Annotated in this window: 47 protein-coding genes, 1 pseudogene and 1 CRISPR repeat array (1 of these 49 running past the window's edge); of the genes and pseudogenes, 22 read left to right on the forward strand and 26 right to left on the reverse strand. The window is 68.5% G+C overall.

Annotated elements, in window-relative coordinates:
• Positions 1-256 precede the first annotated feature (256 nt).
• Positions 257-778: a GNAT family N-acetyltransferase gene (locus tag V8J39_RS07225; protein WP_336460223.1), complete on the reverse strand. Its 522-nt coding sequence runs from the start codon at positions 776-778 to the stop codon at positions 257-259.
• A 149-nt stretch (positions 779-927) separates the two neighbouring features.
• On the opposite strand from V8J39_RS07225, the gene V8J39_RS07230 reads away from it, so the two are divergent.
• Positions 928-1,560 carry a tyrosine-type recombinase/integrase gene (locus tag V8J39_RS07230; protein ID WP_336460224.1) on the forward strand — a complete coding sequence of 211 codons (633 nt, stop codon included), beginning with the start codon at positions 928-930 and terminating at the stop codon, positions 1,558-1,560.
• A gap of 109 nt (positions 1,561-1,669) precedes the next feature.
• Here V8J39_RS07230 and V8J39_RS07235 read toward each other — a convergent pair whose 3' ends face one another.
• Positions 1,670-3,958, reverse strand: a complete 2,289-nt coding sequence (locus tag V8J39_RS07235) for an NACHT domain-containing protein (protein ID WP_336460225.1) — start codon at positions 3,956-3,958, stop codon at positions 1,670-1,672.
• Between the two features lie 709 nt (positions 3,959-4,667).
• On the opposite strand from V8J39_RS07235, the gene V8J39_RS07240 reads away from it, so the two are divergent.
• On the forward strand, positions 4,668-5,105 hold the full coding sequence (locus V8J39_RS07240; RefSeq protein ID WP_336461216.1) for a hypothetical protein: 438 nt from the start codon (positions 4,668-4,670) through the stop codon (positions 5,103-5,105).
• Here V8J39_RS07240 and V8J39_RS07245 read toward each other — a convergent pair.
• From V8J39_RS07245 to V8J39_RS07275, 7 genes and pseudogenes are all read right to left on the reverse strand, one after another.
• Positions 5,104-5,713: pseudogene (locus V8J39_RS07245) on the reverse strand (IS5 family transposase); the annotation flags it as partial. The gene V8J39_RS07240 and the pseudogene V8J39_RS07245 sit on opposite strands and share 2 nt — an antisense overlap.
• Before the next feature lie 403 nt (positions 5,714-6,116).
• A CRISPR array of direct repeats spans positions 6,117-6,864; the repeat unit is 28 nt; unit sequence TCTCTCAGCCGCCTATCCGGCGGGGAGG.
• Positions 6,865-6,962: 98 nt separating this feature from the next.
• Complete coding sequence (locus V8J39_RS07250) at positions 6,963-10,352, reverse strand: hypothetical protein (protein WP_336460226.1); 3,390 nt, start codon at positions 10,350-10,352, stop codon at positions 6,963-6,965.
• The gene (cas1f, locus tag V8J39_RS07255; RefSeq protein ID WP_336460227.1) at positions 10,345-11,337 is read right to left on the reverse strand and encodes a type I-F CRISPR-associated endonuclease Cas1f; all 993 of its coding nucleotides are present in this window, start codon (positions 11,335-11,337) and stop codon (positions 10,345-10,347) included. Before cas1f ends, V8J39_RS07250 begins: the two co-directional genes overlap by 8 nt.
• The gene (locus V8J39_RS07260) at positions 11,327-11,983 is read right to left on the reverse strand and encodes a hypothetical protein (protein ID WP_336460228.1); all 657 of its coding nucleotides are present in this window, start codon (positions 11,981-11,983) and stop codon (positions 11,327-11,329) included. The genes cas1f and V8J39_RS07260 overlap by 11 nt, the downstream gene beginning before the upstream one ends.
• Positions 11,980-13,044: a type I-F CRISPR-associated protein Csy3 gene (csy3, locus tag V8J39_RS07265; protein ID WP_336460229.1), complete on the reverse strand. Its 1,065-nt coding sequence runs from the start codon at positions 13,042-13,044 to the stop codon at positions 11,980-11,982. The genes V8J39_RS07260 and csy3 overlap by 4 nt, the downstream gene beginning before the upstream one ends.
• A gap of 18 nt (positions 13,045-13,062) precedes the next feature.
• Complete coding sequence (locus V8J39_RS07270; RefSeq protein WP_336460230.1) at positions 13,063-13,872, reverse strand: type I-F CRISPR-associated protein Csy2; 810 nt, start codon at positions 13,870-13,872, stop codon at positions 13,063-13,065.
• A gap of 1 nt (position 13,873) precedes the next feature.
• A complete protein-coding gene (locus V8J39_RS07275; RefSeq protein WP_336460231.1) occupies positions 13,874-15,046 on the reverse strand; it encodes a hypothetical protein in 1,173 nt (390 codons plus the stop codon).
• Positions 15,047-15,228: 182 nt separating this feature from the next.
• Here V8J39_RS07275 and V8J39_RS07280 point away from each other — a divergent pair, with 182 nt between their 5' ends.
• A complete protein-coding gene (locus tag V8J39_RS07280) occupies positions 15,229-15,954 on the forward strand; it encodes a WYL domain-containing protein (RefSeq protein WP_336460232.1) in 726 nt (241 codons plus the stop codon).
• 295 nt (positions 15,955-16,249) lie between these two features.
• Here V8J39_RS07280 and V8J39_RS07285 read toward each other — a convergent pair whose 3' ends face one another.
• The 5 genes from V8J39_RS07285 to V8J39_RS07305 form a co-directional block, all read right to left on the reverse strand.
• Positions 16,250-17,536, reverse strand: coding sequence for an IS5 family transposase (locus tag V8J39_RS07285; RefSeq protein WP_336461172.1), 1,287 nt, complete (start codon positions 17,534-17,536; stop codon positions 16,250-16,252).
• A 16-nt stretch (positions 17,537-17,552) separates the two neighbouring features.
• A complete protein-coding gene (locus V8J39_RS07290) occupies positions 17,553-19,316 on the reverse strand; it encodes a DUF262 domain-containing protein (RefSeq protein WP_336460233.1) in 1,764 nt (587 codons plus the stop codon).
• Positions 19,317-19,368: 52 nt separating this feature from the next.
• Positions 19,369-20,142 (reverse strand): hypothetical protein, encoded by a 774-nt coding sequence (locus V8J39_RS07295; RefSeq protein ID WP_336460234.1) that lies wholly within the window; start codon positions 20,140-20,142, stop codon positions 19,369-19,371.
• A gap of 27 nt (positions 20,143-20,169) precedes the next feature.
• Positions 20,170-20,439: a hypothetical protein gene (locus tag V8J39_RS07300; RefSeq protein ID WP_336460235.1), complete on the reverse strand. Its 270-nt coding sequence runs from the start codon at positions 20,437-20,439 to the stop codon at positions 20,170-20,172.
• Positions 20,440-20,588: 149 nt separating this feature from the next.
• Positions 20,589-21,434: a hypothetical protein gene (locus V8J39_RS07305; protein ID WP_336460236.1), complete on the reverse strand. Its 846-nt coding sequence runs from the start codon at positions 21,432-21,434 to the stop codon at positions 20,589-20,591.
• A gap of 879 nt (positions 21,435-22,313) precedes the next feature.
• On the opposite strand from V8J39_RS07305, the gene mgtE reads away from it, so the two are divergent.
• Genes mgtE through V8J39_RS07320 form a run of 3 tightly spaced genes read left to right on the forward strand, consistent with a single transcriptional unit; the run spans position 22,314 to position 24,726 of the window.
• Positions 22,314-23,699, forward strand: a complete 1,386-nt coding sequence (mgtE, locus tag V8J39_RS07310; RefSeq protein ID WP_336460237.1) for a magnesium transporter — start codon at positions 22,314-22,316, stop codon at positions 23,697-23,699.
• Positions 23,696-24,280 (forward strand): 5-formyltetrahydrofolate cyclo-ligase, encoded by a 585-nt coding sequence (locus tag V8J39_RS07315; RefSeq protein WP_336460238.1) that lies wholly within the window; start codon positions 23,696-23,698, stop codon positions 24,278-24,280. Before mgtE ends, V8J39_RS07315 begins: the two co-directional genes overlap by 4 nt.
• Positions 24,281-24,294: 14 nt before the next feature.
• Entirely contained in the window at positions 24,295-24,726 is a 432-nt protein-coding gene (locus V8J39_RS07320) for a VOC family protein (RefSeq protein WP_336460239.1), read from the forward strand.
• Here the strand turns inward: V8J39_RS07320 and V8J39_RS07325 are convergent.
• Positions 24,716-26,317, reverse strand: a complete 1,602-nt coding sequence (locus V8J39_RS07325; protein ID WP_336460240.1) for a bifunctional metallophosphatase/5'-nucleotidase — start codon at positions 26,315-26,317, stop codon at positions 24,716-24,718. The genes V8J39_RS07320 and V8J39_RS07325 overlap by 11 nt on opposite strands.
• 191 nt (positions 26,318-26,508) lie before the next feature.
• On the opposite strand from V8J39_RS07325, the gene V8J39_RS07330 reads away from it, so the two are divergent.
• Both V8J39_RS07330 and V8J39_RS07335 read left to right on the forward strand, forming a co-directional pair.
• A complete protein-coding gene (locus tag V8J39_RS07330; protein ID WP_336460241.1) occupies positions 26,509-26,847 on the forward strand; it encodes a DUF952 domain-containing protein in 339 nt (112 codons plus the stop codon).
• A complete protein-coding gene (locus V8J39_RS07335; protein ID WP_336460242.1) occupies positions 26,844-27,908 on the forward strand; it encodes a quinone-dependent dihydroorotate dehydrogenase in 1,065 nt (354 codons plus the stop codon). Before V8J39_RS07330 ends, V8J39_RS07335 begins: the two co-directional genes overlap by 4 nt.
• On the opposite strand, the gene V8J39_RS07340 is transcribed toward V8J39_RS07335, so the two are convergent.
• The 3 genes from V8J39_RS07340 to V8J39_RS07350 are packed head-to-tail and all read right to left on the reverse strand — an operon-like array spanning position 27,905 to position 30,211.
• Positions 27,905-29,248 (reverse strand): MATE family efflux transporter, encoded by a 1,344-nt coding sequence (locus V8J39_RS07340; protein ID WP_336460243.1) that lies wholly within the window; start codon positions 29,246-29,248, stop codon positions 27,905-27,907. The two genes, V8J39_RS07335 and V8J39_RS07340, sit on opposite strands and share 4 nt — an antisense overlap.
• Positions 29,249-29,261: 13 nt before the next feature.
• Positions 29,262-29,753, reverse strand: coding sequence for a PaaI family thioesterase (locus tag V8J39_RS07345; protein WP_336460244.1), 492 nt, complete (start codon positions 29,751-29,753; stop codon positions 29,262-29,264).
• Positions 29,750-30,211: a PaaI family thioesterase gene (locus V8J39_RS07350; protein ID WP_336460245.1), complete on the reverse strand. Its 462-nt coding sequence runs from the start codon at positions 30,209-30,211 to the stop codon at positions 29,750-29,752. Before V8J39_RS07350 ends, V8J39_RS07345 begins: the two co-directional genes overlap by 4 nt.
• 273 nt (positions 30,212-30,484) lie before the next feature.
• Here V8J39_RS07350 and V8J39_RS07355 point away from each other — a divergent pair, with 273 nt between their 5' ends.
• The 10 genes from V8J39_RS07355 to V8J39_RS07400 all read left to right on the forward strand — a co-directional run bounded on the left by V8J39_RS07355 (position 30,485) and on the right by V8J39_RS07400 (position 41,635).
• Positions 30,485-30,913, forward strand: coding sequence for a MerR family transcriptional regulator (locus tag V8J39_RS07355; protein ID WP_336460246.1), 429 nt, complete (start codon positions 30,485-30,487; stop codon positions 30,911-30,913).
• 280 nt (positions 30,914-31,193) lie between these two features.
• Complete coding sequence (locus V8J39_RS07360; protein ID WP_336460247.1) at positions 31,194-31,589, forward strand: MerR family transcriptional regulator; 396 nt, start codon at positions 31,194-31,196, stop codon at positions 31,587-31,589.
• A 50-nt stretch (positions 31,590-31,639) separates the two neighbouring features.
• Entirely contained in the window at positions 31,640-33,361 is a 1,722-nt protein-coding gene (locus V8J39_RS07365; RefSeq protein ID WP_336460248.1) for an acyl-CoA dehydrogenase, read from the forward strand.
• Between the two features lie 42 nt (positions 33,362-33,403).
• Positions 33,404-33,616 carry a hypothetical protein gene (locus V8J39_RS07370; RefSeq protein WP_336460249.1) on the forward strand — a complete coding sequence of 71 codons (213 nt, stop codon included), beginning with the start codon at positions 33,404-33,406 and terminating at the stop codon, positions 33,614-33,616.
• Positions 33,617-34,001: 385 nt separating this feature from the next.
• Positions 34,002-34,628, forward strand: a complete 627-nt coding sequence (locus V8J39_RS07375; RefSeq protein WP_336460250.1) for a glutathione S-transferase family protein — start codon at positions 34,002-34,004, stop codon at positions 34,626-34,628.
• A gap of 22 nt (positions 34,629-34,650) precedes the next feature.
• A complete protein-coding gene (locus V8J39_RS07380; RefSeq protein ID WP_336460251.1) occupies positions 34,651-35,862 on the forward strand; it encodes an acetyl-CoA C-acetyltransferase in 1,212 nt (403 codons plus the stop codon).
• Positions 35,862-36,335, forward strand: a complete 474-nt coding sequence (locus tag V8J39_RS07385) for a cupin domain-containing protein (RefSeq protein ID WP_336460252.1) — start codon at positions 35,862-35,864, stop codon at positions 36,333-36,335. Before V8J39_RS07380 ends, V8J39_RS07385 begins: the two co-directional genes overlap by 1 nt.
• Positions 36,336-36,426: 91 nt before the next feature.
• The gene (locus V8J39_RS07390) at positions 36,427-38,601 is read left to right on the forward strand and encodes an FAD-dependent oxidoreductase (RefSeq protein WP_336460253.1); all 2,175 of its coding nucleotides are present in this window, start codon (positions 36,427-36,429) and stop codon (positions 38,599-38,601) included.
• A gap of 259 nt (positions 38,602-38,860) precedes the next feature.
• Positions 38,861-40,501 (forward strand): AMP-binding protein, encoded by a 1,641-nt coding sequence (locus V8J39_RS07395; RefSeq protein ID WP_336460254.1) that lies wholly within the window; start codon positions 38,861-38,863, stop codon positions 40,499-40,501.
• Between the two features lie 114 nt (positions 40,502-40,615).
• The gene (locus V8J39_RS07400) at positions 40,616-41,635 is read left to right on the forward strand and encodes a hypothetical protein (RefSeq protein WP_336460255.1); all 1,020 of its coding nucleotides are present in this window, start codon (positions 40,616-40,618) and stop codon (positions 41,633-41,635) included.
• Between the two features lie 102 nt (positions 41,636-41,737).
• Here V8J39_RS07400 and V8J39_RS07405 read toward each other — a convergent pair whose 3' ends face one another.
• The 6 genes from V8J39_RS07405 to V8J39_RS07430 all read right to left on the reverse strand — a co-directional run bounded on the left by V8J39_RS07405 (position 41,738) and on the right by V8J39_RS07430 (position 47,514).
• Positions 41,738-42,844, reverse strand: a complete 1,107-nt coding sequence (locus V8J39_RS07405; protein ID WP_336460256.1) for an SPOR domain-containing protein — start codon at positions 42,842-42,844, stop codon at positions 41,738-41,740.
• Between the two features lie 71 nt (positions 42,845-42,915).
• Positions 42,916-43,548, reverse strand: coding sequence for a uracil phosphoribosyltransferase (upp, locus tag V8J39_RS07410; protein WP_336460257.1), 633 nt, complete (start codon positions 43,546-43,548; stop codon positions 42,916-42,918).
• A gap of 64 nt (positions 43,549-43,612) precedes the next feature.
• A complete protein-coding gene (locus V8J39_RS07415) occupies positions 43,613-44,590 on the reverse strand; it encodes an adenosine deaminase (RefSeq protein ID WP_336460258.1) in 978 nt (325 codons plus the stop codon).
• A complete protein-coding gene (locus V8J39_RS07420; protein ID WP_336460259.1) occupies positions 44,587-45,798 on the reverse strand; it encodes a phosphopentomutase in 1,212 nt (403 codons plus the stop codon). Before V8J39_RS07420 ends, V8J39_RS07415 begins: the two co-directional genes overlap by 4 nt.
• Positions 45,798-47,105 carry a thymidine phosphorylase gene (locus V8J39_RS07425; protein WP_336461173.1) on the reverse strand — a complete coding sequence of 436 codons (1,308 nt, stop codon included), beginning with the start codon at positions 47,103-47,105 and terminating at the stop codon, positions 45,798-45,800. The genes V8J39_RS07420 and V8J39_RS07425 overlap by 1 nt, the downstream gene beginning before the upstream one ends.
• A 13-nt stretch (positions 47,106-47,118) precedes the next feature.
• Complete coding sequence (locus V8J39_RS07430; RefSeq protein WP_336460260.1) at positions 47,119-47,514, reverse strand: cytidine deaminase; 396 nt, start codon at positions 47,512-47,514, stop codon at positions 47,119-47,121.
• A 321-nt stretch (positions 47,515-47,835) separates the two neighbouring features.
• Between V8J39_RS07430 and V8J39_RS07435 the strand changes: the two genes are divergently transcribed.
• The 3 genes from V8J39_RS07435 (at position 47,836) to V8J39_RS07445 (ending at position 53,691) form a co-directional block, all read left to right on the forward strand.
• Entirely contained in the window at positions 47,836-50,130 is a 2,295-nt protein-coding gene (locus tag V8J39_RS07435; protein WP_336460261.1) for an NADP-dependent malic enzyme, read from the forward strand.
• Positions 50,131-50,282: 152 nt separating this feature from the next.
• Complete coding sequence (locus V8J39_RS07440; RefSeq protein ID WP_336460262.1) at positions 50,283-52,178, forward strand: propionyl-CoA synthetase; 1,896 nt, start codon at positions 50,283-50,285, stop codon at positions 52,176-52,178.
• A 103-nt stretch (positions 52,179-52,281) separates the two neighbouring features.
• Complete coding sequence (locus V8J39_RS07445) at positions 52,282-53,691, forward strand: sigma-54-dependent transcriptional regulator (protein ID WP_336460263.1); 1,410 nt, start codon at positions 52,282-52,284, stop codon at positions 53,689-53,691.
• A gap of 96 nt (positions 53,692-53,787) precedes the next feature.
• Here V8J39_RS07445 and V8J39_RS07450 read toward each other — a convergent pair whose 3' ends face one another.
• The gene (locus tag V8J39_RS07450; RefSeq protein ID WP_336461174.1) at positions 53,788-54,555 is read right to left on the reverse strand and encodes an NAD kinase; all 768 of its coding nucleotides are present in this window, start codon (positions 54,553-54,555) and stop codon (positions 53,788-53,790) included.
• A gap of 311 nt (positions 54,556-54,866) precedes the next feature.
• On the opposite strand from V8J39_RS07450, the gene glyA reads away from it, so the two are divergent.
• Positions 54,867-56,162, forward strand: coding sequence for a serine hydroxymethyltransferase (gene glyA / locus V8J39_RS07455; protein ID WP_336460264.1), 1,296 nt, complete (start codon positions 54,867-54,869; stop codon positions 56,160-56,162).
• 148 nt (positions 56,163-56,310) lie between these two features.
• Here the strand turns inward: glyA and V8J39_RS07460 are convergent, their stop codons facing one another.
• A protein-coding gene (locus V8J39_RS07460; RefSeq protein ID WP_336460265.1) for a GntP family permease crosses the window boundary here: on the reverse strand, positions 56,311-57,671 show its 3' portion. 49 nt of this gene lie beyond the right edge of the window; 1,361 of the gene's 1,410 nt are visible here — the last part of the coding sequence; its start codon lies beyond the right edge, outside the window — the gene reads right to left on this strand; the stop codon is at positions 56,311-56,313.

Genomic DNA, 57,671 nt, shown 5'->3' on the forward strand with positions numbered 1-57,671 from the left:
TCTGTCAGCCAGAACAGGTTGCTCGTCATATCCGCCTCCTTGCGGAGCCGTGAATCACGACGAGCCAGGCAGATCAATGGGTCCTGAGCCTAGGCAAACGCGTGGTTGCCCCAAGTGCGCCGTAGCTCACGGCCCGAAGCGGTCATTGGCTAGGATCACCATTGCCGCAGGGCGGCTTCCCCATACCGGACCTTCATGGCACCGCGCAGCATATCCAGGGCCCCAAGGTCAGCAGGGCGGACGAAGCTGCCAGTCGCTACGGCGAAAGATGCCAGACGAACCCAATTTGCTCGTAACTTGCGTTACCCAATTGGATGGGAGGGGCGTCAATCGCGATCCCGCCGAGTCTTCCGTAGAAGACTCGGTTGGGATTCAGTGCGAGCGCGGTAAGGTAGAGCGCGGTCTCGCCTGATGTAGCTACTGCCGAGATCGCGCTTTCGAGCAACAGGCGGCCAATTCCCTGTCTCTCGAAGCTCGGCCGGAGATAGAGGGCGTAAATCTCAATCGGCATCGCGAAACTTGGGTCGCGGCTCGGTCCCCATGAGACGAACCCAACCACCTCGCCGGACTTGGCCCCTGCGGCGACAAGATACTGCAATCCATGCCGTGCGAAGGTTCGTTCATGGCGGGACCTCTGGGAGTCCGGCGTGATCAAAGCCAGAAAATCCTGCGGTAGAAGGCCATCGAATGTGTGCCGCCAAGACGCCGCCACGATACCACCTATTGCAGCCATGTCTGCCAGACGCGCGGGCCTTATCCTGATCGCGGGGTCAATCATGGTGTCATTCAGCCAAAGGTAAGCGGCACAAGCAAGGATAGCTTTGGGCTCGAAGCCGACCTCGGATGCAATGCAGCATCATGTGATATGATGCCTTGTCAACGTCGGGTTGTCGATGTGGGAGGGCGTGGTGGACCGGAGGATCCATCATGGAAACACCAAACTTACCCGCCATCCGCGCACTTCGTCCAGCCTGGAACAAGGGCCGGATCGTCGGCCAAAAAAGGCCGCTTAAGCCCAAACATGTCTGGGCCATCAGGGTGCGGCTGGAGCTGGCCGAGAACCACCGCGATCTGGCCCTTTTCAATCTTGCCATCGACAGCAAACTGCGCGGCTGCGATCTGGTGAAGATGAAGGTGATCGATGTCATGGCGTCAGGCCAAATCAAGGAACGTGCGTCAGTTCTGCAGAGCAAGACCCGAAAACCTGTCCGCTTCGAAATCTCTGAAGGCACACGTGCATCGCTCGCAAGGTGGATGCGGGAGCCGCTGATGGTCGGATCCGAATACCTCTGGCCTGGGCGTTTTCACGAACGGCTTCACATCTCGACCCGCCAGTACGCGCGTATTGTCCGTGAGTGGGTGACATCCATCGGTCTGGAGGCCGGCGCCTATGGCACGCACTCGATGCGGCGAACGAAGGTGACACAAATATATAAGAAGACGGGCAACCTTCGGGCAGTCCAGCTATTGTTGGGCCATACCAAGATGGACAGCACTGTCAGATACTTGGGCGTTGAGCTTGAAGATGCGCTGGCTATCGCCGAAGCCATCGAAATCTAAAGGCATGGGCCGTCTTCACGGACGGCCCTCACCGGACACTCGAGGTTCGTCCCGCCAAGGTCAGTAACCAGCCCTTCTTCTTCACATCCCCTTACGCACGAAAAGCGTCTCAGTTGACAAGATAATGCTCGAAGTTCTTTTTGGCAATTATAGCCTTAGCTTCCGCTGCTCGTGACATATTCGGCACAACTATTTCGGCGCCTCCCCGACGAGTAATGCTTATCCACCCTCCCTTCACCATTTCATCTAGTATGCCATTTATAACTATCCTCCGTTCTTCCGGACGACCCCGAAACATAGCGGCCAACTGCCTCCCCTTTTGAGATTGAATGAAAGCCTTGTCGATAATGGAAGTAAGGTCTAGGAACTTTTCGGGAGCGCCCTCATTTCTGAGAACATCGTAACTGAGATCCGCCATCTCAGTGTCATCCACCTTATTTCTCGACTCAATACTTTCCGAAAGGAAAGAGCGCATGGTTGAATTTCCCTTCAGGAGAGCAATATCAGAATTCTGAAATTTTGGCATATTCCGCTCCGCAAACACGTCCACTTCCAGAATCTCAAAGCCACATGTGTCAAAAGTTATCGATGAAAAATCCGCCCCGCCCTCGATACGCAACTTTTGAAAGTACCCATTGGAAACCTCAACATCTCCGGAAAAGCTTACCGAATTCGAAAACACAACACCAATAATGTCAGCGCATAAGTTTCTAGCGGAGTCTGAGCGTATATTCGCAAAGAATCGCAGCGCATCGCCAATAGTCTGGCTTCCATCGTTACCAAATCTTGCGAAAGTCACGCTTCTTCCCAGTTCGCCAAGCTCATGCTGAATGCTTTTGTGTGTATCGACGGGGTACTCGTAGGGGTTTTTGATAGCTGAGATCACATCGGCGGCGCAGAGGCAGTCCGCGAGATCGGCATCAATGAAATAGCGCGACCCTCTTTCAAGCTCCGAGGTCTCGACGCCCGACAAGTTTCCAGACAAGCCTGGCAACCGTAGAATTGCCGTGATACTTCTCTCTTCTGGCTCGACACCGGTTATTTCAACGAAAGCCCTTCTGCTGTCAGAGAAAGTAAGTGGGCCTCGAGAATCTGACCTGCCCCGCGCGAATGTAGCTAATCTTCCATATATCCTACGAAGCTCTTCAGGCTCCAAGGCGACATAGACCTGTCCGACTTCTCGCTCACAAATTTTGTCAATCAAGTAGTCCCATCCAGAAGCGGGATCAGAGATTTGAACTTGCGCATCGCCTTCAGGTGTATCGATCAGCCCACTTTGCTTTACGTAAGAGATCAAGAGCGGCTTCTTGGGGACCCAATCAGGAAGCCCCCCTTCCCAACCATGGTCAGAGATGAAACGGGCGAGGTCCTCGCTGTCTAGGTCATGAAGTTCGAAGATCCGCCAGTCTTTCTTGGCGCCTACAGCACCTCGAAGCTCATCGATTGAATCAAAGTAGTTGTTTCTGCCGGCGAGTAGAATGCTCCCGTTCGCGGGAGTTTCATCCAGCAACCGTCGAACTAGACTAATTGCCGAATTTCGAAGGTCCTGAGCCCTTTTTCGAGATCCTGTCGCGATTCGAGGCGCCAACTCATCAAATCCATCTAGGAGGAGGTACACCAGGCCAGACCTCCAGGCCTTTATCAAGTTCTCAGGATTCTTCATACCAACGCTTGAAGCGTGACGCCGCAAACATTCATCAGGATCATATTGCTCGATATGATCTCTTAAATTAACATAAACCGGAAACTGAGAGTCGGACCCATTCCTGTACTGAAGAGAAAGTTTCTGAAAAATGTCCCGAAGCGACATGCTCTTCCCGGCACCGTATTCACCCAAGAGAAGTGCTCTTACTGGACCTTTTGCAATTTGCTTTGCTATTGCGCCAGTGTGAAGCACCTGACCAGAATCGACGTCTAGGATTTTCGTGGGCGTGTATTTCAGATCCGCATCAAACCTCCCATCCTCTGGTCCACGAATGCTGCCAAAAGGCTTCTTTTCTCGTTCGATAAGATAGTCCTTTGCATCCACAATAGAAGAATAGAATGCCTCATATGTCCTATGGTTCACAATGGTCTTGTGCCTTGAAAGTATCGCCCCCTGCTCTCCAGTTGGTTCAAATCTGGTGATATACCACGCCGTAACACCTTTATCAGGGTGTTTCTCCCGCAAACCCGTCACCAGTTCGCAAAGCTTTTCACAGCTTTCGACGGTGTGCTTTGTCGTTTTTGCCGTGGTTACCTCTAGGCAGTAAATCATGTGACGGGATTCAAGGATGCCATCCCGTTCTTTTCCATCGACCGTTATCGCGCCATTGTACCCAGTTGCATCCCAAAGCTGCGTAGCAAGCTTTCGCACAAAAGCCTCAAATTCATAACTGTCCGAAAAATTGAATTTCATTTTCGCAGTACTTTCTGCCTGATGCTTCCGAGATGCATTTTTGATTGCGTGCTATAAGGCCTAGATCTACTGCGAGAAGTAATGAGCTTCAAGTTCGTTGGGACTGGAGGCCCTCGGACAGGTAGGATCGGATTGCTGGTCGTTCGTGCGATGCGCAGCGAACGTCAGCAATCCGCCCCTCGTGCTTTGCCGAGACGTCTTGCTGCGGCCGGCCCGCAAGGGCTGCTTCTAGCGTGCGTCACCCTGCGGAGCCGCGGCAGCGGGCGGACGAGCCCTGGACAGCTGGGAGGCGCGACGGCCAGCCCATAGCGGCCAGTCGACCGCCGTCGTCGCCGCGATGCCGCACTCTCGAAAGCGGACATACAATCCCACGCGCAGCATAGCTTGGCCGTCAGATGCAGCGGTGTCCCGGGAGCAGACTCTGGCCCCGGCCTGCGGCCAGCGCCTCAACCTGTACGATCGGCCCATAGCGGCCAGTCAGCTTCAGCCGTCGCCGCGAGGCCGCATGCCCGGTAGCTGCCATTCGACCAGCCCCGCAGCATCGTCATCGCTGCTCGCGGCGGGGGAGCCAGGATATCCGAACATTCGGGAACAGAGTGGACGCAATCCGGAGCTGCTTTGGCCACCGGAAGCTTCCCGTTCCGTGGTAGTTTGAAAGGGCCGGCGAGGGGCCGACGACGTGGCGGGCGTGGCGGAGGGGTCCTTTGCCATGGAACATACAAACCTGCCGGCCGTCCGCCCTGCCAATCGTGCCTGGAACCGCGACCGCGTCATCGGACAGAAGCGCCCTTTGCTGCCAAGGCACGTCTTGGCGATCCGTGTTCGGCTCAAGATATCAGGAAGCATCCGGGATCTGGCCCTCTTCAACCTCGCCATCGACAGCAAGCTTCGCGGGTGCGATCTGGCGCGCCCGCAGGCGCGGGATGTGTTTTCATCGGACACGGTGAAGGAACGGGCCTCCGTCATCCAGCAGAAGGCCAACCAGCCGGTGCGCTTCGAGATCACGGAAAGCACGCGCCGTTCGCTGTTGGCTTGGCTCGCCAGCCCGGCGATGGCGGCCAGCGACTACCTCTGGCCGGGACGGCTTCACAATCGGGCGCATATTTCGACGCGGCAATACGAGGGGGCAGTTTTCCATGTCGCCTGACAACCGGCGCATCGCCGATGCGGCTCCCTGTGATTTCCAAGGCCCGAACCTCCGGCCGTCGTCGGGGAAACGGTCCACAGGACCGTTTCCTGATCCTCCTCCACCTTATCAATTCCCAGATGGATCTTGCGCCACACGCGCCGTTTCGTGCCGCCATGCTTGCGGGCGTGCCATCCGCCTTCACCCTCGACCTTGATCCCTTTGCTGTCGACAAGAAGGGGCAATGGCCCCTTGGAGCCGCGATACGGAATGTTCACGGCAAGGGTCTTCTGGCGTCGCGACAGCGTGCTGAAGTCGGGCACCGTCCAGTCGAGGCCAACCAGCTGCAGCAGGCTCTCGACGAATCCGCCTCGCCATGGTCACTCGGACCAGTGGCGTTCCCATGGCTCGATCTGTCGCAGCGCCATACCGAACAACACCTTCATCGAAAAGCATGTCTGTATAGCGGCGTCGCTATAGCTCTGCTGGCGACCGCGCCTGCCGGTCGGCGCGGCCTCCCAGTTCATCTCGGGGTCGAACCAGCTCATCAGCGAGCCACGGCGCTTGAGCGATTCAATGTGGGTTAGCCAGTTCCTGGTCTTGTAGGTCGGGGGCGTCGGTCTGGTCATGGCGGCCAGCTACCACGCTTGATTCACGACATGAATTCCTGCACGGGATTTGTGCAACATGTGTAACCGCCCCTTGCGCAAGAGGCATTTCTGAAGCTGTTCTTGGCGCGTCACCGGGTGCTGACATGTGTCCGGCCTCAGATGCGGCATCGTACATGCCGCGGGCCCGTATGGCGGTCAAAGGTCGGGTCCAGATCAAAGCCGCGTGCTCGAAGGCACTCTGTTGCACGCTGGTTCTCCCGAGCCTGTCTCACGACTGTTGCGCCAAACTGCTCGCTGTCCTCTTCCGCTCCGACGTTCTCGCGACCAACGGCTGCTGCGCCGCCACGGCCGGAGACTGGTAGACGCCGCCTCGGGCCATCAGGGCCCAAACGATCCGCGCCATTTTGGATTGTGCCGTCCGTCTCTCAGCCGCCTATCCGGCGGGGAGGATGACCGCTGACACCCCCACCGGCGGGATGCCTCTCTCAGCCGCCTATCCGGCGGGGAGGGGCACAGGCGACGCCCGAGGCGATGCGGCACATCTCTCAGCCGCCTATCCGGCGGGGAGGCTCGCGCAGCCCGTCGCGCCCGGTGAGGGGGATCTCTCAGCCGCCTATCCGGCGGGGAGGTCACCTGACAACCGCGAACGTCGATCTGTACGTCTCTCAGCCGCCTATCCGGCGGGGAGGCTGTGCGGCATGGGCTTCGGCCTTCTTCTGCTTCTCTCAGCCGCCTATCCGGCGGGGAGGCGGGGCGCCGCCCGGTGTTCCGTACCGATGCCTCTCTCAGCCGCCTATCCGGCGGGGAGGCTGCTGCGCCGGGACGCTGTTCTACGGCGGCGTCTCTCAGCCGCCTATCCGGCGGGGAGGGGCGGCGGGCTCGAGACGCTGCCGCCGCGAACTCTCTCAGCCGCCTATCCGGCGGGGAGGTGGAAATGGTGCAGACCTTCCCGGGTTTCGTCTCTCTCAGCCGCCTATCCGGCGGGGAGGGCCCAGTCGGGCTCGAGGGTGAGAACGTCATATCTCTCAGCCGCCTATCCGGCGGGGAGGGACGATCGGCGAGCCGTCCGGGAGCTTGATCATCTCTCAGCCGCCTATCCGGCGGGGAGGTCATCCGGCGACGCGTAGCTGCCGCCCGAGTTTCTCTCAGCCGCCTATCCGGCGGGGAGGGTTCACTTTCCAGCGATTAATCCAGCGCAAGCAGAGGCTTGCACCTCAACCTTCAGATTGACCATCTTTTCAAAGAGCCCCCCAAATACCTGACGACATTATCGTTTTCCGAAGGCCTTGAAAAGATCCTCCGGTCGCCCGCGTGTGAAACCTGTCTGTTCCGCATAAGTCAGGTCGGGAAGGGGGCCGGTACCGCCGCCGTAATCGGCGATCTCGACGGCGACGAGATCGCGCATGAGGGCGGTGGGCATCGGCTCCGACCCGCCTGACAGTGCATGCCAGGCACGCTCCAGGATGGAGTGGAATACCATCCCTGTCTCGCCCCCGCCGAGGGCTTGGCCCTTGGTTTCTGCGCCTCGCGGCGTGTCCGCTAGACAGACACCTGGCGCGGGCGACCTCAGGATCGGGGCGCCGGAACCGTTCGGCAGCTCGACCTGCCAGATCCCGTCCGAAAGGCTTTCGCCGCCGAGGCTGTAGCGCAGCCTGCGCGAGGTCGCGCGCCGGAACATCCGCGTCCGGGTGAAACGCGTGTTCATCCGGGCGATCCTGCGAGCGAGGTAGCGGCCAAGCGGGGCGTGCTCTCCCTCCAGCGCCAGCATCTTCGCCCGAAGCGCGGCCTCGGCCACCCGCAGCGGGCTTTCCGCGGGCCCAGCCTCCGACAGCAGGATCGATGCATCGACCGTCGAGAAGGACAGCCCCCCGGCCAGGTCGGCGAACGATCTGCCCGGGAAACGCGACAGATCCTCGCGCGGGACGAGCGTTTCCTCGGGCTGTGCGGTTTCCACCCCGGGACGGACCAGCTGCCCGTCCTGCATCGCGATCGGGCTGCGGCCGAGGATCAGGATATTGATGTCGGACCATGCGCCGCGTCGATGCCGACGGACCCGACCCGCGGCCTGGACGATCGCGCGCAACGATGACGGGTCGAGGATGGCATAGTCGAAGTCGAGGTCATTGCCGGTCTCGATCACCGGGGAGGTCACGCAGACGATCTCGATCTCTCGCGCGCCCAGCACGGCCGCGCGCCGGAACAGATCCTCGGCCCGACAGAGCGCGGCGAGGCCCGCTTCGGGCGCGTTCCCTTTCCGCGTCAGCGCCGCCTTCAGCCGGTGTTCGACCCAGGCCCGGTGCAGGCGCGGAAAGTTCGAATGCAGGCAGAGCTTGACCCGCAGCCGGCCCCGCACCGATCCTGCAGGCAACTGCTGGAAAAGCGCCGCGACATGCGCAATGCGGGTCAGCCGGACAAGCCCGACCGACACCGCGACTCCTTCGACATCGACCGCGTTGGACGCATGCATCCGGCTGCAGCCCTGGTCGATCTGGGCAACGAGTTCCCCCCATGAGCCGCAGGGCGGCAGCACCTCACCGCGGCGGATCGCAGGCGATGCGGCCAGCCCGTCGAGGATCCGGTCGCGGCAAAGATTATGGAGGGTCGCGAAGGGCTCGTTCTGCGCATTGGTCACGACAGAGCCCGGCGCATCCCCGGTCAGCAGCAGATGGACATGGTCAGGGGTGCCCGATGCAGCAGCATGCTGCCGCCATCCCGCACGATAGGCCGCGTGCAGCGCCACCGCGATATCGGGCGTCAGTGTCGCCGACATCAGGATCACACGGCGCCCCGCAGCCGCCGCCTGAAAGACGAGGCGCGCCAGTGCCGCGATGTCTTCGGGCCCGTACTGGTCGACCTCGTCAAGAACGAGGTCGGAGGTCATCGTCCGCAATGCTGCAGGCAGGAAGGCCGATCGCGTGGGCGCCGCCACCCCCATCAGGTGATCGACGGTGCCGACGATGACCGGACTCGCTGCCAAGGCGGAAAACGCTTTTGCCCGCGATCCGGAGATCCGCACCAGCACCGACAAGATGGCAGGCAGGCCGCGATCCGTATCGAGGCTCAGGCCTCGCAGCCAGTCAGGCTCTGCCGGATCCCCGATCGCCGGGACCGCTCCCTCCGCACGTTCGATCCGCAGCCACTCCGGCAAGGCTGCAAGACTGGCAGAGCCGGTCGGATCCTCGGCCATGCCATCCGGTCCGGCCCCTGAACCGCCGAAATCGACAGGCGGTACGCCGATCAAGGTCCGGACATCTTCCGCGGCGAGCGCCAGATCCTCGACATATTCCCTCGCGGATTGGCTGGCCAGATTGCGCAGGCCGAGTGCGAGTGTCATCCGGAAATAGCGCCGCTCCGGCCGGGCGTCGGCGAAGGATGCCGCCGAGAGGATTGTCGGCGCGCCCCGGGTCTTGCCGGTTCCGGTCCCGGCAATGAGGCAGGCAAAGAACCCGCCGTCAGAGGTCGCGACCAGATCACGCGTGGCCGCCGCGGCCTCCTGTTGCCACAGGAAGCGCGGGTCGGAGATCCGGGGACGGATGAGGTCGAGCGGCATCTGCGCCTCTGGCAGCGCAGGCAGCCGGTCCCGCAACCGGTGCAGCAGCTCATGCGCCGGGCGGCAGGCAAGATACACGCGCCGCACATGGGTCGCCAGACTGTCCGCCGGACGGGGGCGCCCGTCCTTGTCGCGGCAGGTATTTGCCAGGTGATCCGGGCGATCGTCCGACAGTGCTTTCTCGGACGAACCGACGTGATCCGCGAAGACCAGCGCCGACCGCAAGGCGATGTCCACGCCGACGACACCCGCGGTCGGCGAAAGGGCCGCCGCCTCTTTCGAGAGCCGTCGCAACCACCAGGCTTCCTGCCAGAAGGGGATACCGGGAGCGATGTCGAGGCAACGGCGATCGAGGCATTCCACCGGCGCGGCATGGGCAGCTCCGCGCAGGGCCAAGTGATCGGTTTCCCCCTCTGGCAGGCGATGGTGGGTCAGGATGAGCATGCCGATCGCGAAGGAAAGACAGTGTTCATTCTGCAGGAACCGGAATGCGAGGCTTTGCCCTGCAGGGGACCCGTTGCGCATCAGTTGATCCGACGCCGACACGCAGGCCGCATCCACATCAGCCGGCGTCAGGGCACGAAGGGCCGCGCCGAGGGCCGCGTCCGCCACCTGCCCGAAAAGCACGTCCCAGACGGCAGCGGAATAAAGTTCATGTCTGATCGGTGTCGGTCCCGCGCTGTCACCGGACAGCGCCGCCGAAAGCATCGTCTGGAACAGGCGGGTCGCCTTGCCGAGATCGTGGAACAGCGCGGCGATCCTGACCACGGCCAGACCGTTTCGTTCCGTCGCGGAACCTGTCATGCGATTGCTGCCAGATGCATGGGTCGCGATCGGGGCGAACCCTTCGGCGTAGAACGCGACCCGCGACCCGATGCGGATCAGCGGCATCCGGCTTTCGGCCGTGCTGCGGATCTCCTGAATGGAGACCGCGGTGGCGCGGCTTGCACGGGCGCGCAGTTCGCGTGCCATCCGGTCAAGGCAGGTGTTCGACGCCTTGCCACGCCATGTGCGGTCCCCGACCCGCCAGAGATACCGGTCGAGAACCCGCGCCACGCGGTCACTGGCGGATTTGCGGGATCGGCAGATCGCGATGACCTCACGCATCTTCGCCCCCCTGATCTGCGCTGTCGGGGGGGACGGCAATCATCCGTTCTACCGTGGCGATGGCCTCTGCGAGGACCTTGCGATCATCGAAGGCGGCGATGAGCCGCGCACGGAATGCCTTTTCGGGATCATCCTCAGGCCGGGATCGCACTGACGCGAAGGCGAGCGGCAGAACCAGCGCATCCTTGAAGCTGTCGGCCAGATCGAAGACCAGACCACCCGCCCGCGTCTTGCCATGAAACACCGACATGTGCGGCGGAATGCCGAGCGCCCAGAGCGCTGCGCCAGCCATGCCGTAACATAGGTAGTTTCCATGGTCGATCAGACGGTTGATCAGACGCAACGGGTTTGTCGGACCGCCATGCACCGCCGCGCCCTGTCCTGCCTCCCGGCGGAAATCGCCGGAGTTCGACAGCCCTGAGGCACCGGCGAAATACCCGTAACAGGACTTGCTGAACTGACCCTCGACTCCGAGGAGCTCCGGGACGGAGGCAACGGCAGCAAGACGTTCCTCGAAACTTCTGCACAGCGTTGAAAGGCGGGAGGGGTCCCGCACTCCGAGATGACGCGCCGCCTGCGCGCCGCCGATCTTGCGCATGCGCTCTGCCCGGTCGTGCATGACGACCCGGGCTGCCGCAAGCGAACGTGGCGCTTGAAGATAGACGGGCAGCATTTCGCGGAAATGGCGCGTGGCGGTGTAGGAGGTCAATGCGCCCATATGCAATGGCGATCCGCCGCTGCCTGTGACGGCGAGGTGAACCCCTTCCTCGCCCAGCAGCCGGACGGCATCCTGCGTGATGGAGCTGCCTTGCCCCATGAACAGCACCGCGAGGTTGACATGCGGGATGTTGAAGTGCCGCCCCAGCGCGTCATCCTCTATACGATAGACGACCCGGCCGTCTTCGACCTTGATCCGCGCGTGTTCGAGGTAGAGCGCCCCTTCGCGATCGGTGATCAGCAGCCGTGGGCCGCCCTTAACCTGCATCAAGCAGCACCCGCGCAGAGTCAGGCAACACCGGCAGAATGGCCGGGGCCGCGGGGCTCGAGAAGCCGTAGGTCGTCACCTGCAGCGGCGCTTCGGTCTGCGGCGCGATTACCTCCCTCACGTGAACTACTGCACTGCCGTAAAAGAGTGCGAGCACCGTCTCGTCCGGCCCGTGCGCGCGGTGGTGTTGTCGGCCAAGCGGCTTACCCCGACGTTCGGCCCGCGCGGCGGACCGGCGCACCCAGCCCGGCGTGTATTTCTCGCCCGATCGGTCACGCACATAGGCGGCCCCGGTCTCGCCCGCCATCGCCCATGTCTCGCCGATTTCCAGCGCCTCGATCATCCCACGTCGGCGCAGGATCTGCAGACCCTCGAACGCCTCGAGCCGGGAGAGTGATGCCTCGGATCCGATGAGCTCGATCTCATGGCCCGCGCGCATGATCTCACGGCCCATGTGCATGCCCGGCAGGGCAATGGCGATGAAATCACCCGCGTCGCCCGTCCGGTTTGCGTGGTGGACGCAGTTCAGCGTCGCCGCGAGGACATCGGGCAGCGCGCCGAGTTCGAGCACGGCGCGGACCGGCTTGATCAGCAGTCGCGCACTGGCCGAGCAGAGGCCCTTTCCCTCATTGAGCTCTGCCGTCATCCGTTCGCCTCCGCCGCTTTGCTGGAAGAGCCGAAGACGCCGCCCCGCACGAGGTTCGCCATCAGGAAGTGGACCGATCCTGGAAGGTCCTCTGCCGAATTGGCAGCCTGTACGATGGCGAGAACCTCATCCGCCTTCTTGCGGATATCGTAGAAGCTGTTCTTGGCGCGGCGCAGGACATCCGCGGTTTCCTGAACGCCACCATAGGGGTTCACCGCGATCGGGCCATACCCGTCATCCCCGTGCCAGTCATCGATGTGGCGCAGAGCCGCGCCGATCTTCTGCGAATGCATGGAGGCATGCCCGATCTCGCGCCCGGCATGGAAGCGCGGCAGCTTGGCATAGATCCGGCTGACATCCTTCTCTGCCTTGCTCTCGCGGATGTATTCCTGGGATGGAAAGATCTCCTGACCCGGCGGCATCTCGCCCCGCCAGGTGACCTCGAACCAGAACGGGGCGGTGGTCATGCCGCCGCTGATCCCGCTGATGAACTGCCCGAGCAGGGTGCGATCCCCTTCGAGCAGCGCCGCAGCCAAGGTATCGGCATCTTCGAGCCGGTCCAGCGACAGGCGCGCGGGGTCGAAGACGAGGACCTGCCCGGCAAAGCCAACTGTCACCCGAGACGTGTCGACCTGAAAGCGGTTGCGCCAGGCGAAGCGGGCATTGGCAATGTTCCAGACATACCGAGCGGCCAGCACATCGAACCCGCCCGCGCGGGCATAACTGGTGGCAAGTGTCTCGTAGGCGGTCGCAACCGACGGGCTTCCGCAGGCATGCGGCGACATGGCCATCGGCAGCACCCGGACCGAGAACGCGAGCTCCACCGCGGTGCAGCCCTGGGGCAGCACGGCGAATTCGACGGTCTGCGGGTTGCTGAGGCCCGGGTTCCTCGCCCGATCCTCGGAGGATTGCCCACGCACCCCTTTTTCGAGCACTTCGACAGGGACCCGTTTGTCACCATCGATGCCGAAAAACACACCTTCGGATATCTGCAGGGATCGGGCATAGGCCAGCATTCCGGTTTCGAAGGACTGGGTGCCGGGGGTCTTCGACTTTGCCATCTGACGGCTCCTTGGGGATCAGGGCTTTGGGGAGAGGCTCTCAGGGTGGTAGGCGGGATGACCGAGGATGTGATCGCCCTCGGCATGCCAAGACCAGAGGCGGTCCGTCATCGCATCCTCTGCCAGACCGGAGAGGCGTGGATTGCGGACCGAGATCAGCTCCGCGATGCCGACGCAGGGTTCGACGAACACATGCGGCACCTCTGGCGTCCGCGTCCGGATGCGCTTCGGGACCGAACCCGGATCTTCGAGCAGACGGTGTCCGACAGCGACCGGGACGATCCAGCCCCGACCGGGCTCACGGGTCGCAGGAAAGAGAATCCGTGCGATCCGTTCCATCTGCCGCATGTCACCGGACGAGATCAGCCGCCGCTCCGGCTGGTCCGGACGCACCATCGCATAGCCCCGGGACAGTCCCGGGAGCGCGCTGCCATCCGGCGCAACCGGTTCGACCCGCACATCGCGATTGGCGATCGTCCCGCCTGCGATGCGTCGGCGCAGGATCGCGTCCCGCAGCCGATCGGCATTCTCCATCCCCGGCAGATCAAGCAGAAGCGAAACCTTCACCGTGCCCACCATGTCCTCCACCGTCTCGATCGGGGTGAAGATGCCGGACTTCGGCTGCATCTCCGGCTTGGTGCGCCCGTCGGAGATATGGACAGCATGCAGGATCGGCAGCACCCGGGCCTGCCAGTCCGCCACCCCGAGATCCCTCCCGATCGCCTCTGCCAGACCGAGGAAAGCCAGCGGACTCGGCAGGCCGGCGGTGTAATCGTTCATCAGGAGATTGACGCGGCTGGCGCGCAGCATGTGGACGGCAAAGCGCATCTCACTCCTCCGATCCGGCAAGCGCACGCCGCTCGCGATCGCGGAAATGCTCGGACGTCAGGGCGATCAGAACCGGCTCTGCCTGCGCCCGCCCCCAGCGCCTGCGCAGGATCAGTGCCGAGGGGAGGGGAGGCAGCGGCAGGCGGCCCGTGCCGATGCCGTGCTCGTCGTGCAGCATTCTGGCGTCGCGCTCGACCTCACGGATGAACGCGAGAGCGCCCTCGATCAGATGATCGGCGCGCCGGTCGAGACCGAGGCGCATGTTGCGGTTGGAATAGTCCTGGGCGAGAAGCTGATGATAGGCAATGACCGCAGGCTCGACATCATCGTCGCGCCAGGCTGGAAACGTGCCACCGAGCGCATAGCGCCGAACCGCGGCCTCGTATCCGCGGAGCACGGGCGGCATCTCGGCCAGAAAACGCTGCCGCGCACCGCCGATCGCACCCGAGATGTTCTGCGGCTTCGAACTCACGGCCTGGCGCACCCAGCGGCCGCGCGGAACAGGGGGCGCGTCCTTTTCCTGCGGGCGGAACCAGTCCCCTGCCATATCCTTGAACCCCATGAAGGTCTCGACCGGCGACACGGGCGTGGCCTGCACATCGCCCCCCCCCGGGCGCGGCAGGAAGATGATCGGAAACTCTCCGATCTCGGGAAGACTGGAGATCACCTGCCCGGGTCCGGCGATAGCGGAGCGCAACGCCTCCAGACACTCAGCGCCGAAGACAGCCGCGAAGGCCGCAAGGCATGCGGTCGACTGACCGTCCGGCTCGCGCAGATGGTCTACGACGGATTTCGGCGGATGCCCGATCAGCTCGAGCGGTCGGAACACGACCTTGGCGAGCGGAATATCCGGTGCGTTCAAGGACGGCGCATAGACCGGCAGGCTATTGCGGTCGCGCGGGGCGACCCTCAGCACACATTGATCCTTGTCCGCCCGGGGCGTTGTCAGTTTGACCAGATGGCTGCCGCTTCCCATGGCGACCCTGTGGAAGTCCCCCGGCACCGGATCCTTCGACAGCATGGATCGCATGAGGATGAACTCCGCCTCCAGTTGCCGCAGGGTGAGAGGGCGCCCGCGCACCTTGAAACTCAGCACCTGTGCCTTCTGTGGCGTGATCGCCGCGCCGGTGCCCTCGGCGTCGACCGCCGCCCCTTCATCCGATCGCCCGATCATCTTGACGCTCCATCATTACACTACGTAAGGTAACCGCTTCAGACTTGGCATCAACGATCAGAATTTTTCACCATGAAAATTGTACTGGGCAGATAGTCATGGATGTGCGGTTGAGGCTTGGCTGGATCGCGAGCAGCCTGCGATATGCGGGTCGCTTCGGACCACGAGAGAAAAAGTCTCTCATGGCAGAGTTCGGCATGAGCGACGCTACGATGTCGCGAGATATGTCGCAGTTTCTGCTCCTGCTTCCCGATTGCTCGCCTCTGAAAATCGCCGGGGGCAAGATCACTGTCCTCGATCCTGGCGCGCTTCACCTCCCACCTCAGTTGCCGGGAATCCCGATGGCGTCCTGGCTTCAGGTGATGCTCGGGTCCCGGCATGTCGCGCTTGCCGCACCTGAACGCGCACAGCCGTCGGACGCCACGATCCGTGGCGTTGTCCGGGCCGTTCAGGACCGTCGGTCGCTGGCCATCCTGTATGTCTCGCGACGGTCAGATGACGCGTGCTGGCGGGTGGTTTCACCTCACAGCGTCGTGGATGTGGCAGGACGCATGCACATGCGGGGCTGGGACCATGACAAAGGCCGGTTCGGTGATTTCGTTCTGGCCCGGATCCTGCGCGCAACATTCGACAGGGGCCTGCTCCCAGGTTATGTCGATCATGCCGAGGATGCGGATTGGCACACCATAACGCTTCTTTCGGTCACCGCGGTCAGTGGGTCGCCGAGCGAGGCTGTCAGGGTCGAGTATGCGCTGGGCGAAGACGGCAAGCGCGTGTTCAGGACCCGCAAGGCTCTGGCTCACTATGTCACGGATGATCGCCAGCCGGGCTTCGACACCTTGGTCACTGTGTCTCTGATCGGAGCCGATTCCCGGTTCCGCCAAGCCAGGCGCGCTGACGGCCTATAGCATAATTCGACCTATCAGCCTGAACTCCCAAACTTGGGAGGCGGCTTGCCGAACCTTGCACGAGCGATAGCTTCCGGAGACGCTGCCATGCAGCGCCGGCTCCTCGCGGGTGTCGGCTTTGGGCCGCGGGCGGGGAGGCGAGCAGGCCTCACATCGTCCTAAGCTCGGCGCGAAGGTCGATGTTGGCCTCGAATTCGCCGTGCGGTGGCGCGGCACCGATCTCGACAGGGCGTCCGTCGCCAGGCTGCTATGCGACGGACGAGCGCCAGCCCATAGTTCGCCCTGAACAACCTGTTCAAGCGGCGTCGGGGATCTGATCGCGGCCTTTGCCGCCCCTCATCACCGCGATGACGAGCGCGATCAGGCGCGCCAAAATCGCCCGCAGCCAGGCCAGGATCTTTCGGATATTGTGCCCGCAGCCGCACAGCATCGCGAAGAGCGCGTCGCCGATCGTGCCTTTCAGCGGGCTTCGGGCGAGGCGGCCGTCGGTCTTCATGTGGTCGATTTCGGGCTCGATCGCCGCGCGTCGTCGCAGGTCGGCGGCCAGGGCCCGGGTCAGGCCGCGCCGTGTGCCGCTGATCAGAACCCGGGTCTTGTCGACGCCATGGCCGCGATAGCCACGGTCGACGACCACCAGTTCTGGCGGTCGGTCGGTCAGGATTTCTACCTGTTCGAGCGCAGCGCCCAGCGTGTGACCGTCATAGGAATTGCCCGCAAAGCTGCGCATGCCGACGGCAAACCCCTCGGCGAGCGTCGTGGCGATGCTGACCTTGCAGCTGAATTCAGATCGCACCCCGGCCTTGCCTTTGGAGATGCAATCGACTTCGGGCTCGTGCAGGGCATGGATCTTGGCGAGCCCCTTCGGCTCCTGGCTCAGCAGACGCGAGACCAGGACAAGCCGGTCGAGGATGCGTTCGCGCAAATCCCCTTGTGGGATGTCGTTAAGCCTGCGGCGCAGGTCCCGCAGCACCCGGCCGGTGTAACCTTTCAACGTTCTCAGAGCCTTGCGCACGCGTTTGAACGGCTTGGCATGGGCGTGGCGGCCCACGCGCACCGCCAGCCGCGGCGCGAGGCGTGCGTGGCTCTGGCGCAGTTCCACCACGGCCTCGGCGGCCAGAGCCACCAGCTGCGCTTGCGCCCGCTCGAAAAGGCGGGCGTCGGTCGGGTGGGCGCTCGCCTTCTCCATCACCGTCGTATTGACCGCCACCCGCTTCGGGCTGCCCGCATCGAGCGCCCCGGCCTTCTGCCCGGCCGGGATCGTCTGCGTCAGCATCCATTCGACACCTTCCTCGCCGAGGCGCTTGCGCCAACGGGTCGGCGACGGGGGATCAATCGGCAGGCGGTGTTGGAGAAACGTCTCGCCGGTGGAATGCTGGCAGTAGGGATTTTCGACGCAACGCGCGACGACGGCCTCGTCCGAGAGCCGAGACGCATGCTGCAGATCGAGCAGCCCGGCGACCAGCCGCGGCGGGGTGGCCGGACGGTCGGTGCCCGAGGGGACGAACCCGGACCACTGCTCATCGAACACGTCCCAGTCGATCAGCGCGGCCAGTTTCACCGGTTCGTGGCGCAGATCGATCATGTCGACCAAAAAGCGCTCAGGCTGCCCGCAGGACGTCTTTCGGACGCTGGGACATTCGATCAAGCAGCGCCGTCTCCCGGCCCTCGAGAAAGGCGACCAGCGCACGGACGTCATGCAGCCCAGGCCAGCCATCCAACAAGTGATGCGCACGCGCGGCCTCATCGCGTGTATCCATCCAGTCGACCGCCCGCATCGAGCGCCTCTCTGCCTGTTCCTCGCTGTCGAGAAGGCAACGGTTGGCGAGGCCATTGAACCGCGCCAAGCTGCGGTTGACCTCCATCGGAGACAGGCCCTCCCGCTCGAGCATCTCCCTGCTCAAAGCACCTTCGGGCAGGATCTGCGCGATTTCTCCGCCACGCATGCCCCACTGCGCCGGAGGGTAGGCCATGGCGATCCGCGCGAAATCCGGTCCGGCCTTCTCGGCGCTGTGGAAGATGGCTTCGCGGTCCGCCTCCCGGAATACGATGGGACGGTCCATCTGTGCGAACCCATTCGCGACCAGGTGGTACGGGAAGTCGAGCGAAACCTCGCGCTGCGGCTTGAGGATCGTGATGGCCTGGTCGATCACTGCATCGGCGCGCGTCCCGAAGATCTGCTTGGCCATGCTGCCCATGACGAACCGCTGAAGGAGCAAGGCGTTATCGCGCAACAGCTTATCCGCGCCAGCCGGGTCGGCACGCCGCAGGTGGTAGACGTAATACGCCACCGGGATGAGCGCGTTGGGGGCCGTCAGCCGATCGCTTTTCAAACCGAAACTGTCGAAGAGAGCCGCGGTCAGGAGAAGGCTCTCGCGGAAGTCGTCCCAGGCGTTCTCCATCTCGATCAGCCGGAGCTTGGTGAGCTTGGTGAGCGAGTACCTCGCCCCAAGGTCATGCAGGGTCAGCATCGACTTAATGATCATGTTCTCGAAGTTCAGCGCACGCTTCCTGTCGCCTTTCAGCGCTTTCTTCAGGTCCTCGTTGAGGTCACGGATCGCTTCGCGCGCGTCGAGATGGCGCCAGGATGAGGTCATCAGTGCCTTGCACAGCTCGGAGGTCGTCAGCTTCGTTCCGCCGTTATTGGCACGGATGAAGATTTCGAGAACCCGATCGTAATTCGCGTTGATCTCCAGGTGCCAGGCTAGGTTCGCCTCTACGTGGACTGCCCGGTACAGCCGGGTCAGCACGGTCGAGACGACCTCCTTTTCCGGTACGCCATGGCCGGGCAACTGTTTGAGCTGCTTCGCAATCAGCTGAACGAGGGCGGCGTCGCTGTCCACGGCCATGATGTCTTGGAGGGGCATCCACAGGCAGCCTGCATTCCGGTTCGGCCGTCCCGCCGAGAACGCCAGATGGTGGTGAAGGGACGCCTCTTGCGCGGTGTCCTCATCCTCCTGCAGCTGGCCCTGGTCCAGGTCGGGCGCTTTTAAGAGGTCGATCCAGACCTGCGCGCCGCCGTCATCCTTGACCGCATAACTGCCCTGGAAGGCGATGTTGAGCGAGGTGAGTCGCTGCTGGCCGTCGAGGATCATGGCGCAGGCCTTCGGAGCATCCGGATAGGGCGAGAGCGCCTGGCCCCGGACGAAATGGACATGGAAGGGATAGCGGGAGAGGTCGTCCTCAATGCCGCCCTCGGGCTGCCAGATCATCAGCGTGCCGATGGGGTAGCCCTTTAGCAAGCTATCGACCAGGTTCAGCACCTGTTCGGGTTTCCAGACGAACTCCCGCTGGACGGCAGGGAGGAAGTAATCCGCGTTCAGCCGCGGGAGGATGGAGGCGATGGTGCCGGTGGTGTAAGCCATGGGGAGGGTCGTTCCTGTTGTGAGGTCTTGAAGGGAGGGGCGGACGCAGCGGTCAGAGTATCGCGACCTGGTCGCGCAGGGCGTCCAGGGCTGCGAGCAGGCGCGCGGCATTGGTTTTCGCAGAGGCCTGGGCGGGATCCTTTTCGCCGAGGAAGACCTGGATGCGTTCGTTGTTGGCGGGGCTCGGGTGCGGTAAGCCCGTCAAAACCTGGCGCGGATCGAGGCTGCCGCGCGACACGAGGTGGTCGAGCGCCGCGGCTGGCTGCGGTCCGAGCGGGAGCCAGAGTGCGTCGGGCAGAAGGCCTGCCTCTTCGGCCAGGTGGCGTTCGACCATCCCGCGCAGCATCGGTTGGCGCAGCATGAAGGGCGTGCCGGAGTAGTTCTTTCCATCATGGAAGACGGGATAGCGCAGCGCGGAGGTCAGGTGAATCAGGCCGCTGCCGCTCCGGAATGCCTCGGCCATGCTCTTGACACCCACGAGGCGCGGCAGCCCGATGGTGTCGAGCATTCGCAGAAGGTTGCCACGGATCGGGCCGCTGAAGGCGCCGGTCGCCTTAGCCTCGCGCAGGGCGGTTTCGAGATCAGCCCCGCTGTCCAGTGCCCGCTGAGCTGCGACGGCGGCATTGCGGGCCTGGGTTATGCCGGGTGTAATGCCGACGATGACCAGGCGGGCGCCGGTCTCGACATGATCGAAGGGCGCGTAGCTGACCGAGAAGCGGCCGTCGCGACCAAGAAGCAAGGCGTCCGCATCGGGCAAGGTCGCGATCGTGGAGGCGCCGAGCAGCGGCAGGTACTGGCGGGCGAGGGAAAGGTCTTGGTGGGCCATTGGGGGTAGTCTCCTTAGAGTGGGCGGTCAGTTGAAGAAGCGAAGGGTCTGGTGGCCGACGGTGACGACCTGGTCGTCCGGGCCAGCCACGAGCCACGTGCCGCGATGGCGTTCGAGCCGTGCAGACAGCCGACGGTCCCCCTCGCAGGCCAGGGCGATGGAGTGGCGATCGAGCATGTACCGGGTAGATCCACGGCGCGCCGGTGTCGGGCTGCCATAGGCGCGGATCACCTCGATGAGGGCCGGGGGAATGGCGCGCTGCTGGCTGCGGATCTCGGCATGAGCGGTCAGTCGCATCAAGGCACCTCCTTTTGCGTTGGGCAGGGTTCAGGATGTCGGGAGGCGGCGCATGCCGGGTTCGGCATGCGGGACCTTTGGTGAGATGTGGGTACGAGGGGGCTGTCCGCCGGGAGCGGTCAGTCGCTTGTGCTCAGGTTAGGACGGGTTCAGGCGTTGATGCGCCAAGCCTCGAGGGCGGCACGGGTCATACGCCTGGTGCCCACTTGCGAAACGATACCCCAGTTGCCGGCTGCATTCGGTCGCCGCCAGCGCCCTTTGTCCATCTGTCGCATCCGCGCAAGGGCATCGTCGTAGTCGGGGATCACCTCCTCGGAGCCTTTCGGTCCGATCATGAACCCCGCACGGCGTTTCAGGCATGGCGCGAAGATCGTTCCGTCGGCGGCCTCGGGCACGTCGATCTCGACCTGCGAGGCTTCGTCCGGTTCGTTCATCCAGATGGACGGCCACCACGCGGAACGATCCTCGAGCCAAGCCAGCGCCTGCGGCACTGAGATTGCGCCATCGACCGGCTGGAACAGGGCACCCTGTCCGGTCATCAGGTTGTGCATCCGCCCAAGCGAAATCCCGCCAAGTTCTGCCAGCGCCGCGGGCGCCACCACGCCCGATCCGCTTTCGAGCTGTCGGCGTGCGGAGGCAAGCGCCAGGATCTCCCCCGGCGGTGCGCTTTTTGCATCGGGCAGGAGTTCGACCAAGCGAGACAATGTTTCGATCCCCTCGCAAACTTGGTTTTCAGCTTGGCCAGGGTCCGGCATGCCAACCAGCGCACCGTAATGGCCGTAAAAGGCCATTGTCTCGGCCACGGACAGAAAGGCCTCGCCCCGGATCGGAGCCCCGTGCTTTTCGTTTGCGGAGGTTCCGTTCAACATGGCTACCAGGCTCTCCACCCGCGTGATCGTTGCCGAAGACCACCCTCGCAGCGTCTCCCGGGTCTCGTCGCGGTGAGCCTGCCACGCTTCTACACGGAGGTCATACTGAGGATTTGCGCTTGCCATATCTTCGATCCTCGATCTGCCTCGGTTCCGTGCCTTATGCGAGATCTAATTTGAGGGTGCAACAGGAAAGTTACTCAATACGAATATTTTTTTCAAAACAATTTTGAGGGCGATCTGCGCATAGCTCGGATTGGCTGCGACATTCCGCGAGGGATGGCTCAAAATTCGGCATCGTGTCGAGCTTTCACATGTGGCGTCGGCAGAGCTGCAAGGTTTGTTCCGATCGCATCCGGCACAGCGCTGCCGTTGAGGGGTAGTTCCAGCATCAGTGCCCCCTACGATACGTCCTCGTCCTGCGCCAACGGGCCGGCCGCTGCGCCCGGGTGGGAGCGATTGCTGCGCGACGCGCGAATGTCCGCTTTCTAGGATCTGCTGCGGGTGCCGTGCTGCACTGCCATCCGGCCGCTTCCTGCGCCAACGGGCCGGCCGCTGCGCCCGGGTGGGAGCGATTGCTGCGCGACGCACGAATGTCCGCTTTCCATGATCTGCTGCGGGTGCCGTGCTGCACTGCCATCCGGCCGCTTCCTGCGCTTAGCAGCCGCGGGTGTACTCTTAGGCTGATGTTTCTGAGTGCGCCGAGCGGCGATGGGCATGGAGGCGTGATCCCCATAAGAGGTTTTGCGTGCGCCACGCGCGCAGGCTGGGCTCCATACGCGTCACTCGCCTCGACGTCTTACTGCATGAAGCCTTCCGGCATCTATCCAACGGAGCCGGCTCCTCCTGGCCCGTCGGATGCAGGATGCGACCTACTTCAAACGACGCTCCGGCAGCGCCCCCTGCTCCCGCCCCCCCACACCCTGCCACCATGCCGCGCACCAGCCGCTCTGGCCCTTCCCGCCCCCCTCGGCTAGGCTCCGCCCGAAGCGCGAAGGAGAGCCCATGGCCGAGCAGAAGATCGAGGATCCCGAGCGCGAGGACGAGGATTACGCGCTTGATGCCGAGCTGGTCGGCGAGATCCTCGAGGCCGTCGACGAACGCGACGCGGCCCGGCTCGAGGCGCTGACCGACCCGCTGCATGCCGCCGACATCGCCGACCTTCTCGAGCAGATCGGCCCGAACGAGCGGCGCGATCTGCTGCAGATCTGGCCCAAGGGCATCGACGGCGAGGTGCTGTCCGAGATCGACGAGTCGATCCGCGAGGAGGTGATCGAGCATCTCCCGCGCGAACAGCTGGCCGAGGCGGTGCGCGACCTCGAATCCGACGATGTCGTCGACCTGATCCAGGACCTCGAGGAGCCGCAGCAGGAGATCATCCTCGCCGCGCTCGAGGAAGGCGACCGCGCGGCGATCGAGCAGTCGCTGACCTATCCCGAATATTCCGCCGGCCGCCTGATGCAGCGCGAGGTGGTGACCGCGCCCGAGCACTGGACCGTGGGCGAGGCGATCGACTCGCTGCGCACCGCCGAATGGCTGCCCGAGCAGTTCTACCACGTCGTCCTCGTCGATCCGCGCCAGCATCCCGTGGGCCATGCGACGCTGGGCAAGATCCTCGCCTCGCGGCGCGACATGGCGCTGCGCGACATCCTCGAAGAGGGCTTCCGCACCTTCCACGTGCTGCAGGAGGAAGGCGACGTCGCCTATGCCTTCAACCAGTACCACCTGATCTCGGCCCCGGTGGTGGACGACGACGACCGGCTGGTCGGCGTGATCACCATCGACGACGCGATGAACGTGCTGGACGAGGAACACGAGGAGGACGTGCTGCGCATGGCCGGCGTGGGCGAGGAAAGCTCGATCTCGGACGGCGTGCGCGAGACGATCCGCCAGCGCACGCCCTGGCTGATCATCAACCTCGTCACCGCCAACCTCTCGGCCTTCGTGATCTCGCAGTTCTCGGGCACGATCGAGGCGATCGTGGCGCTGGCCGCGCTGATGCCGATCGTGGCCTCGATGGGCGGCAACGCGGGCACGCAGTCGCTCGCGGTCGCGGTGCGGGCGCTGGCCACGCGCAACCTCACCCGGTCGAACGCGGGGCGGGTCGTGCGGCGCGAGGCGATGGTGGGCGCGGTCAACGGCGCGCTGTTCGCCGTGATCATGGGCGCGGTCGGCTGGCTGGTGTTCGGCATGCCGCTTCTGGGCCTGGTGATCGCGATCGCGATGGTGGTGAACCTGATCGTGGCCGCGCTCGCGGGCGTGCTGATCCCGCTCGCGCTCGACTGGTTCGACCTCGACCCGGCGCTGGCCTCGGGCACGTTCGTGACCACGATGACCGACGTGGTGGGCTTCCTGTCCTTCCTGGGACTGGCGACGGTGATCCTGCTGTGACCGACCTGATCGAGGCCAAGGCCGCCACCCGCCGCGCCGCCTTCGCCGCCCGCAAGGCCGCCCATGCCGCCGCCGCGGGCGAACCGGCCGAACGGGCCTGCGCGCGGCTTTATTCCGTGCTCGCGCCCTGCGCGGGACAGGTCGCGGCGGGCTACATGCCGATCCGCACCGAGATCGACCCCCGCCCCGCCATGGCCGCCCATCTCGCGCGCGGGGCCGGCACCCGGGTCGCGGTGCCGGTGATCGAGGGCGAGGGGCGGCCGTTGCTGTTTCGCGACTGGCGGCCCGAGGTGGCGATGGTGCCCGGCGATTTCGGCGCGCTGATCCCCGAGACCGGCGACTGGCTGCTGCCGACGGTGCTGATCGTGCCGATGCTTGCCTTCGACTGGCGCGGCTACAGGTTGGGCTATGGCGGCGGCTTCTACGACCGCACGCTCGAGGGCCTGCGCGCGCGGATGCCGGTGATCGCCATCGGCTTCGCCTATGCCGCGCAGGAGGTCGAGGAGGTGCCGGTCGAGGCGACCGACCAGCCGCTCGACCTGATCGTGACCGAGGCCGGGGTGATCCGCCCCGGCGGCTGAACGGGGGGATGAAGATGCGCGCGACCGCGATCCTGGAAACGGTGCTGTACGCCGCGGACCTCGACGCGATGGAGCGGTTCTACACCGGCGTCTTCGGGCTCGAGCGGGTGCAGAAGGTGCCGGGGCGGCTGGTGTTCCTGCGCTGCGGCGCGCAGATGCTGCTGATCTTCGACCCCGAGGTCTCGGCCCGGCCCGATCCGCGCATTCAGATCCCCCGCCACGGCGCGACCGGCGCCGGCCACCTGTGCTTCGCCGCCGCGGACGAGGCCGCGATCGAGGCCTGGCGCGCTCACCTGGCCGGCCACGGGGTCGCGATCGAACTCGACCACCGCTGGCCCGGGGGCGCACGGTCGATCTATTGCCGCGACCCGGCCGGGACCTCGGTCGAAGTCGGGATGCCGGCGATGTGGGGGCTCGCGCCCCCACCCGAAGACATCACTTCTTGACGATGCGCCCGTCGGTATAGGGCGTGTAGGGCTGGTTCGCCGCCAGGTACTCGGCGGTGACGTCGGCAAGGTCGGGGCCGAAGTCGTAGGCGTTCATGCCCTCGGCCGCGAAGACCTTGTAGCCGTCGCCGCCGTTGCGGACGTAGTTGTTGGTCACCACGCCATAGGTCGCCTCGGGGTCGATCGGCACCCACTGCCCGTCCTTCTCGACCATGACGTCCGACACCCGCTCGCCCACCGGCTTCGAGATGTCGAAGGCATAGTGCAGCCCCGCGACCTGGGCGAAGCGGCCAGCGGCATCCTCGTACTGGCTCACGCCGTTCTCCAGCGCCGCGACGATGGTCGAGCCCTTGGCCTGGAAGGTCGAGAGCGTGTTCTGGAACGGCAGCACCGTCAGCACGTCGCCCATCGTCACGTCCCCCGCCCCGATCGAGGCGCGCATGCCGCCACCGTTCGCGAACGAGATGGTGATGCCCTGGTCCTTCACCCGCGCCAGCTGCGCGTCGGCGATCAGGTTGCCCATCGAGCATTCGACCGCGCGGCAGCTTTCGCGCGCGCCGTCGATGTCGGCCTCGGTCGCGGCGACGACCTTGGCCTTCAGCGCGTCGATCGGGCCCGCCAGCTCGGCGATGCGCGCGGTCATCGCGGGATCGGGCTCGACCGAGGCGTCCAGCAGGATCGGCTCGCCCTCGGCCTTGATCAGCTTGCCCGCGTCGTCGAAGGTCAGGATCGTGTGGCCGAGATACTTGGAATAGGCATAGGCCGTGCTGATCGGCACCTCGGTGCCCGAGGGTCCGGCGACCATGGTCGGGAACGGACCTGCGGCCTTCTCGTCGGTGTTGGACAGCAGCGTGTGCGAATGCCCGCCGATGATCGCGTCGATGCCTTCGGCCGCGGCCGCGATCGCCTGGTCCTTGGTATAGCCGACATGGGTCAGCGCGATGATCTTGGTCACCCCCTCGGCCTCGAGCGCGGCGGCATCGGCCGCGAGGCTGTCGGCCTCGTTCTGGAACACGACGTCGGGCCCCGGCGACGAGGTCTCGGGCGTGTCGACCGCCAGCGCCGAGATGATGCCGATCTTCTCGCCGCCGACCTCGAGCACGACGTGGTCCTTCACCTTGTCCTTCAGCTGCGCCGACGAGGTCAGGTCGAGGTTGCCCGAGATCACCGGGAAGCTGACGTTGTCGAGCAGCTGCAGCGTGCCCTCGGGGCCGTCGTCGAATTCGTGGTTCCCCAGCGCCATCGCGTCGAAGCCGATGTCGGTCATCAGCTCGGCCACCAGCTCGCCCTTGTAGGTCGAATAGAACAGCGACCCCTGGTACTGGTCGCCCGCGTCCAGCACGATGACGTTCTGCCCCGCCCCGGTCAGCTCGCCGCGCAGCTTGTCGATCTCGGTCTTCACGCGGGCGATGCCGCCGAAGCATTCGCCCTTGGTCTCGCCCTCGGCGTCGCAGGTCGAATCGTACTTGTTGATCGACTGGATCCGGCTGTGCAGATCGTTGATGTGCAGCACGTGCAGCGTGTAGTCGGCATGGGCCGTGCCGGCGCTCAGCGCGAGCGCCGCGGCCGAGGCGAGAAGCCGGGTCTGCATCGGGGGTCCTCCTGTCGGATCAGTGTCATCTGGCCGTTACATTGGCGGGGCGGTCGCCGCCCTGTCAAAGGCCTTGGCCCGCCCATCCTTGCGTCAACCGGTGACGCCGGCATGACACCGCCTGCGATCCGGGCAACGGGCGGTGCGGGCGCCCATTGACGCCGCGGGCGCGTTGCGGGCATGTGTCGCCCATGCTGGTCTTCAAGATCCTTCGCCGGTCCGAATGGGACCAGTTCCGCGCCGACGGCGCGACCGCGGGCGCCCCGGTCGACCTTGCCGACGGCTATATCCACTTCTCGACCGCCGCGCAGGTGACCGAGACGGCGGCGAAGCATTTCGCCACCGAAAGCGACCTCGTGCTGGTCGCGGTCTCGGCCGACATGCTGGGCGACGCGCTGAAGTGGGAAGCCTCGCGCGGCGGACAGCTGTTCCCGCATCTCTACCGGTCGCTGACCATGGCCGACGTGGTCTGGGACAAGTCGCTGCCGCTGGGCGCGACCGGCCACATCTTCCCCGAGGGCCTTCTGTGACCACGCTTTACGAACGCCTCGGCATGGCCGCGCTCCACCGGCTCGACCCCGAGACCGCGCATGACCTCGCGCTGAAGGCGCTGGCCGCGGGGCTCGTGCCGCTGCCCGGCCTCGTGACCTCGGACCGGCTCGCGACCAGCGTCGCGGGCCTGGCGCTTGCCAACCCGGTGGGCCTTGCCGCGGGCTTCGACAAGAACGCCAGGGCGATCCCGCAGCTGGCCCGCGCCGGCTTCGGCTTCGTCGAGGTCGGCGCCGCCACCCCGCGCCCGCAGCCGGGCAACCCCAAGCCGCGGCTGTTCCGCCTGACCGAGGACCGCGGCGTCATCAACCGCTTCGGCTTCAACAACGAGGGGATGGAGGCGATCGCCACCCGCCTGGCCCGCGACGCGGGCCGCGCGCAGGTGCCGGTCGGGCTGAACCTCGGGGCGAACAAGGACTCGGCCGACCGCTCGGGCGATTTCGCCACCGTCCTTGCCCGCGTCGCGCCGCACGTGGCCTTCGCCACCGTCAACGTCTCGTCGCCCAACACCGAGAAGCTGCGCGACCTGCAGGGCCGCGCCGCGCTGAGCGCGCTGCTGAACCGGGTGATGGAGACGCGCGCGGGCCTGGCCCGGCCGCTGCCGGTGTTTCTCAAGATCGCGCCGGACCTGACCGGCGACGAGGTCGAGGAGATCGCCGAGGTCGCCGTCGCGACCGGCGTCGACGCGATCATCGCCACCAACACGACGCTGGCGCGCGACGGTCTGACATCCGCGCACCGGGGCGAGGCCGGCGGGCTTTCCGGGGCGCCGCTGTTCGAAAAGTCCACCCGGCTGCTGGCGCGGCTGTCGGTCGCGCTCGACGGTCGGCTGCCGGTGATCGGCGTCGGCGGCATCGCGACCGCCGACCAGGCCTATGAGAAGCTGCGCGCGGGCGCCTCGGCGGTGCAGATGTATTCGGCGCTGGTCTTCGGCGGGCTCTCGGTCGCGGCAGGGGTGGTGCGCGGCCTCGACGCGCGGCTCGCGCGCGAGGGGCGCACCGTGGCCGAGGTCACCGGCACCGGCCGCGGCGACTGGCTCTAGGCCGCGGCGGCCTCGCCCGAAACCACCGCGCGTTCCAGCCGCGGGTACAGCACCGCGAGCGTCAGGCCGCGCATCAGGTTCATCGCCAGCAGCGCGGCCCAGATCCCGTGGCTGCCGAAGCTGCCCACCAGCAGCGGCATCAGCGCGAAATAGCCTGCGATCGCCACGATCATCGCATTGCGCATCTCGCGCGTGCGCGTGGCGCCGATGTAGATCCCGTCGAGCATCCAGCACGCGAGGCTCAGCACCGGCAGGAGCCCCATCCACCACAGGTGCGCCGCCGCCTCGGCCCGGACCGCGGGCGCGGTGGTCATCAGCGCGATCAGCGCCTCGCCCCAGCCCAGGAACAGCACCGTCAGCCCCAGCGCCCCGGCAAGGCCCCAGAGGCTGGTCACCACCCCCGCCCGGCGCAGCAGCGGACGCGAGCGCGCGCCCACCGCCTGCCCCACCAGCGCCTCGGCCGCGAAGGCGAAGCCGTCCAGCGCATAGGCCGTGATTTCCAGGAACTGCAGCAGCACCTGGTTCGCGGCCAGCGTCACGTCCCCTGCCCGCGCGCCCAGGAACAGGAAGGTCAGGAACCCCAGCTGCAACAGCAGCGAACGGATCATGATGTCGCCGTTGACGCGCAGCACCCGCGCCATCCGCGCCCGGTCGAAGATCCGCGCCCAGCCGGCCGACAGCCCCAGCCGCAGCGCGTCGCGGCACAGCCACAGCCCAAGGCCCAGTCCCGCCCATTCCGCGATCAGCGTCGCCGCCGCCACCCCGGGCACCCCCCAGCCGAAGCCCGGCACGAAGGCGAGGTCCAGCGCGATGTTGACGCCGTTCATCAGCAGCTGCAGCGCCAGCACCCCGCGCGTGCGCTCGGCCGCGATCAGGTAGCCCGTCAGCGCATAGAGCGTGATCGCCGCCGGCGCCCCCCACAGCCGCAGGCCCAGGTACTGCCGGGCCAGCGCCTCGACCTCGTCCGAAGCGGGCGAGAGCGACAGCCCGCCCGCGATCAGCAGCGGCTGCAGCAGCGCGACGGCCGCGCCGGCCGCAAGGCCGATGATCACCGCGCGCGCGAGGTGGCGCGCGGCGGCGCCGGCATCGCCGCGACCCAGCTCCTGCGCGACGAGGCCGGTGGTGCCCATGCGCAGAAAGCTCAGCACCGCATAGAGCGCGGCAAGGATCACCGCGCCCAGCCCCACCGCCCCGATCGGCGCCGCGGTGCCGATGCGACCGACGACGGCGGTGTCGACGGCGCCGAGGATCGGCACCGTGGCGTTCGAGATCACGATCGGCAGCGCGATCGCCAGCACCCGGCGGTGGGTGACGGCGCGCGGCAGGGGGAAGGAGGTCACGCGCGCTCCGGGATCAGCTGTCGGGCATCAGGAAATGGCCGGTGCCCTGCGCGAACAGCCGCGCGCGGTTGTCCTGCCAGGCCTCGACATGCACGCTGGCATAGCGCCGCCCCGAGCGGTTGACCCGCGCCCGCGCATAAGCGTCGCGCGGCAGGCCCGAGCGCAGGTAGTCGACGGTGAAGTCGATCGTCTTGGGCAGCCGCGGCAGGGTCTCGGCCCCGACGCCGCCGGCGGCCTCGATCTCCTCCCACATCAGCGACCAGGCCAGCTCGACGATGGCGGTGCTTTCCAGGAAGGCCGCGGTGACGCCGCCGTGGATCGCGGGCAGCATCGGGTTGCCGATCAGCTTCTCGTCGAAGGGCAGGATCGCCGTCAGCTCGTCGCCGCGGCGATCGAAGCGGATGCCAAGGAACTGCATGTAGGGCACGCCGCCCACCAGCCGCGCCAGCGCCGCGTCGCGCCGCGCCTTGACCACCTGCACCGGTTCGGGGGCCTTGCGGGTCATGCCGTGCCCTCCCCCGTGCCGGCCGTGCCCGCCGGGGCGGCCGCGGCGGTGAAGGCGCCGGTCGCCGCCGCCACGGGTCCCGTGGGGTCGTCGTCGGTGGCGGTCGCGCGGACGAAGGCGACCGAGCGGGTGACGTGGTGGCAGAGCGCCTCGGCCCGGATCCGCTGGCCGGGGCGCGCGCCGCGCATGTACTCGATGCGCAGGTCCAGCGTCGCGGTCACCTGGGTCACCGCCGGATGCGCCATCACCGCCGCCCCGCAGCAGGTGTCCATCAGCGCCGAGACCGCACCGCCGTGGATCACCCCCGTCGCCGGATCGCCCACCAGCTCGGGCGCCCAGGGCATCGACAGCACGGCGCGACCCGCGCCGATCTCGTCGATCCGCATCCCCAGCGCCCGGGCATGCGGGATCGCGGCGATGAACCGCTCTGCCATCGCCAGTCTCTCGGTATCGTCCATCTTCCGACCTTTCGTCGCGGCCCGCGGCCTGGCCGCGCCGGCGCGTGGCGACCTTGTCGCCCGCCGCCGGGCCGTGCGCAAGCCCGTCGCCCCCAAGGTCGCATCCGGGACGCCCCCGGGTCGCGTGCGGACAGACTCGGCCCTGGCAGGGGAACGACGGCGGGGCCGCGCGCGGGCCACGTCCAAAATGCCCCCGAACGGCGCCGCGGCCGCGCGAGACGGTTGGAAATCGCTTTACCCTGCTTTAGCCTCCGCCGCGGGAGGAACGACACGATGGCCGACACACGTCTGAGCTTCAAGGAAATGTGCGCTCGCTTCGAAGTGACGCCGCGGACCTTGAGATACTACGAATACATCGAGCTTCTGCGACCGGACCGCGAGGGACGCGCCCGGTTCTACGGCCCGCGCGAGATCGCGCGCATGACGCTGATCATGCGCGGGCGGCGCTTCGGCTTCCAGCTCGAGGAGCTGCGCAAGTGGCTGCTGCTCTACGATCAGAAGGGCAAGACCGACCAGTATCGGGTCTGGGTCGAGATGGCCGACCGCCAGCTTGACGTGCTGCTCGCGCAGCGCGCCGAGCTTGACCGCTCGATCGCCGACCTGCGCGAGCTGCGCGACCAGACGGCGGCCAGCCTCGGGCTCGAGGCGCCGTCTGCCGAGCCGGGCGCCGATCCCGGCGCAGGGACCGGCACCGCGGGCTAGGCCCGGCCGCGCGACACCCGCGGCGAATCGACTGATTGACCAGCCGGTCAGACTTCTGCGACCAACCGGCGCGGCCCGGGCGATGCCCCAGCCCGTTGCGCGCCGGTTGCCGCGCTTTTCCGGAAATTGCCAGCCGGCCGAGGGCAGCTTTGCGTTGCTTTCGCCGCGCCGAAAGTGACGTCGCGTCAACCTGACCGTAACGTCAACTTTCCTTGCCAGCCTGACGCGAAATCTTCATCCCGCCCGCTTCATGGAGAGAAATGTGTCGGGACCAACCGATATGACCGATAAGATGATGACCATCCGCGAGATGTGCGACACCTACGAGGTGACCCCGCGCACCCTGCGGTTCTACGAGGCCAAGGAGCTTCTGTTCCCGGTGCGCGAGGGGCAGAAACGGCTGTTCACCAAGCAGTGCCGGGCGCGCATGACGCTGATCCAGCGGGGGAAACGCTACGGCATCAGCCTTGAAGACATCCGCCAGCTGCTCGATCTTTACGAAAGCCCGGACGGCGCGCGTCGCCAGCTTGCCCGGTCGATCGAGGTGGCGCGGGACCGGCTTGCCGAGCTGCGCCGCCAGCAGGAGGAGCTGACCACGACCATCGGCGCCCTGATCACCGAGATCGGTTGGGGCGAAGAGGAACTGCAGCGCAGGGCGCCCCAGACCGCCGCCTGACCGCGGCCCGGCCGGGACCTCCGCGCGCCAAGGCGAATGGAGGTCCCGCAATGCCGGGTTACGCAGCACCGCTTTCGACGATCCGCCTGACCCTGCGGGCCGTCACCCCGCCCGGCACCCTGCCCGACGACGCGACGCTCGACGCGATCCTCGACGGCGCCGGGCGCCTCGCGACCGATGTCCTCGCCCCCCTCGACGCGGTCGGTGACCGCCAGGGCTGCCGGCTCGAGAACGGCATCGTGCGCACCCCCGACGGCTTCCGCGACGGCTTCGCCGCGCTGCGCGACGGCGGCTGGTGCGCGCTCGACTGCGCCGAGGCCGATGGCGGCGCGGGCCTGCCCTATGTCGTGCACACCGCGGTCGGCGAGATCTTCGTCTCGGCCAACATGGCGCTGCAGATGTACGCGGGCCTCACCCATGGCGCCTATTCCGCCATCGCCGCCCACGGCACCGCGGCGCAAAAGGCGCTGTACCTGCCCCGGCTCGCCAATTGCGAGTGGACCGGCACGATGAACCTGACCGAGCCGCAGGCCGGCACCGATCTCGGGCTGATCCGCACCCGGGCGGAACCGGCCGGGGACGGCAGCTTCCGCCTGACCGGGCAGAAGATCTTCATCTCGGCCGGCGAACACGATCTGGCCGACAACATCGTCCACCTCGTCCTCGCCCGCGCGCCGGGCGGCGAGGAGGGCACGCGCGGCATCTCGATGTTCCTCGTGCCGAAGCTTCTGCCCGACGCCGAGGGGCGCCCCGGCGCGCGCAACGCCGTGCAGTGCCTGAAGGTCGAAGAGAAGATGGGCATCCACGGCAACGCCACCTGCGTCATGGCCTATGACGGCGCCACCGGCTGGCTGATCGGCGAGATGCACAAGGGCATGAAGGCCATGTTCACGATGATGAACGAGGCGCGGCTCGGCGTCGGCCTGCAGGGCTATGCCGTGGCCGAGGCGGCGCAGCAGAAGGCCGCCGCCTACGCGGCCGAGCGGCTGCAGGGCCGCTCGCCCGGCAGCGCCGGCACCGGCCCGGCCGACGCGATCGTCACCCATCCCGACGTGCGCCGGATGCTGATGGACGGGCGCGCCTTCCTCGACGGCGCGCGGGCGCTGACCTACTGGGGCGCCGGACTGATCGACGCCGCCCGCGCGGGCGATGCCGCGGCCGAGGCGATGGTCTCGCTGCTGACCCCGGTCATCAAGGGCTTCCTCACCGATGGCGGCTTCGCCACCGCCGTCACCGCCCAGCAGGTCTTCGGCGGCCACGGCTACATCGAAGAGACCGGGATCGCGCGCCATGTCCGCGACGCGCGGATCGCGATGATCTACGAGGGGGCGAACGGCATCCAGGCGCTCGACCTCGTCGGGCGCAAGCTCGGCCAGGACGGCGGCCGCGCGATCATGGCCTTCTTCGCCGAGGTGAAGGCCGAGATCGCGGCCGCCACCGACCCCGCGCTCGCCCCGCTCGCGCAGGCGCTCAAGTCCGGCTCCAAGGACCTGCAGGCCGGCGCGATGCATTTCGCCGAGCACGGGCTGAAGGCACCGCACGAGGCGCTGGCCGGCGCGACCGATTTCCTGCACCTCTTCGGCCATGTCGCGCTGGGGCTGATGCACTTGCGGCTGGCGAAGGCCGCGCTCTCCGATCCGGCCGAGCGCGAGACGCGGCTCGTCATCGCCGGGCACTGGGCCGCGCGCCACCTGCCCGCGACGGCGCTGCACCTGGCGCGGATCCGCGCCGGGGCGGCGACGGTGGTGGCACTTCCGCCCGAGGCGCTCTAGGGTCGGGCCAGCCCCAACGCCGGTCCGAACGGAGGTTTCCCGATGCCCAAGCGCCTGCGCCTCACCCGCCGGATCCCGGTCGCCCTGACCGAGGACGCCTGGCGCCGTCTCAAGGCCTTCGCCGCCGAGGCCGAGATCACCACCGACGAGGCGCTGGTCTTCCTGTTCGAGAATTTCGGCTCGGTCACGCGCGAGGACAACCTCGGCCACCGCCTGCGCCTGTTCAAGGCCGAGCTTGAGGCGCGAAAGGCCTGACGGCCAACGAAAAAATCGCTCCGACCCAAAGTCGGCACACACATACACGCGAGGAGCACTGGCAAAAAAAATGCAACATCCTCGGGTCGGAGCAGATCTCCTCTTCAAGGCCGCACTGTGGGGAAAACGACCTTAACCGGAAATTTGCCCGCAAAAGTTAACAAAACATTAACGAAAGATTAAGATCAGCGGGCGAGGGTCACGGGGCCGAAACCCGCCGGCACGACGGGCCCGGACCCGGGGATCCGCGACATCCTGACGCAAGGTCAGGCTGGCGATCGCCGGGCGCCGGGCTTTCCTAGACGGACCCGGCGCCGGCCCCCGTTACCCCCCGGCGCAGGCCCAGATGCGGCCCCGCGGGGCCACCACACCGACCGGAGGCACGATGACCGCAACCCTTCACTGCTTCGGCGAAAGCGGCAATGCCTACAAGGCGGCGCTGACCATGGAACTCGCGGGCTACGACTGGCAGCCGCAATGGGTCGACTTCTTCCACGGCGCCTCGCGCAGCGCCGACTTCCGCGCCCTGAACGAGATGGGCGAGGCGCCGGTGTTCATCGAGGACGGGCTGACCCTCACCCAGTCCTGCGTGATCCAGCTGCACGTGGCCGAAAAGACCGGCCGGTTCCTCGACGGCGACCGCGCCGAGATCCTGCGCTGGATGTTCTGGGATGCGCAGAAGGGCTCGGGCCAGCAGGGCAGCCTGCGCTTCCTGATGAACTTCCTGCCCGCGGACAAGCGCCCGCAAGAGGCGATCGGCTGGCTGTCGGGCCGGGTACAGGCCGCGCTGTCGGTGCTCGAGGCGCATCTGGCGGGCCGCGACTGGATGGTGGGCGAGGCCCCCACCCTCGCCGACCTCGCCTGCTGCGGCTATCTCTACTATCCCGAGCCCTGGGGCTTCGACCGCAAGGCGATGCCCGCGATCGACGCCTGGCTCGACCGCATCGCCGGCCTGCCGGGCTGGAAGCACCCCTATGACCTGATGCCCGGCAACCCCTCGGACCGCGCCTGATACCGCCCCACCCGGAGGCTTCATGACCGACGCCCTGATCTACGACGCCCTGCGCAGCCCGCGCGGCCGCGGCCGCCCCGACGGGGCGCTGCACGAAGTCACCTCGGTCGCGCTCTCGGCGCAGATGCTCGACGCGGTCGCCGACCGCAACGGGCTGTCGGGCCCGGTGATCGAGGACGTGATCTGGGGCAACGCGACCCAGGTCGGCGAACAGGGCGGCTGCCTCGCGCGCTCGGCCGTGCTGATGTCGGGGCTCGACCAGGGCATCCCGGGGCTGTCGGTCAACCGCTTCTGCGCTTCGGGGCTCGAGGCGGTGATGCTGGCCGCGAACCAGGTCCGCGCCGGCTGCGGCGAGGCCTACATCGCCGGCGGGGTCGAGATGATGAGCCGCGTGCCCATGGCCTCGGACGGGGCCGCGATCGCGGTCGACCCGCGGCTGGCGATGAAGGCGGGCTTCGTGCCGCAGGGGATCTCGGCCGACCTGATCGCGACCGAGTTCGGCTTTTCCCGCACCGACTGCGACGCGCTCGCCGTCGAAAGCCAGGCCCGGGCCGCCGCGGCGCAGGCCGCGGGGCGGTTCGACCGCGGGCTGGTCACGGTGCGCGACCGCAACGGCCTGCCGATCCTCGCGCAGGACGAGGCCCTGCGGCCGGGCACCGACATGCAGGCGCTCGGCGCGCTCAAGCCCGCCTTCCGCGAGATGGGCGAGGTGATGCCCGGCTTCGACAAGGTCGCGCTGATGCGCTACCCGCATCTGGAACGGATCGAGCATGTCCACCATGCCGGCAATTCCTCGGGCATCGTCGACGGCGCCGCGGCGGTGCTGGTCGGCTCGCCCGGCTTCGGGGCCGCCCGCGGGCTGACGCCCCGCGCCCGGATCCGCGCCGCCGCCCGGGTCGGGACCGAACCCACGATCATGCTCACCGGCCCCGTGCCCGCGACACGCAAGGTGCTGGCGGCGGCGGGCATGGACATCGCCGACATCGACCTTTTCGAGGTGAACGAGGCGTTCTCGGCGGTGGTCCTGCGCTTCCTGCAGGCCTTCGACGTCGCCCCCGACCGCGTCAACGTCAACGGCGGCGCGATCGCGCTCGGCCATCCGCTGGGGGCGACCGGGGCGATGCTTCTGGGCACGCTGGTCGACGAACTCGAGGCCCGCGGCCTCGGCACCGGGCTCGTGACGCTCTGCGTCGCCTCGGGCATGGGCGTGGCGATGGTGGTGGAGCGGCTCTGATGGCGCGCAGGCTCGATCTCTCCGCCCTGCCCCGCCGCACCGGCTCGGGCTATCCGGCACCGTTCCGCGACCGCGTCGCCGGCCGCTCGTCGCTGCGCCTCGGTGCGGCGGGCGGGCTCACGCAGTTCGGCGTCAACCTGATCCGGCTCGAGCCCGGCGCGCTCTCCTCGGTCCGGCACTGGCACGAGCGCGAGGACGAGTTCCTCTGGGTGACCGAGGGCACGCTGGTGATGATCACCGAGGACGGCGAAGAGACCCTTGGCCCCGGCGATTGCGTGGCCTTCCCCGCCGGCCGCGCCGACGGCCACCACCTGCACAACCGCGGCCCGCTGCCCGCGAGCGTGCTCGTGGTCGGCAGCGCGATCGCGGGCGAGGTCGTGCACTATCCCGACGACGACCTGCTGATGATCAACGCGGACGGCGAGAACCGCTATCACCACCGCGACGGCACGCCCTGGGACCCGGCGCCCTAGGCAGGATTTCGAACCTTCCGGCGGGTGCCGCACGGCAGTTGGCGCCCGGGACTTGCACAAACACGACGATACCAGCGTTTCGGAGGATCTGATGCCCGACTTTCACTGGACCCTCGCCGAGGACGGCATCGCCACCATCACCTGGGACGTTCCCGGCCGCTCGATGAACGTGATGACCTTCGAGGGGCTGGCCGAGCTTGACGCGCTGATCGACCGCGCGCTTGGCGACACGACGGTGCGCGGTTTGATCCTGACCTCGGGCAAGGCCGATTTCGCCGGCGGCATGGACCTGTCGGCGCTGGCGCGGATGCGGGCCGAGGCCGGCGACGACCCGGCGCGCGGCCTGTTCGAGGGGCTGATGCGCGTGCATGGCCTGCTGCGCCGGATCGAGCGGGCGGGGATGGACCCGAAGACGCTGAAGGGCGGCAAGCCGATCGTCGCCGCGCTGCCCGGCACCGGGCTCGGCCTCGGGCTGGAGCTGCCGCTCGCCTGCCACCGCATCATCGCCGCCGACCGCCCGGGGGCGAAGATCGGCCTGCCCGAGATCAAGGTCGGCCTGTTCCCCGGCGCCGGCGGCACCACGCGGCTCGCGCGCAAGCTCGGCCCGATGGCCGCGGCGCCGGTGCTGCTCGAGGGCCGGCTGAGCGACCCGAAGGCCGCCAGGGCGATGGGCCTGATCGACGAGGTCGCCGCCCCCGACGACCTTCTCGCCCGCGCCCGCGACTGGATCCTGTCGGCCTCGCAGGACGACCTGGTCAAGCCCTGGGACCGCAAGGGCTTCAGATATCCCGGCGGCGCCCCCTACAGCGCGCAGGGCTTCATGACCTTCACCGGCGCCGCGGCGATGGTGCAGGGCCGCACCGCCGGGCGCTATCCGGCGGCCGAGGCGATGCTGGCCGCGATCTACGAAGGGGCGCTGGTGCCCTTCGACACCGCGCTGAGGATCGAGGCGCGCCAGTTCACCTCGGTGCTGATCGACCCGACCGCGGGCGCGATGATCCGCAGCCTGTTCATCGACAAGGGCGCGCTCGAGAAGGGCGCGAACCGGCCCGAGGCGCCGCCGCTGCCGGTCGCGCGGCTGGGCGTCGTCGGCGCGGGGATGATGGGCGCGGGCATCGCCCATGTCGCCGCCCGCGCCGGGATCGAGGTCACGCTGCTCGACCGCGACGGCGCCGCCGCCGACAAGGGCCGCGCCCATGCCGAGACCGCGCTCGCCCGCGACGTGGCGCGCGGCAAGCTCACGCCCGCCGAGCGCGACGCGATCCTCGCCCGCATCGCCCCCGCGACCGATCCCGCCGCGCTGGCGGACTGCGACCTGGTGATCGAGGCGGTGTTCGAGGACCCCGCCGTCAAGGCCGAGGTCACTGCCCGCATCGCCGCCGTCCTGCCCGCGGGCGCGCATCTCGCCACCAACACCTCGACCCTGCCGGTCTCCGGGCTGGCTCGCGCCTTCCCCGACCCCGCGCGCTTCCTCGGCATCCACTTCTTCTCGCCGGTCGAGAAGATGGCGCTGGTCGAGATCATCCGCGGCCGCGACACCGGCGATGCCGCCGTCGCCCGCGCGCTGGATTTCGTGCGCCAGATCCGCAAGACCCCGATCGTGGTCAACGACGCGCGGTTCTTCTACGCCAACCGCTGCATCATCCCCTACCTGAACGAAGGCATCCGCATGCTGGCCGAGGGCGTGGCCCCGGCGCTGGTCGAAAACGCCGCCCGCCTCGCCGGGATGCCGGTCGGCCCGCTGCAACTGATCGACGAGGTCTCGCTCGACCTCGGCACCCGCATCGCCGCCGCCACCCGCGCGGCGATGGGACCGGCCTATCCCGACGCGCCGGTCGACGCGGTGATCTTTCCGATGGTCGAGGCCGGCCGCCTTGGCCGCAAGGCCGGCGCGGGCTTCTACGACTATGACGGCGGCAAGCGCCTCGGGCTCTGGCCCGGCCTCGCCACGGCGCATCCGCCCCGCCCCGACCAGCCCGCCCTGCCCGAGGTCCAGTCCCGCCTGCTCTACATCCAGGCGCTCGAGGCCGTGCGCGCGCTGGACGAGGGCGTGCTCACCGACCCGCGCGAGGGCGATGTCGGTGCCATCCTCGGCTGGGGCTTCGCGCCCTGGTCCGGCGGCCCGTTCAGCTGGCTCGACCGCATCGGCGCCCCCGCCGCCCGCGCCGCCGCCGAGGATCTCGCCGCCCGCCACGGCCCCCGCTTCGCCCCGCCCGAGGGGCTTCTGCGCCGCGCCGCCGCCGCCGGCCTGTTCCGCGCCGCCTGACCCTGCCCCTCGACTTTGCCGAAATATCCCGGGGGTGAGGGCGAAGCCCGAGGGGGCAGCGCCCCCTTGGCGCCGCCTAATGCCCCCCGGCGCCCCCCGGATGCCCCCCGGTGCCCCCCGGTGTCTCCTTGCGCCCCCCGGCCGCCGGTGACGTCCCGTCACGCCGCAGGCCATCCCTTTCCCCCGCCCGCCCGGCGCGCCAGATTCCCGCCCAGGGATCACCCCGCGCGCGGGGTCGCAGAGGCGCAGGAGGGATGCGATGGGCTGGCTTTCCGACGAGACGGGCCTGGGCAAATGCGCCGCAAACCACGTGCCGCTGACGCCGCTCAGCCACCTGGCCCGTGCCGCCGACATCCACGCGACCCGCACCGCGCTGGTCTACGGCGACCGGCGCTGGAGCTATGCCGACTACCACGCCCGCGTCTCGCGCCTCGCCTCGGCGCTGGCGGCGCATGGCATCCGCCCCGGCGACGTGGTGGCCACGCTGATCCCCAACCTGCCCGCCCAGTGCGAGGCGCATTTCGGCGTGCCCGCCTGCGGCGCGGTGCTGAACACGATCAACACCCGGCTCGACAGCGACACCGTGGCCTGGATCCTCGGCCATGCTGGCGCGCGGATCCTGCTGGTCGACGCGGGCGCCCTGCCCCTGGCCGAGGCCGCTATCAGGGCGATGCCCGGCCCGGGCCCGAAGATCGTCGAGGTCGCGGACCCGGTCGCGGGCCTGCCCGCCTCGGGCCGGCATCTCGACTACGAGGCGCTGCTGGCCGAGGGCGATCCCGACGCGCCCTGGCAGATGCCCGAAGACGAATGGGAAAGCATCGGGCTGTCTTATACCTCGGGCACGACGGGGCGGCCGAAGGGCGTGGTGATCCACCACCGCGGCGCCTATCTCGCGGGGCTGCAGAACGCGATCGGCTGGCGGATGCAGCTGTACCCGGTCTACCTGACCATCGTGCCGCTGTTTCACTGCAACGGCTGGACCCATCCCTGGATGATCCCGGCCTTCGGCGGCACCGTGGTGTGCTGCCGCGACGTGACCGCCCGCGCGATCTACGACGCGATCGCCGATCACGGCGTCACCCATTTCGGCGGCGCCCCGATCGTGCTGAACGCGCTGATCAACGCGCCCGAGGGCGACCGGCGCCGCTTCGACCACGTGGTCGAAGTCTTCACCGCCGGCGCCCCGCCCCCCGCCGCGACCCTCGCCGCGATCGAGCCGCTGGGCTTCAACGTGACCCAGGTCTACGGCCTGACCGAGGTCTACGGGCCCGCGACGGAATGCCTCTGGCCGCCGGAGTGGGACGGGATCACCGGCGAAGCGCGCGCCGCGCTCAAGGCCCGCACCGGCGTCGCCATGGCGCTGATCGAGAAGGTCGCGGTGCTGGACGAGACCGGCGCCGAGGTGCCCCGCGACGGCCGCCACCTGGGCGAGATCGGGATCCGCGGCAACGGGGTGATGAAGGGCTACTACCGCAACCCCGAGGCCACGGCCGAGGCGTTCCGCAACGGCTATTTCATGACCGGCGACATCGCCTTCCGCCACGAGGACGGCTACGTCAAGATCACCGACCGCGCCAAGGACATCATCATCTCGGGCGGCGAGAACGTCAGCTCGGTCGAGGTCGAGGGCGCGCTGTGCCACCACCCGGCGGTCAACCTCGCCGCGGTCGTGGCCAAGCCCGACGAGCGCTGGGGCGAGGTGCCCTGCGCCTTCGTCGAGCTGAAGCCCGGCGCGACCGCGACCGAGGACGAGCTGATCGCCTTCGCCCGCGCCCGGCTGGCGGGGTTCAAGACCCCGAAGCGGGTGGTGTTCTGCGAGCTGCCCAAGACATCGACCGGCAAGATCCAGAAGTTCGAACTGCGCGCGGTGGCGAAACTGATGGACCAACCGGTGAAATAGGCCGGCAAATGACGCCTTCGCCGGGCCGGGCCGATTGCCCTGCCCCCCCGCCCCCGTTATCGTCGGCCGAAACGTGCCGGCCCGCGGCGCCGCGCCAGGAGAGCCCCGCCGCCGATGACGGCCCTTGCAGAATACCAGCGTCTCGAATGCCCCGCGCTGTGGCGCGAGCGCAGCGGGGACCAGCGCCGCCCGGTCGTCGTCGCGCTTGGCGACGCCACGCTGGTGATCACCGACGACCGCTCGGGCCGGCCGCTGGCGCATTGGTCGCTGCCCGCGATCCGGCGGGTGAACCCCGGCGAGATCCCGGCGCTCTACGCCCCCGGCGAGGGCGAGGACGAGACGCTCGAGATCGACGAGACCGCGATGGTCGCCGCGCTCGACAAGGTGCGCAGCCTGATCCTGGCGCGCCGCCCGCATCCCGGGCGGCTGCGCGGCACGCTGATGGCGGCGGGCGCGGCGCTGGTGGCGGGGCTCGCGGTGTTCTGGCTGCCCGGCGCCATGGTCCGCCACACCGCGCAGGTGCTGCCCTTCTCGACCCGCGAGGAGATCGGCGAGGATCTCGTCGCCGACCTGTCGCGGCTGACCGGCAGCCCCTGCGCGACGCCGCAGGGCACTGCCGCGCTGACGCGCCTGGGGCAACGGCTGGGCCTGCCGGGCGAGCCGCTGCACATCCTGGTGGTGCGCGACGGCGTCTCGGGCGCGCTGCACCTGCCGGGGCGCACCGTCGTCGTCTCGCGCCGGCTTCTAGACCGCTACGAGACGCCCGAGGTGCTGGCCGGCTACATCCTGGCCGAAAGGCTGCGCGCCGAGGCCGACGACCCGGTGCGCGCCGCGCTCGACTGGGCGGGCCTCGGCCCGACGTTCAAGCTGCTGACCACGGGCGAGCTGCCGGTCTCGGCCACCACGGGCTATACCGAGCACCTGCTGACCGAGCCGCCGGTCCCGGTCGACCCCGAGGCGCTCGCCACCCGGTTCAACGTGCTCAAGGTCGTCTCGGGCCCCTATGCCCGCACCATCGACGCGACCGGCGAGTCGGTGCTGCCGCTGATCGAGACCGACCCCGGCGCCGTCGGCCTGTGGGAGCCGGTGCTGACCGACAGCGACTGGGTCTCGCTCCAGCAGATCTGCGACTGACGCGGCCGCGGCACGGCCCCCGGAAAGGGTCGGCCCCGCCTCCTTGCGGAAGCGGGGCCCTTCACTGCCCGATGTTTCCCCCGGTTAACCCCTTGTCGGCGCCTACCTGACGAAGGCGTCGCGATATCCCCTTGCCCGCAGCGCGCCCAGCGCCGCGCCGGCCTGCCCCGGTGCCAGCGGCCCGGCCAGCACCACCTGCACCGGCCGGCCGTTCAGCCGGCCCTCGGCCCGCGCCACCGGCAGGCCCGCCGCGGCGATCCGGTCCGCGGCGCGGTCGGCATTGCTGCCGACGGCGAAGGTGCCGACCTGGACGAAGCGCCCGCGGACCGCCCCGCCCGCAGCCGCGACCGGTTCCGAGATCGGCGCCCTGGCCTGTCCCTTGACCGAGACCCGCGCCCGCGGCTCGACCACGTACAGCAGCGGCGGCGGCGCGCTCGGCTGCGGCTTGCCCCGCATCGGCACGTCGTCGGTCCAGACCCGGCCCATCGCCCGCGCCCCGGCCTCGGTGCCGCGACCGCGCAGCGGGTTCAGCCGCCCGTCGCTCCAGGCCGGCTTGTAGCCCGGCGGCACGATCATCGGCTGCGAGCCGCGCACCCCCTGCTGGTAGGCGCTCGGCAGGGCCGCGCAGCGCAGCTGGGTGTTGCCGTCGCGCAGCGTCACCTCGCGCAGCACCGGCTGGCCCCGCGGGCAGACCACCCGCCCCAGCGCGTCGCGCCGCGCGGGCGAGGTCGCATCGGCCGGCGGCACCGCCGTCGCATGGGCCGCCACGGGTTTGGCCCGGCGGACCCGGGCGGGCGCCGCCGTCACCGCCACCGGCGCCACGACCGCCACCGGAGCAGGCGCGGGAACGGGGGCAGCAGCAGGCCCGGCCTCGGGCATCATGACCACGGGTTCGGGCGCGGCCTGCGACCCGGCCACCACCACCGCGACCGGGGCGGCGGGCGCGGCGACGACCGGCGGCACTTCGGCCTGCACCAGCGGCCGCGCGCACAGCGGCTGCCGGTCCAGGCCCATCACCGGCGCCCAGGTCACCTTCCCCGCCACCGTGGCGCGCTGAAAGGCGCAGCCGGCGCTGTCGACGAAGCGGTTGCCCGCAAAGCCCGGCGGCGGCGTCTCGGCCGGGGCCGCAAGGCCCGCGCCGGGTGGCAGCGCGACCCCTGTGGCCACCAGCAGCGCCAGTGCCGAAGCGATGGTTCTCGTGAACGTCAAAACCTGCCCCCCCGGGTAGATTGCAAGGATCATGCCGGGAATCAGCGGCCCGAGTAAAGGATTATCGCACCTTATTTGGTGCCGAACATCCGGTCACCCGCATCCCCTAGGCCGGGCACAATATATCCATGGTCATTCAGGCATTCATCCACAGCCGCGGTGACGATCGGGACGTCGGGATGGGCCTCGCGCATCCGCGCCACGCCCTCGGGCGCGGCCAGCAGGCACAGGAAGCGGATGTTCTTGGCGCCCTTCTCCTTCATCAGGTCGACCGCCGCGACCGAGGAATTGCCGGTGGCCAGCATCGGGTCGACCAGGATCGTCAGCCGGTCCTCCAACTCTGCGGGGACCTTGCAGTAGTACTGCACCGGCTGCAGCGTCTCGGGGTCGCGGTAGAGGCCGACGAAGCCGACCCGCGCCGCCGGCACCAGCTCCAGCACCCCGTCCAGCAGCCCGTTGCCGGCCCGCAGGATCGAGATCAGCGCCAGCTTCTTGCCGTCCAGCACCGGTGCCTGCATCTTCTGCAGCGGCGTCTCGATCTCGGTCGTGGTCATCTCCAGGCCGCGCGTGACCTCATAGGCGAGCAGCAGGCTGATCTCGCGCAGCAGGCGGCGGAACCCCGCGGTCGAGGTCTCCTTGTCGCGCATCAGCGTCAGCTTGTGCTGCACCAGCGGGTGGGTGACGACGGTCAGATGCTCGAGCATCGGAAAGCTCCCTGCTTGGATGTTTCCCCTTCCCTAGCGCGGCTTGCGCGCCTGCGCAAAGCGCTCAGGCGTCGCCGATGCGTTTGATCAGCGCCGCGCGGGTCTGCGGGTCGCAGAACGCCGCCTCGGCGGCGGTGCGGTTGAGGCTGCGAAACACCCCCTCGTCCCAGTCGAAGGCCTCGGCCAGCCGGTCGTATTCGCGCGCCATCGTCGTGTGGAAGAACGGCGGGTCGTCCGTCGAGACGGTAAGCTTCACGCCGCGGTGGTGCAGCTGCCCGATCGGGTGGCGGCGCCAGCCCGGGTAGATCCCCAGCGCGATGTTCGACCCCGGGCAGACCTCGAGCACGATGCCACGCTCGGCCAGCTCGTCCACCAGCGCCAGATCCTCGATCGCGCGCACGCCGTGGCCGATGCGGCTGACCCCCAGCGTCAGCGCGTCGCGGATCGACTGCGGCCCGCCCCATTCGCCGGCGTGGCAGGTCAGGCCCAGCCCGGCCTCGCGCGCGCAGTCGAAGCCCCAGGCGAAATCCTGCGGCGCCAGCACGTCCTCGGCCCCCGCCAGCCCGAAGCCGGTGACGAAGGCGCCCGCGGTCTCGGCGGCGCAGATCGCGGCCGGCTTCGCGCGGTCGGGGCCGAAGTGGCGGATCGCGGTGACGACGGCGCGCAGGATGGGTCCGCCCTGCGCCTCGACGGCCGCCGCCGCCTCCTGCATCGCCGCGAGATGGTCGCGCCAGGCGCCAAGATCGCCGCCGCCGCAGAAATCGGGCGACAGGAAGGTTTCGGTGTAGATCACGCCACTTGCGGCGCTTTCCTCAAGCACCGCCCGCACCAGCCGGGCATAGTCCGCGGGCGTGGTCAGCACCGAGGTCGCCGCCTCGTAGACCTTCAGGAACTCGGCGAAATCGCGATAGCGATAGGCCCCGCGCTCGTCGAAGATGCCCGAGATGTCGATCTTCTTCTCGGCCGCGAGGCCACGGATGAAGGCGGGCGGCGCCGCCCCCTCGAGATGCAGGTGCAGTTCGAGTTTCGGGATCTCGGTCACAGGAAGCTTTTCCCCTCGCCCATCGGCGGCAGGTCGAGATGCGCGGCGAGGCTTGCCGCGACATCGGTGAAGGCGACGGTGCCGATCGGCCGGGCACCCGCGCCCCAGCCCAGCACCGGCACCCGCTCGCGCGTGTGGTCGGTGCCGGCAAAGCTGGGGTCGTTGCCGTGATCGGCGGTGAACAGGACGAGATCGCCCGGGCCAAGCCGCTCGATCAGCCGCCCCGCGATGGTGTCGAACCATTCCAGCGCCCGGGCATAGCCGGCGATGTCGCGGCGGTGACCCCAGAGGCTGTCAAACTCGACAAAGTTCGCAAAAGTCAAAGACCCGGGCTCGGCCTCGGTGGCCAGCCGCAGCAGATGTTCGGAAAGGTCAAGGTCCGAGCCACCCTTGTGCAGCGCGTCGATCCCGCGCATCGAGAAGATGTCGCCGATCTTGCCCACAGCATGCGTCGCCCGCCCCGCCGCGGCGGCCCGGTCGAGGATCGTCACCCCGGGGCAGTCCAGCGCGTAGTCGCGCCGGTTCGCGGTGCGCACGAAGGCGCCCTCGGCGCCGGTGAAGGGCCGCGCGATCACCCGGCCGACGCGCATCGCGTGCACGCGGGGCGCGATCGCGGCACAAAGCGCCAGCAGCCGGTCGAGCCCGAAGGCCTCCTCGTGCGCGGCGATCTGCAGCACGCTGTCGCTCGAGGTGTAGCAGATCGGGCGGCCGGTGCGCAGGTGCTCGGCCCCCAGCCGGGCGATGACCTCGGTGCCCGAGGCGTGGCAGTCGCCAAGGATGCCGTCGGTGCCCGCCTGCGCGGCGATGGCGGCCGACAGATCGGGCGGAAAGGCCGGTACCGTCTCGGGAAACACCGTCCAGGCCCAGGGCAGCGGCACGCCCGCCAGCTCCCAGTGCCCGGTCGGCGTGTCCTTGCCCGGCGACACCTCGGTCGCCGCGCCCCACAGGCCCCGCGGCGCGGCGCCAAGCCCCGGCATCGCCGCGCCCGAGGCCGCGTGCACCGCCGCCGACAGCCCCAGCCCGTCCAGCACCGGCAGCGCGAGCGGCCCGCTGCGCCCCGCCTCGGCCCGCCCGGCGGCACAGGCCGCGGCGATATGGGCCAGCGTGTTGGCGCCGGTGTCGGGCACCGCGCCGTTGAAGAAGGCCCCGGCATCGGGCGCGCCGCCGCAGCCGACGCTGTCCATCACGATCAGGAAGGCGCGCGGCATCAGCCGACCCGGTCGTGGATCAGCGGCGGCTCCTCGGGCGCGGCATCGCCAAGCCCGTAGGCCGCGCGCACCTCGGCCACGGCGCGCTCGGCCTCGGCCTCGGACGCGGCATGGACGAAGGCCAGCGGCAGGTCGGGCGAGACGCGCTCGCCCACCATCGCCAGCTCGGCCAGCCCCACCGAGGGGTTGATCCGGTCGCCCTCGCGCAGGCGCCCGCCGCCAAGGCGCACCACCGCATGCCCCAGCGCCTCGCCGTCGATCGAGGTGACGAAGCCCTCGCGCCCCGCCCGCACCTCGCGCACGACGCGCGCCGCCGGCAGCCGGTCGGGATAGCGCTCGACGAAATCCGACGGGCCGCCCAGCGCCGCGACCATCTCGCCGAAGATCTCGGCGGCATGGCCGGTCTCGATCGCGTCCTCGATCCGCTCGGCCCCCTCGTCGGCATCCGCGGCCAGCCCCGCCAGCGCCAGCGCCTCGCCCCCGAGCGCCGCCGTGAGGTCGAAGAGCGACTGGTTGACCGCGTCCCCGGTCAGCGTCTCCATCACCTCGATCAGCTCGAGCGCGTTGCCCGCCGCCGACCCGAGCGGCTGGCTCATGTCGGTGACCAGCGCCGCGGTCATGCAGCCCGCGCCCTGCGCCGTCTCGACCAGCGCCCGCGCCAGCGCCATGCCGTCCTCCATCGTCTTCATGAAGGCGCCCGAGCCGACCTTCACGTCCAGCACCAGCGCCTCGAGCCCGGCGGCGAGCTTCTTCGACAGGATCGACGCGGTGATCAGGTCGAGGCTCTCGACCGTGCCGGTGACATCGCGGATCGCGTAGAGGCGGCGGTCGGCCGGCGCGATCTCGGCGCTGGCGCCGACGATGGCGCAGCGGAAGTCGCGCACCAGGCGCTGCAGCTCCTCGGCGGCGACATCGCAGCGATAGCCGGGGATCGCCTCGAGCTTGTCGAGCGTGCCGCCGGTGTGGCCGAGGCCGCGGCCCGAGATCATCGGCACGTAGGCGCCGCAGGCGGCGAGCGCGGGGGCCAGCAGCAGCGACACGGAATCGCCGATGCCGCCGGTCGAATGCTTGTCGACGACCGGCCCCGGCAGGTCCCAGTCCAGCACCGCGCCGGAATCGCGCATCGCCCGCGTCAGCGCCACCCGCCCCGGCGCATCGAGCCCGCGCAGCCGGACCGCCATCGCGAAGGCGCCGGCCTGCGCATCCGTGACCCCGCCCGAGGCCAGGCCGCGCGCGAACCATTGCGCCTCGTCGGCGCGCAGGCCCAGCCCGTCGCGCAGCCGGCCGATGACGCCGCGCGCCTCGATGCCGCGGGCGCCGTCAGCCATCGGCGGGCTCCATGTGCGCCCGGCCGAACGAGCCCGGCAGCAGCGCCCCCACCGTGGTCTCGAACAGCTGGCCCGCGGTGGTGGCGAGCGTCACCTTCGCGTCGGGCCCGGCGAATTCGGCAAGCTTCTGGCGGCAGCCGCCGCAGGGCGGCACCGGGCTGGGGCTGTCGGCGATGACGAAGGCCTCGACAAAGGCGGTCTCGCCGGCCGCGACCATCGCCGCGATGGCGCCGGCCTCGGCGCAGGTGCCCTCGGGATAGGCGACGTTCTCGACGTTGCAGCCGACATGGACCGCGCCCGAGGCGGTCCTCAGCGCCGCGCCGACCTTGAAGTTGGAATAGGGCGCATAGGCGCGCTCCCTGACCGCGGTGGCGGCGTCCTTCAGCATGGGGTCCTCCGGAGGGTGGCTGACGCCCGAGTCTGCGCCGGGGCGCGGGGGGTTGCAAGGTGGGGCGAAGGAGGGGGCGCCGCCCCCTCGGGCCTGCGGCCCTCACCCCCGGGATATTTGAGCAAAGTCGAAGGCAGTTTCGACTTTGTCCAAATATCCCCGCCGGAGGCGCAGCTTTCCGCCCGTGCGCGGCCGGGCCGCCGCGGGACACGGGGCTTTCACTTGCGCCACGGGGTTCAAGGGCGTAATCCGGGGCCAAGCGGCGGGCAGATGGTTGACCATTAAACTATCGTCCGCGACCGCAGCCGCATGGAGGCAGAGATGGACGAGAAGTTGACGGCCGAGGCACGGGCCGAGCAGGCCCGGCTGGACGCGCTGCGCTATCACGAGTTCCCCAAGCCCGGAAAGCTCGAGGTCCGCGCGACCAAGCCGCTTGCCAATGGCCGCGACCTGAGCCTTGCCTACAGCCCCGGCGTCGCCGAGGCCTGCCTCGAGATCAAGGCCGACCCGACCGCCGCCGCGCGCTATACCAGCCGCGGGAACCTTGTGGCCGTGGTGTCGAACGGCACCGCGGTGCTGGGCCTGGGCAACATCGGGCCGCTCGCCTCGAAGCCGGTGATGGAGGGCAAGGCCGTCCTCTTCAAGAAATTCGCCAACATCGACTGCTTCGACATCGAGATCGCCGAGACCGACCCGGTGAAGCTGGCCGAGATCGTCTGCGCGCTCGAGCCCTCGTTCGGGGCGATCAACCTCGAGGACATCAAGGCCCCCGACTGCTTCGTGGTCGAGGAGCTGTGCCGCCAGAAGATGCGCATCCCGGTCTTCCACGACGACCAGCACGGCACCGCCATCGTCGTCGGCGCCGCCGCGACCAACGCGCTGCGGATCGCGGGCAAGCGCTTCGAGGACGTCAAGATCGTCTCGACCGGTGGCGGGGCCGCCGGCATCGCCTGCCTCAACATGCTGCTCAAGCTGGGCGTCAAGCGCGAGAACGTGTGGCTGTGCGACCTGCACGGCCTCGTGCACGAGGGCCGCAACGAGGACATGACGCCGCAGAAGGCGGAGTATGCGCAAGGGACCGAGGCGAAGACGCTCGCCGAGGTGATCGAGGGCGCGGACATGTTCCTGGGCCTGTCGGGCCCGGGCGTGCTGAAGCCCGAGATGGTCGCGAAGATGTCGCGCCAGCCGATCATCTTCGCGCTCGCGAACCCCACGCCCGAGATCCAGCCCGATCTCGCGCGCGAGGTCGCGCCCGACGCGATCATCTGCACCGGCCGGTCGGACTATCCGAACCAGGTCAACAACGTGCTGTGCTTCCCCTTCATCTTCCGCGGCGCGCTCGACGTCGGCGCGATCACGATCAACGACGAGATGAAGATCGCCTGCATCGAGGGGATCGCGGCGCTCGCGCGCACCACGACCTCGGCCGAGGCGGCGGCGGCCTATTCGGGCGAAAAGCTGAGCTTCGGCCCCGACTATCTGATCCCGAAGCCCTTCGACCCCCGCCTGATGGGCGTCGTCGCCAGCGCCGTCGCCAAGGCCGCGATGGAGACCGGCGTCGCCGAGCGCCCGGTCGAGGACATCGCCGCCTACAAGCAGAAGCTTGACGGCTCGGTCTTCCGCTCGGCGCTGTTCATGCGCCCGGTGTTCGAGGCCTCGGCCCAGGCCGAGCGGCGCATCGTCTTCGCCGAGGGCGAGGACGAGCGCGTGCTGCGCGCCGCCAACGCGATGATCGAGGAGACGACCGACAAGCCGATCCTGATCGGCCGCCCGGACGTCATCGCCATGCGCGCCGAGCGCGCCGGCCTCGCGATCCGGCCCGACCGCGACTTCGACATCGTCAACCCCGAGAGCGACGCGCGCTACCGCGACTATTGGGAGACCTACCATGCGCTGCTGGCGCGCCAGGGCGTGACGCCCGACAGCGCGCGCGCGATCATGCGCACCAACACCACCGCCATCGGCGCGGTGATGGTCCACCGCGGCGAGGCCGACAGCCTGATCTGCGGCACCTTCGGGCAGTACCTGTGGCACCTGAACTACGTCCGCCAGATCCTCGCGCGCGACAAGCTGCACCCGGTGGGCGCGCTGAGCATGATGATTCTGGAAGACGGCCCGCTGTTCATCGCCGACACCCACATCCACGCCGAGCCCACGCCCGAGCAGATCGCCGAGACCGCGATCGGCGCCGCGCGCCACGTGCGCCGCTTCGGCATGGCGCCCAAGGTGGCGCTCTGCTCGCATTCGCAGTTCGGCAACCTCGAGATCTCGTCGGGCCTGCGGATGCGCGCCGCGCTCGAGATCCTCGACGCGCGCGAGGCCGATTTCGCCTACGAGGGCGAGATGCATATCGACGCGGCGCTGGACCAGGGCCTGCGCGACCGGATCTTCCCGGGCTCGCGCTTCCAGGGGCCGGCAAACGTGCTGGTCTTCGCCAACAGCGACGCGGCCTCGGGCGTGCGCAACATCCTGAAGATGAAGGCGGGTGGGCTGGAAGTCGGGCCGATCCTGATGGGCATGGGCAACAAGGCCCACATCGTCACCCCGTCGATCACCGCGCGCGGCCTTTTGAACATGTCGGCGATCGCCGGCACCCCGGTCGCCCATTACGGCTGAGCCGCCGCGCCCGTCCCCGGCGCCCGCTGCAAAACATTTGCACGGGCGCCGGGAAAATTTTGCAAATTATTCTGCCGCGTGATCGGTAACATCGTTGCGCCGCCCCTGCCCCGCCGCCTAACCTCGGCACCGGGAGAGAGGGAGGAGCCGCGATGCGCTACGCAGAGCTTTATGCCGGCTGGAAGGCCGACCCCGAGGCGTTCTGGATGCAGGCCGCCGGGGCCATCGACTGGGTCACGCCACCGTCGAAGGCGCTGAGCGACGCGCAGGCGCCGATCTACGAATGGTTCGCCGATGCCGAGGTGAACACCTGCTGGAACTGCGTCGACCGCCATGTCGAAGCCGGCCGCGGCGACCAGGTGGCGATCATCCACGACAGCCCCGTCACCCGCGCGACCAAGGGCATCACCTATGCGGAGCTGCAGGCGCGCGTGGCCTCGCTCGCCGGCGCGCTGCGGGCGAAGGGCGTCGAGAAGGGCGACCGGGTCATCATCTACATGCCGATGATCCCCGAGGCGCTCGAGGCGATGCTGGCCTGCGCGCGGCTGGGCGCGATCCACTCGGTGGTCTTCGGCGGTTTCGCCGCGCACGAGCTGGCGGTGCGGATCGACGACTGCACGCCCAAGGCGATCATCGCCGCCTCCTGCGGGATAGAGCCGGGGCGCATCGTGCCCTACAAGCCGCTGATCGACGCCGCGATCGAGGCCGCGGCCCACAAGCCGGACTTCTGCGTGATCTTCCAGCGCGAACAGCAGGTCGCCCGCCTCGTGCCGGGCCGCGACCACGCCTGGCACAGCTTCCAGTATGGGGTCGCGCCGGCGGACTGCGTGCCGGTCGCGGGCAACCACCCGGCCTACATCCTCTATACCTCTGGCACCACGGGCCAGCCCAAGGGCGTGGTGCGCCACACCGCCGGCCACCTGGTGGCGCTGGCCTGGACCATGCCCAACATCTACCGCATCAACGCCGGCGACGTGTTCTGGGCGGCCTCGGACGTTGGCTGGGTCGTGGGCCACAGCTACATCTGCTATGGCCCGCTGATCGCCGGCGCGACGACGATCGTGTTCGAGGGCAAGCCGGTGGGCACGCCGGACGCCGGCACCTTCTGGCGCGTGATCCAGAATCATAAAGTGAAGTCGTTCTTCACCGCCCCCACAGCGATCCGCGCGATCAAGCGCGAGGACCCGGCCGGGATCCTGTCGCGCGACTACAACCTGCGCTCGCTCACCGCGCTGTATCTCGCGGGCGAACGCGCCGACCCCGACACGATCACCTGGGCCCGGCAGATCCTGGACGTGCCGGTGGTCGACCACTGGTGGCAGACCGAGACCGGCTGGGCGATCGCCGCCAACCCGATGGGGATCGAGCCGCTGCCGGTCAAGCTCGGCTCGCCCACCGTGGCGATGCCCGGCTACGACATCGCGGTGCTGGACGAGGGCGGCCACCCGGTCGCGCGCGGCGAGCTGGGCGCGATCGCGATCCGGCTGCCGCTGCCGCCCGGCACCCTGCCGGGGCTGTGGAACGCCGAGGCGCGCTATCGCAAGTCCTATCTCGAGCGGTTCCCGGGATATTACGAGACCGGCGATGCCGGCTATGTCGACGAGGATGGATACCTCTACATCATGGCGCGCACCGATGACGTGATCAACGTCGCCGGGCACCGGCTGTCGACCGGCGCGATGGAAGAGGTGCTTTCCGGCCATCCCGACGTGGCCGAATGCGCGGTGATCGGGGTGTCGGACGCGCTGAAGGGGCAGCTGCCGCTGGGCTTCCTGTGCCTGAAGAAGGGCATCAACACCCCGCCCGACCAGGTGGTGCGCGACTGCGTCAAGCGGGTGCGCGACCAGATCGGCCCCGTCGCGGCCTTCAAGCTGGCGGTGGTGGTCGACCGGCTGCCGAAGACGCGGTCGGGCAAGATCCTGCGCGCGACGATGGCCAAGATCGCCGACGGCCAGCCCTTCAAGATGCCCGCCACCATCGACGATCCCGCGATCCTCGACGAGATCGCCGCGGCGCTGAAGGGCATGGGCTATCCGGTGGCGGCCTGAGCGCGCCGCCCTTGGCGCGCCCGTGGCCTTCGCCTAATCTTGGCGTCATGAAGCGCAGGTCCGTACCGAGTCGAGGCCAGGATATGCAGGCCGGAGTCGCCCGATGACGGGCCCGATGCGTCATGCGCCCACGCCGCGCGTCGCCGCCGATCCCGGCCGCGGCGCCGGCCCCGGCCGCATCCTGCTGGTCGAGGACATCCCCTCGCTGCGCCAGCTTTACGAGGCGATCCTGCAATCGGGCGGCCACGCGGTGGAAAGCGTCGGCAGCGCGGCCGCGGCGCGCGAGTCGATCCGCCGGCGCACGCCGCTGCTGACGCTGCTCGACCTGTCGCTGCCCGACGCCCGCGGCCTGGGCCTGCTGCGCGAGATGATCGCGGCGATGCCGGCGGTGCCGGTGCTGGTGATCACCGCCGAGACATCGGCCCGGGTCTCGGTCGAGGCGCTGCGCGCGGGCGCGCAGGATTTCCTGGTCAAGCCCTTCGACGACATGCGCCTGCTCGACGCGATCGAGGCCGCGCTGGGCGGACGCCAGGCCGAGGCCAAGCCGCAGCGCACGCCGATGCGCCTGCCCGAGCTGATCGCCGCCTCGCCCGCGATGCAGCCGCTGCTGGACGCGCTGCCGATGCTGGGCCGCGCGCAGCAGCCGGTGCTGATCACCGGCGAAAGCGGCACCGGCAAGACCCTGATCGCGGCCACGATCCACGCCCGTTCGGGCGATGGCCAGCCGATGATCGCGATCGACTGCGCCGATCCCGACGCGCTCGAGATCCTCGCCGCGGCGCTGCCGTCCGACCCGGCGCCGGCCGACGGCCCGCCGCGGACGCTGCTGCTGGAAAACCTCGACGAGGCGCTGCCGGCGCTGCAGACCCGGCTGCTGCAGATCTCGGCCGGCGAGCCGTTCCCGGGCGCGCCCTACGGCGGCGGCGCCCCGTTCCGCATCATCGCCACCGCCGGCCCCGCCCTGCGCGCCGCGCTTGATGACGGGCGCCTGCGCGAGGATCTGTATTACCGGCTGAACGTGCTGCCGCTGTCGCTGCCGCCGCTGCGCGAGCGCGGCGAGGACATCCTGGCGATCGCCGAGGCCTGCCTGGCGCGGGCCCTGCGCGAACGCGGGCGCGGGCCGCGCCGGATCTCGGCCGAAGCGCGCGAGGTGTTCCTGCGCTATCCCTGGCCGGGAAACCTGCGCGAACTGGTGGCGCTGGTGCTGCGCTCGGCCACCTTCCACGACGCGCCCGAGCTGGGCCTGCAGCACCTGCCCGAGGCGATGGTCTCGCCCCCCGCCCCGCCGGTGCCGCCCGCGCCCGAGCCGCCGCCGCTCGAGGCCGCGGTCGCCGCACTGGTCGGCCTGCCGATGACCGAGATCGAGCGCCGGGTGATCGAGGCGACAATCGCCCATGCCAACGGCTCGGTCACCCGCGCGGCGCGGATCCTCGACGTCGCGCCCTCGACGCTCTACCGAAAGATCGAGGCGTGGTCGCGGCCGGAAAAGCCGCAGGCGGCGGCGGCGGACTGACGCCGTCGCCGCACCCCGAGATCCCGCTCTCGACCTGGCGCCTGCGCTAGGGCCGCCCCGGCGATCCCCGGCAGCCCCGGCGATCCTGGCTTCGGGTCAGACGAACTGTTCGCGCGTCAGCCGCTCTTCCAGCCCGTGGCCGGGATCGAACAGGATCCGGTGGCGGATCGCGCGCTCGGTCGTGACCTCGACCCAGGCGACGTCGCGCACAGAGTGGCGGCTGTCGCCATCGGCCATCACCGGGCGCTTGGCCTGCTCGAGCACGTCGAAGCGCACCAGCGCCGCGCGCGGCAGGATCGCGCCGCGCCAGCGCCGCGGCCGGAACGCCGCCATCGCCGTCAGCGCCAGCACGTCCGAGCCGATCGGCAGGATCGGCCCGTGCGCCGAATAGTTGTAGGCGGTGGACCCGGCCGGGGTCGAGACCAGCGCCCCGTCGCAGACCAGCTCCTCCATCCGCACCTTGCCGTCGACGCTGACCCGCAGCTTGGCGGCCTGCGGTCCGGCGCGCAGCAGCGCCACCTCGTTGATCGCCAGCGACTCGTGCAGCCCGCCGGCGGTGTCGCCGACGCGCATCCGCAGCGGATGGATCACTTCCTCCTCGGCCTCGGCCAGCCGGTCGGCAAGGTCATGCTCGAGATACTCGTTCATCAGGAAGCCGATGGTGCCGCAGTTCATGCCGTAGACCGGCCGGTCGAAGGCTTCGGTCGCGTGCAGGGTCTGCAGCATGAAGCCGTCGCCGCCGAGCGCCACGATCACGTCGGCGACCTCGGGCTCGGCCTGGCCATAGCGGGCGGTCAGCCGCGCCAGCGCCTGGCGCGCGACCTCGGCTTCCGAGGCGAGAAAGGCGATGCGCCGGGGTCGGATGTTCACGTCGGTCTGGCTCCGGCAGTCTGGGTCGCGCACCGGGCCCGCACACCGGGCCCCGGGGCGACCTTTCCGCGCGCGGGCGGGAAACTCAAGCCCCCGTCCTGCCCCGTGTCCTGCCTCGTGTCCCGCCCCGTGTCCGATCTCGTGTCCCGCCCCGTGTCCGATCTCGTGTCGGGCCGCTCTCCCGCCCCCGCGATGCGCCGCTGCCGCAGCCTGCGCGGTTAGCGTCGGATTCCGGCCTTCCCGCACCCCCGCCTTTGGGCTATGGACCGGGGCAATTCCTTCGCCATCCAGTCAGGGAGAGCGCCATGAACGCCCCGCAACGCGACGCCGGTTTCTTCACCGAAAGCCTCGCCGACCGCGATCCCGAGATCTTCGGCTCGATCACCGACGAACTCGGCCGCCAGCGCGACGAGATCGAGCTGATCGCGTCCGAGAACATCGTCTCGCTCGCCGTCCTGCAGGCGCAGGGCTCGATCATGACCAACAAGTACGCCGAGGGTTACCCGGGCAAGCGCTACTACGGCGGCTGCCAGTACGTCGACGTGGCCGAGACCCTCGCGATCGAGCGTGCCAAGGAACTCTTCGGCTGCGACTTCGCCAACGTCCAGCCGAACTCGGGCAGCCAGATGAACCAGGCGGTGTTCCTGGCGCTGCTGCAGCCGGGCGACACCTTCATGGGGCTCGATCTGAACTCGGGCGGCCACCTCACCCACGGCTCGCCGGTGAACATGTCGGGCAAGTGGTTCAACGTCGTCTCCTACGGCGTGCGCCAGCAGGACGAACTGCTGGACATGGAGGCGATCCGCGAGAGCGCGCTTCAGCACAAGCCCAAGCTGATCGTCGCCGGCGGCACCGCCTACAGCCGGATCTGGGACTGGGAAGCCTTCCGCAAGATCGCGGACGAGGTCGGCGCCTACCTGATGGTCGACATGGCCCATATCGCGGGCCTCGTGGCCGGCGGCCAGCACCCCTCGCCGCTGCCCCATGCCCATGTCGTGACCACCACCACGCACAAGTCGCTGCGCGGCCCCCGTGGCGGCATGATCCTGACCAACGACGCCGAGATCGCGAAAAAGATCAACTCGGCGGTCTTCCCGGGCCTGCAGGGCGGGCCGCTGATGCACGTGATCGCCGCCAAGGCCGTGGCCTTCGGCGAAGCGCTGAAGCCGGGCTTCAAGGACTACGCCGCGCAGATCGTCAAGAACGCCAAGGCGATGGCGGACGAGCTGATGAAGGGCGGGATCAACATCGTCTCGGGCGGCACCGACAACCACCTGATGCTCGCGGACCTGCGGCCCAAGGGCGTGACCGGCAAGGCGACCGAGGCGGCGCTCGGTCGCGCGCACATCACCTGCAACAAGAACGGCGTGCCCTTCGACCCGGAAAAGCCCTTCGTGACCTCCGGCATCCGCCTCGGCACCCCGGCCGGCACCACCCGCGGCTTCACCGAGGAAGAGTTCCGCCAGATCGCGCGCTGGATCACCGAGGTCGTCGACGGCCTTGCCGCCAACGGTGAGGCCGGCAATGCCGAGGTCGAGGCCAAGGTCGCCTCCGAAGTGAAGGCGCTCTGCGCCCGCTTCCCGATGTACCCGACGCTCTGAAGACAAGGCCGGGGGCGCTGCCCCCGGACCCCCGGGATATTTGGACAAAGTCGAAAGGGCGGAGGCAGGCGCTTCTGCCCTTTCGACTTTGTCCAAATATCCCGGGGGGAGGCCGAAGGCCGCGGGGGGCAGCGCCCCCCGCCCGGTCTCAGAACGTGCCGACGGTCGAGCCGAGCACGATGACCGTGACCAGCGCCAGCACGGGCACCGCCACCGCGACGACGAAGATGTCGCCGTAGGATTGGCGGTGATTGAGGCCGGTGACCGCCAGAAGCGTGATCACCGCGCCGTTGTGCGGCAGGCAGTCGAACCCGCCCGAGCTGAGCGCCGCCACCCGGTGCATCAGCTGCGGGGAGATCCCCGCCGCCTGCGCGAGTTCGGCATAGCGCGCGCCCAGCGTCTCGAGCGCGATCGAGAGCCCGCCCGAGGCCGAGCCGGTGATGCCGGCAAGCGCGTTCACCGCCACCGCCTCGGACACCAGCGGGTTCGAGGGCCAGAACCCCGTCACCGCGCCGGCGATCACCGCGAAGGCCGGCAGGCTCGCGATCACCGAGCCGTAGCCGACCTCGGAGGCGGTGTTGAAGATCGGCAGGAACGAGCCCGCGACGCCGTCGGTCAGCGAGCCCTTGAGATCGCCCCGCAGCCGCCCCCAGTTCAGCGCGATCAGCAGCACGATGGCGGCGAAGAGCGCGACGATGATCGCCCAGATCCCGCGCACCGCGCCCAGCGTCGTCGCGCCGTAGGCTTCGTCGGCCAGGTAGCCGGTGTCGAGCGCGGGCAGCACCCAGCGCGACATCGCGAAATTCATCGCGATCACCAGCACCACCGGCGCGATGGCGATCCAGAACCCCGGCAGGTCGTGCGCCCCGCGGCCGTCCCCGTGCCCCTCCGTGGCCAGGGGGCCGGCGCGGGAATACTGGTCCTCGATCCCGTAGCCCTCGCCGCGGGCATGGGCGGCGGCGATGCGCCGGTTCAGCCACAGGATGCCGCCGCCGAACATGATCAGCGCGGCCAGCAGGCTCAGCACCGGCGCCGCGAAGCCGTCGGTGCCGAAATAGGGCGAGGGGATCGCGTTCTGGATCGCCGGGGTGCCGGGCACCGCCGTCATGGTGAAGGTGAACGACCCCAGCGCCAGCGCCGCGGGGATCAGCCGCTTGGGATGGTCGGCCGCGACGAACAGCGCCGCCGCGATCGGGTAGACCGCGAAGGCGACCACGAACAGCGACACCCCGCCGTAGGTCAGGATCCCGCAGGCCAGCACCACCGCCATCGCGCTGCGCTGCGCTCCGAGCCTGGCGGTGATCCCCGTCGCCAGCGACCGCGCGCTGCCCGAGACCTCCATCAGCTTGCCGAAGACCGCGCCCAGCAGGAACAGCGGGAAGAACTGGCGCACGTAGTTCGCAAGCCCCTCCATGAACACCTGCGTGTAGCTGCCCAGGATCGGCGCCCCGCTGAGCGCCGCGGCCAGCAGCGCCAGCAGCGGCGCGAGGATCAGCACGCTGATGCCGC

This window comes from Frigidibacter sp. MR17.24, from assembly GCF_037095655.1.
Classification (GTDB): Bacteria; Pseudomonadota; Alphaproteobacteria; order Rhodobacterales; family Rhodobacteraceae; genus Frigidibacter.

Coding starts and splice junctions, on each gene's coding strand:
- V8J39_RS07320 (WP_336460239.1), top strand. CDS start 24,295: ATGCGCGCGACCGCGATCCTGGAAACGGTGCTGTACGCCGCGGACCTC.
- V8J39_RS07305 (WP_336460236.1), bottom strand. CDS start 21,434: ATGGCAAGCGCAAATCCTCAGTATGACCTCCGTGTAGAAGCGTGGCAG.
- V8J39_RS07325 (WP_336460240.1), bottom strand. CDS start 26,317: ATGCAGACCCGGCTTCTCGCCTCGGCCGCGGCGCTCGCGCTGAGCGCC.
- V8J39_RS07300 (WP_336460235.1), bottom strand. CDS start 20,439: ATGCGACTGACCGCTCATGCCGAGATCCGCAGCCAGCAGCGCGCCATT.
- mgtE (WP_336460237.1), top strand. CDS start 22,314: ATGGCCGAGCAGAAGATCGAGGATCCCGAGCGCGAGGACGAGGATTAC.
- V8J39_RS07295 (WP_336460234.1), bottom strand. CDS start 20,142: ATGGCCCACCAAGACCTTTCCCTCGCCCGCCAGTACCTGCCGCTGCTC.
- V8J39_RS07400 (WP_336460255.1), top strand. CDS start 40,616: ATGACGGCCCTTGCAGAATACCAGCGTCTCGAATGCCCCGCGCTGTGG.
- V8J39_RS07250 (WP_336460226.1), bottom strand. CDS start 10,352: ATGCGTGAGGTCATCGCGATCTGCCGATCCCGCAAATCCGCCAGTGAC.
- V8J39_RS07350 (WP_336460245.1), bottom strand. CDS start 30,211: ATGGACGATACCGAGAGACTGGCGATGGCAGAGCGGTTCATCGCCGCG.
- V8J39_RS07420 (WP_336460259.1), bottom strand. CDS start 45,798: ATGCCGCGCGCCTTCCTGATCGTGATGGACAGCGTCGGCTGCGGCGGC.
- V8J39_RS07430 (WP_336460260.1), bottom strand. CDS start 47,514: ATGCTGAAGGACGCCGCCACCGCGGTCAGGGAGCGCGCCTATGCGCCC.
- glyA (WP_336460264.1), top strand. CDS start 54,867: ATGAACGCCCCGCAACGCGACGCCGGTTTCTTCACCGAAAGCCTCGCC.
- V8J39_RS07365 (WP_336460248.1), top strand. CDS start 31,640: ATGCCGGGTTACGCAGCACCGCTTTCGACGATCCGCCTGACCCTGCGG.
- V8J39_RS07290 (WP_336460233.1), bottom strand. CDS start 19,316: ATGGCTTACACCACCGGCACCATCGCCTCCATCCTCCCGCGGCTGAAC.
- V8J39_RS07380 (WP_336460251.1), top strand. CDS start 34,651: ATGACCGACGCCCTGATCTACGACGCCCTGCGCAGCCCGCGCGGCCGC.
- V8J39_RS07225 (WP_336460223.1), bottom strand. CDS start 778: ATGATTGACCCCGCGATCAGGATAAGGCCCGCGCGTCTGGCAGACATG.
- V8J39_RS07275 (WP_336460231.1), bottom strand. CDS start 15,046: ATGATCGGGCGATCGGATGAAGGGGCGGCGGTCGACGCCGAGGGCACC.
- V8J39_RS07230 (WP_336460224.1), top strand. CDS start 928: ATGGAAACACCAAACTTACCCGCCATCCGCGCACTTCGTCCAGCCTGG.
- V8J39_RS07240 (WP_336461216.1), top strand. CDS start 4,668: ATGGAACATACAAACCTGCCGGCCGTCCGCCCTGCCAATCGTGCCTGG.
- V8J39_RS07330 (WP_336460241.1), top strand. CDS start 26,509: ATGCTGGTCTTCAAGATCCTTCGCCGGTCCGAATGGGACCAGTTCCGC.
- V8J39_RS07280 (WP_336460232.1), top strand. CDS start 15,229: ATGGCAGAGTTCGGCATGAGCGACGCTACGATGTCGCGAGATATGTCG.
- V8J39_RS07435 (WP_336460261.1), top strand. CDS start 47,836: ATGGACGAGAAGTTGACGGCCGAGGCACGGGCCGAGCAGGCCCGGCTG.
- V8J39_RS07235 (WP_336460225.1), bottom strand. CDS start 3,958: ATGAAATTCAATTTTTCGGACAGTTATGAATTTGAGGCTTTTGTGCGA.
- V8J39_RS07375 (WP_336460250.1), top strand. CDS start 34,002: ATGACCGCAACCCTTCACTGCTTCGGCGAAAGCGGCAATGCCTACAAG.
- V8J39_RS07360 (WP_336460247.1), top strand. CDS start 31,194: ATGACCGATAAGATGATGACCATCCGCGAGATGTGCGACACCTACGAG.
- V8J39_RS07285 (WP_336461172.1), bottom strand. CDS start 17,536: ATGATCGATCTGCGCCACGAACCGGTGAAACTGGCCGCGCTGATCGAC.
- V8J39_RS07440 (WP_336460262.1), top strand. CDS start 50,283: ATGCGCTACGCAGAGCTTTATGCCGGCTGGAAGGCCGACCCCGAGGCG.
- csy3 (WP_336460229.1), bottom strand. CDS start 13,044: ATGGCAAAGTCGAAGACCCCCGGCACCCAGTCCTTCGAAACCGGAATG.
- V8J39_RS07260 (WP_336460228.1), bottom strand. CDS start 11,983: ATGACGGCAGAGCTCAATGAGGGAAAGGGCCTCTGCTCGGCCAGTGCG.
- V8J39_RS07390 (WP_336460253.1), top strand. CDS start 36,427: ATGCCCGACTTTCACTGGACCCTCGCCGAGGACGGCATCGCCACCATC.
- V8J39_RS07395 (WP_336460254.1), top strand. CDS start 38,861: ATGGGCTGGCTTTCCGACGAGACGGGCCTGGGCAAATGCGCCGCAAAC.
- V8J39_RS07370 (WP_336460249.1), top strand. CDS start 33,404: ATGCCCAAGCGCCTGCGCCTCACCCGCCGGATCCCGGTCGCCCTGACC.
- V8J39_RS07355 (WP_336460246.1), top strand. CDS start 30,485: ATGGCCGACACACGTCTGAGCTTCAAGGAAATGTGCGCTCGCTTCGAA.
- V8J39_RS07270 (WP_336460230.1), bottom strand. CDS start 13,872: ATGCGCTTTGCCGTCCACATGCTGCGCGCCAGCCGCGTCAATCTCCTG.
- V8J39_RS07445 (WP_336460263.1), top strand. CDS start 52,282: ATGACGGGCCCGATGCGTCATGCGCCCACGCCGCGCGTCGCCGCCGAT.
- V8J39_RS07385 (WP_336460252.1), top strand. CDS start 35,862: ATGGCGCGCAGGCTCGATCTCTCCGCCCTGCCCCGCCGCACCGGCTCG.
- cas1f (WP_336460227.1), bottom strand. CDS start 11,337: ATGCAGGTTAAGGGCGGCCCACGGCTGCTGATCACCGATCGCGAAGGG.
- upp (WP_336460257.1), bottom strand. CDS start 43,548: ATGCTCGAGCATCTGACCGTCGTCACCCACCCGCTGGTGCAGCACAAG.
- V8J39_RS07345 (WP_336460244.1), bottom strand. CDS start 29,753: ATGACCCGCAAGGCCCCCGAACCGGTGCAGGTGGTCAAGGCGCGGCGC.